A 57671-nucleotide genomic window follows, 5' to 3' on the forward strand; every position below is an offset into this window, starting at 1 on the left:
TAGCGTGAATGACGAAGATTCCGTCGATCTTTCAACGTGCGAGCAGACTCGGAAACGCCTCCCCCACCGGCTGCACCATCCCCGCGCGGCTCGCGTCGTAGCCCGGCAGGCTGCCGACGCTCGCCTTGAACGCATCGCTCTGCATCAGCCCGACCACGTGCTGCACGCGCGGCGAGTCGAGCGTGTCTTCATCGCAAAGGAAAAAATATCGTTCCGTCACCACCGGCACGAAGCCGAGCGAGAAACGCCGCGCGGGCGTTTCCAGACCCAGCCCCGCGTCGGCCATCCCGCTCGCCACGTACGCCGCGACCGCCGCGTGCGTGAATTCGATTTCGTCGTAGCCGAGGATCGTTTCGCCGCGCACGCCTTCGGCCTGCAGCAAGAGATCGAGCACGAGCCGCGTCCCCGATTCCGGTTCGCGATTGACGAAGCGCACGCCGGGCTGCGCCAGGTCGCGCACGTGCAGGATGCGCCGCGGATTGTCAGGCGCGACGATCAGGCCCAGCCGCCGCGTCGCGAGATCGATCACGCACTGGCGCGACGGATCGAGCATCGACGCGTAGTGCGCGACCACTTTCTCCTGCAGTTCGCCCTGCGCGACGTGCAGGCCCGCAAGGTCGCAGCCGCCGGCATGCAGCGCCGAGAGCACTTCGCGGCTCGCGCGGTATTTGAGATCGAGCGGCACGCCCTCCTCGACGAGAAAACGCCGCATCGTTTCGACCGCGAAACCGTGCGTCGCCTGCACGCGCAGGATCGGGCGCGCCTCGGTCAGCGCGCGCTCGACTTCCACTTCGAGTTCCGATGCGAGGCTGTCGAGAAACGGCGACAGCCGCGCCGCGACGCGGCGGTCGGCCCAGACGAGTTTTTCCCCGAGCGGCGACAGCTTCGCGCCGCGTCCGCGCACCGTGGCCAGAAGCGGCGCGCCGAAATCGCGCTCGGCCTGCTTGAGCATGCCCCACGCGTAGCGGTACGAGAGATCGACGCGCTCGCACGCCGCGGCGAGCTGCCCGCATTCGTCGACCGCGACGAGAAGCTCGATCAGTCGCGGCACGAGCTGGCGGCCGTCGGAATGGCGCAGATCCCATTGTGGACGAATGGCAACTTTGAACATCGCTGGCTCCGTCGCGGCGCGGCAGCTGGCTGTCGAGAACCGATTGGTTCGGCTATTTACAGCATATTGGTCGACCAAAGTCCAAGTGTTCGGCGCGGAATGAATAGTAGAGTCGAGCGGGACGCAGGCAATTCATAGGCTTTCCAGTACATATATAACCGGCCGCCGCGTTCCGAATCCATTCGCAACGATCCTCGGGAGGGACGTATGGCGACCGTGCCGCAAGCACTCGATCTGCCCGGCGGGACACCGGGATTGCTCGACAAGGAACGCACCATCGCAGCACCGGGCTACAACCGCTGGCTCGTGCCGCCCGCAGCGCTCGCGATTCATCTGTGCATCGGCATGGCCTACGGTTTTTCGGTGTTCTGGCTGCCGCTCGCGAAAGCGGTCGGCGTCACCGCGCCGGTCGCCTGCCCCGCCGACATGGGCTTTTTCGCGGCGATCGTCGCGACGCAGTGCGACTGGACCGTCACGTCGCTCGGCTGGATGTACACCTTGTTCTTCGTGTTTCTCGGCTCGTCGGCCGCGACCTTCGGCGGCTGGCTCGAACACGCCGGACCGCGCAAGGCCGGCTTCGTCGCGGCCGTGTGCTGGTGCGGCGGGCTCGTCATTTCCGCGCTCGGCATCTATCTGCACCAGATCTGGATGCTGTGGCTCGGCTCCGGCGTCATCGGCGGCATCGGCCTGGGCCTCGGATACATTTCACCAGTTTCCACTTTGATCAAATGGTTTCCCGATCGGCGCGGCATGGCCACCGGCATGGCGATCATGGGGTTCGGCGGCGGCGCGATGATCGGCGCGCCGATGGCCGACAAGCTGATGAGGCACTTCGCCACACCGACGTCGGTCGGCGTGTGGGAAACGTTCCTCGTCATGGCCGCGGTGTACTTCGTGTTCATGACCTGCGGCGCGTTCGGCTATCGCGTGCCGCCGTCGGGCTGGAAACCCGCGGGCTGGACGCCGCCGCCGCCGAAGCAGGCGTCGATGATCGCGACGAGGAGCGTGCATCTGAACCAGGCGTGGAAGACGCCGCAGTTCTGGCTGATCTGGGGCGTGCTGTGCCTCAACGTGAGCGCCGGCATCGGGGTGCTCGGCATGGCCTCGCCGATGCTGCAGGAAGTGTTCGGCGGCAAGCTGATCGGCGTCGATCTCGGCTTCAACGATCTGTCGGCCGAACAGAAGGCGCAGATCGCGACGATCGCCGCGGGCTTCACCGGACTTCTGAGCCTGTTCAACATCGTCGGGCGGTTCTTCTGGGCGTCGATCTCCGACCGCATCGGCCGCAAGGTCACGTACGCGATCTTCTTCCTGCTCGGCATCGTGCTGTACGCGTCGGCGCCGTCGCTCGGCCACGCGGGCCAGATCGCGCTGTTCGTCGGCGCGTTCGGCATCATCCTGTCGATGTACGGCGGCGGCTTCGCCACGGTGCCGGCGTATCTCGCCGACATGTTCGGCACGCAGATGGTCGGCGCGATTCACGGGCGGCTGCTCACGGCGTGGTCGGCGGCCGGCATCCTCGGGCCGTTCCTGATGACCTACATCCGCGACGTGCAGATCGCGCACGGCGTGCCGAAGGCGCAGGTCTACGACGTGACGATGTACATCCTCGTGGGGCTGCTGGTGCTGGGTCTCGTCTGCAACCTGCTGATCAGACCCGTCGATCCGAAGTACCAGATGACCGACGAGGAACTCGCCGCTGAAAAGCGCAAGTCGCACGAGGTGGCCGCGAGCCCGGCGAATGCCGTCGAGGCGTCGACGGCCGCGAGCTTCACGCCGGCCGTGCTGTTCGCGTGGCTCGCCGTCGGCATCCCGATCGGGTGGGGCGCCTGGCTGACGTTGCGCAAGGCGCTCGTCCTCTTTTGACCGTCTTGCGCGACAATGACCGATCGACGGACAACCGACCGACCTGGAAATCCATGCCGCCAGCCACCCAGCCAGCGATGATCCTGAAAGAACCCGGCCTCGCGCCGGACGCGCGCCGCGCGGTGCTCGACGCGATCGAACCGCGCCGCGCGCTGCCCGGCGCGCTGCTGCCGATCCTGCACGCGGTGCAGGACGCGCTCGGCTACGTGCCGCGCGACGCCGTGCCGCTGATCGCGAACGCGCTGAACCTGTCGCGCGCCGACGTGCACGGCGTCGTCAGCTTCTATCACTATTTTCGCAGCGAGCCGTGCGGCCGGCACATCGTGCAGATCTGCCGCGCCGAAAGCTGCCAGGCGATGGGCGCGGTCGCGCTCGAGGCGCACGCGAAGGCGACGCTCGGCGTCGACTGGCACGAAACCACGCGCGACGGCGCGGTGACGCTCGAACCCGTGTACTGCCTCGGCAACTGCGCGTTGTCGCCGGCCGTGATGATCGACGGCGACCTGCACGGACGCGTTACGCCGCAGTCGTTCGACACGCTCGTCGCGGCGACGCGGAGCGGCGCATGACGACGACGCTCTACGTGCCGCGCGACGCGGCGGCGCTGTCGGTCGACGCCGACGCCGTTGCCGTGCGCATCGCGCAGGAAGCCGCCGCGCGCGGCATCGACGTGCGCATCGTGCGCAACGGCTCGCGCGGCCTGTTCTGGCTCGAACCGCTGGTCGAAGTCGCGACATCCGCAGGCCGCGTCGCCTACGGGCCGGTCGCAACGCGCGACGTCGCAAGCCTGTTCGACGCGGGTTTTCTTTCCGGCGGTTCGCATGCGCTCGCGCTCGGCGTCACCGACGACATCGCCTATCTCAAATCGCAGGATCGTCTCACCTACGCGCGCATCGGCGTGATCGATCCGCTCGACGCGGACGACTACGCCGCGCACGGCGGCTGGACGGGCCTCGCCAACGCGGCGGCGCTCGCACCGGCCGACATCGTCGCGGCCGTGACGGAATCGGGCCTGCGCGGCCGCGGCGGCGCGGCGTTTCCGGCCGGCATCAAATGGAAAACCTGCGCCGATGCCGTATCGGAACAAAAATACATCGTCTGCAACGCCGACGAGGGCGACTCGGGCACGTATGCCGATCGCCTGACGCTCGAAGGCGATCCGTTCTGCCTGATCGAAGGCATGGCGATCGCCGCGCTCGCGGTCGGCGCGACCGAAGGCTACGTGTACATCCGCAGCGAGTATCCGCATGCGTTTCGCACGTTCTCGCAGGCGATCGACATCGCGACGCAGGCCGGCTGGCTCGGCGACGACGTCGCGGGCTCGGGCCGCGCGTTTCGCCTGCACGCGCGGCTCGGCGCCGGCGCGTACATCTGCGGCGAGGAAACCTCCTTGCTCGAATCGCTCGAAGGCCGCCGCGGCCAGGTGCGCGTCAAGCCGCCGCTGCCGGCGATCGAAGGGCTGTTCGGCAAGCCCACCGTGATCAACAACGTGGTGACGCTCGCGAGCGTGCCGATCGTGCTCGCGCGCGGCGCGGCGTACTACCGCGACTACGGCGTCGGCCGGTCGCGCGGCACGCTGCCGCTGCAGCTCGCGGGCAACGTCAAGTACGCAGGGCTCGTCGAGAAGGCGTTCGGCCTCACCTTGCGCGAGCTGCTGTACGACTACGGCGGCGGCAGCGCGAGCGGCCGGCCGATCCGCGCGGTGCAGATCGGCGGGCCGCTCGGCGCGTACCTGCCCGCGTCGAAGTTCGACACCGTGATCGACTACGAAGCGTTCGCCGCGGCAGGCGGCATGCTCGGCCACGGCGGCGTCGTCGCGTTCGACGACACGGTCGACATGGCCGCGCAGGCGCGCTTCGCGCTGGAATTCTGCGCGGTCGAATCGTGCGGCAAATGCACGCCGTGCCGCATCGGCGCGACGCGCGGCGTCGAGGTGATCGACCGCATCCGCGCAGGCGTCGACCGCGCGCGCAACGAAACGCTGCTGCGCGATCTCGCCGACACGATGATCCACGGTTCGCTGTGCGCGCTCGGCGGCATGGCACCGTTTCCCGTTCTGAGCGCGCTCGATCATTTCGCCGAAGATTTCGGCGCGCGGCAATAAGGAGTCAACGACCATGTTGTCGATCGTCGAAAACGATCTCGGCACCCCCGCCTCGAGGGCCGCATCGCGCGTCACGCTGACGATCGACGGCGTGCCGGTCACGGTGCCCGAAGGCACGTCCGTCATGCGCGCCGCGGCGCTCGCCGGCACGCAGATTCCGAAGCTGTGCGCGACCGAAATGCTCGACGCGTTCGGTTCGTGCCGCCTGTGCCTCGTGGAGATCGAAGGCCGCAAGGGCTATCCCGCCTCGTGCACGACGCCGGTCGCCGCCGGCATGGCCGTGCGCACGCAGACGCCGAAGCTCGCCGGCCTGCGCCGCAACGTCATGGAATTGTATATTTCCGATCACCCGCTCGACTGCCTCACCTGCCCCACGAACGGCCACTGCGAGCTGCAGGACATGGCCGGCAGCGTCGGCCTGCGCGACGTGCGCTACGGCTACGACGGCGCGAACCATCGCGCGGCGCAGAAGGACGAGAGCAATCCGTATTTCACGTTCGATCCGTCCAAGTGCGTCGTCTGTTCGCGCTGCGTGCGCGCGTGCGACGAGGTGCAGGGCACGTTCGCGCTGACGATCCAGGGCCGCGGGTTCGATTCGAAAGTATCGGCGAGCCAGGACGAATCGTTCATCGGCTCCGAATGCGTCAGCTGCGGCGCCTGCGTGCAGGCGTGCCCCACGGCGACGCTGACCGAGAAATCGTTGATCGATCTCGGCCAGCCGCAGCGCAGCGTCGTGACCACCTGCGCGTATTGCGGCGTCGGCTGCTCCTTCCGCGCCGAGATGAAGGGCGAAGAGCTCGTGCGCATGGTGCCCAATCAGGACGGCCAGGCGAACCACGGCCATTCGTGCGTCAAGGGACGCTTCGCGCTCGGCTACGCGACGCACCGCGATCGCATCACGACGCCGATGATCCGCAAGCGCATCGCCGATCCGTGGCAGCCGGTGAGCTGGGAAACCGCCATCGCGCACGTCGCGTCGGAATTCAAGCGGCTGCAGGCGACGTACGGGCGCCACAGCGTCGGCGGCATCACCTCGTCGCGCTGCACCAACGAGGAAACGTATCTCGTGCAGAAGCTGGTGCGCGCGGCGTTCGGCACGAACAACGTCGACACCTGCGCGCGCGTGTGCCATTCGCCGACCGGCTACGGTCTCAAGCAGACGCTCGGCGAGTCGGCCGGCACGCAGGATTTCGACTCCGTCGAACATGCCGACGTCGTGCTCGTGATCGGCGCGAACCCGACCGACGGCCATCCGGTGTTCGCGTCGCGCCTCAAGCAGCGGCTGCGCGAAGGCGCGAAGCTGATCGTGATCGACCCGCGCCGCATCGACCTCGTGCGCACGCCGCACGTCGAGGCGCAGCATCACCTGAAGCTGCGTCCCGGCACGAACGTCGCGGTGCTCAACGCGCTCGCGCACGTGATCGCGACCGAAGGACTCGTCGACGAGGCCTTCGTCGCCGCGCGCTGCGAGGGCCCGGCGTTCGCGAAGTGGCGCGCGTTCGTCGGCGAGTCGCGCAACTCGCCCGAAGCGCTCGAAGCGGAAACCGGCGTGCGGGCCGAGGAGGTGCGCGCCGCTGCGCGCCTGTACGCGACGGGCGGCAACGCGGCGATCTACTACGGTCTCGGCGTGACCGAGCACTCGCAAGGTTCCACCGCGGTGATGGGCATCGCGAACCTCGCGATGGCGACCGGCAACATCGGGCGCGTCGGCGTCGGCGTCAATCCGCTGCGCGGCCAGAACAACGTGCAGGGCTCGTGCGACATGGGTTCGTTTCCGCACGAGTTTCCGGGCTATCGCCACGTCTCGGACGTCGCGGTGCGCGAGAGCTTCGAGCGCGCCTGGGGCGTGCCGCTGCACGACGAGCCGGGCCTGCGCATTCCGAACATGTTCGAAGCGGCGCTCGACGGCAGCTTCAAGGGCCTCTACATCGAAGGCGAAGACATCGCGCAGAGCGATCCGAACACGCAGCACGTCACCGCCGCGCTGACCGCGATGGAATGCGTGGTCGTGCAGGATCTGTTTCTCAACGAGACCGCGAAATTCGCGCACGTGTTCCTGCCCGGCAGTTCCTTTCTGGAAAAGGACGGCACGTTCACGAATGCCGAACGCCGCATTTCGCGCGTGCGCCGCGTGATGGCGCCGAAGGCGCGCTACGCCGACTGGGAAGCCACGCAGCTGATCGCGCAGGCGATGGGCTATCCGATGAACTACGCGCATCCGTCGCAGATCATGGACGAGATCGCGGCGCTGACGCCGACGTTCACCGGCGTGAGCTACGAGAAGCTCGACCGCCTCGGCAGCATCCAGTGGCCGTGCAACGAAGCGCACCCCGACGGCACGCCGACGATGCACATCGACGCGTTCGTGCGCGGCAAGGGCCGCTTCATGTTGACGCAGTACGTGCCGACGACCGAACGCGTCAACGCGAAGTATCCGCTCCTGCTCACGACCGGCCGCATCCTGTCGCAGTACAACGTCGGCGCGCAGACGCGCCGCACGCCGAACAATATGTGGCACAACGAAGACGTGCTCGAGCTGCATCCGCACGACGCCGACGAGCGCGGCATCGCCGACGGCGACTGGGTCGGCGTCGAAAGCCGCGCCGGCGACACCGTGCTGCGCGCGCGCATTTCCGATCGCATGCAGCCGGGCGTCGTGTACACGACGTTCCACTTCCCGGAGTCGGGCGCGAACGTCGTGACGACCGAAAACTCCGACTGGGCGACGAACTGCCCCGAGTACAAGGTCACCGCGGTACAGGCGACGCGCGTGTCGCAACCGTCGGAATGGCAGAAGCGGCACGAGGCGTTCACGCACGAGCAGCTCTCGCTGTTGCGCGGGGCGCGGCAGACGGCGCCGCGATGAGCGCACCGCCGGGCGCCGTCGAGCGCCGCGTCGCGCGCTGGCGCGACGGCGCGCTCGACGAGCGCGCCGACCGCATCGCCGAGGAGGTGCCGGTGGCGTTCGCCTACAACGGCGAGCCTTTCGCCGTGATGATGGCGACGCCGTCCGACCTCGCCGATTTCGCGCTCGGCTTTTCGCTGACCGAAGGCGTGATCGCGCACGCCGAGGAACTTGCGGACATCGGCGTCGCGCAGCGCCTGGAAGGCTGGGAGATCGCGCTGACGATCCCGCCCTCCCGCGCGCGGGCGCTCGCCTCGCGCGAACGCACGCTCGAGGGCCGCAGCGGCTGCGGCGTATGCGGCAGCAAGCGCCTCGACGACCTCGTGCGCGTGCCGGCGCCGGTCGCGGCCGAACCGCGCGTGAGCGCATCGGCGCTCGATGCCGCGCTCGTGGCGATGGCCGCGCGCCAGTCGCTCGCCGCGGCGACCGGCGCGACGCACGCGGCGGCGTGGGCGGGCGCCGACGGCGACATCGCGTTCGTGCGCGAAGACGTCGGCCGTCACAACGCGCTCGACAAGCTGATCGGCGCGATCGCCCGCGCGAACGTCGACCGCGACGCCGGTTTCGCGATCGTCACGAGCCGCGCGAGCTACGAACTCGCGATGAAGGCCGCGGGCGCCGGCATCGGCCTGCTCGCGGCGGTGTCGGCGCCGACCGCGCTCGCGATTTCACTCGCCGACAGCGCGAATCTCACGCTGATCGGTTTCGCGCGGCCGGGCGGCTGCGCGGTCTACACTCATCACCGGCGCTACGCCGGCGCGCCGCAGGGAGGCAATCCATGAACGTCGAGCGGCTCGTGCAGATGGCGAACGACATCGGCCGCTATTTCGCCGCCGAGCCCGACCGCGAAGAAGCGGTCGCGGGCATCGCCGGTCATCTGAAGCGCTTCTGGGAGCCGCGCATGCGCACGGCGATCCTCGCGCACCTCGCGGCCGGCGGCGAAGGTCTCGACGACCTCGCGCGCGCCGGCGTCGAACGGCTCGCGACGTTGTGACGCCACCCTTGTCGCGGCGCCGACCCGGCCGCAATATCGCGAGCAACCTCGCCGGAGCCGACCGATGACCGCCCGCCCGCTGCCCTCGCTCGCGTTCACCGTGCTCGCATTCGTCGCGCTGGCGCAAAACCAGGCCATCGACTTCGCGGGCCGGCAAATCGGTCATGTCGCCTACTGCTCGTACGAGACGGCGGCACCGCTGGCGGACCATGCCCCGCCGCGGCCGGTCGATCTGCCGCAGCGTCTCGCCGCCGCGCAGGCGGCGCCCGCCGACCGGAACCGCCGCGCCGGACCGGGCACCGGCGTCTTCGTCGTCACGCTGGCTTGGCTCGCCGCACAGGCCTGGACGACGCCGGGCCTGTTCTGGAACCCGTAAAGCCGCGCCGTTGCGCGATTGTCATGGCTTTGTCAGGCCGTTTTGACCGCGCGTTCAGCGCACACTGAAGCGCCGCGGCCCCAACGGGCGCAGTGTCGAACCGCCTGCCGCACGTTGCGCAGGCCGGCACGGCGCGATCGGATACGGGCCGGTTCCGGGCCGACATCTCTGACGAGGGTGCATCATGAATCGGTGGTCTTGTTTCGGCGCGCGGCGCGCGCGGCAGTGGGCGGCGCTCGGTCTGGGCCTCGTCGCGTTCGGCGGGCAGGCGCTCGCGCAATGGTCGAACGATCCGGCCGTCAACACGGTCGTCGCCGACGCCGCCGGCGAGCAGACGCTGCCGAAAGTCGTCGCGGCGCCGGACGGCGGCTACTACGTCAGCTGGGCCGATGCGCCGAACGGCTACGACATCCGCCTGCAGAAACTCGACGCGGCCGGCAATGCGCTGTGGGCGCCCGGCGGCGTACTCGTCGCCGACCGCAGCTTCAGCTTCGTCTACGACTACAGCCTCGCGGTCGACACGGCCGGCAACGCGCTGCTCGCGTTCCACTGCTGCGAGAACAATTCCGCGGACGAACACATCGTCGCGCAGCGCATGTCGCCGCAGGGCGCGCCGCTGTGGGGCGCGAACGGCGTGACCGTGTCGAGCGCCGGCGAAGGCGGCCTCGTGTCCCGCATCGCGGGCACGAGCGACGGCGGCGCCGCGGTCGCGTGGGCGAACGCGACCTCGCAGGTGCGCGTGCAGAAGCTCGACGCGCAGGGCGCGCCGCAGTGGGCCGGAGCGGGCGTCACGTATGCGCCGACCGGCAACGGCAAGTTCCTGCTGTCCGACCTGCAGGCGTCGGACAACGGCAACGCGATCGTGTCGTTTCAGGCGCAGCTCGCGAACTTCAACCGCCAGCTTTGGACGCAGAAGCTCGCGTCGGCCGACGGCGCGTCGCTGTGGGGCGCGAGCCCGGTCGTGATCTCGGACAATTCCAGCGGCATCCTGCAGCTCGGCTACTTCCCGCCGTTCGTCGACGACGGCGCCGGCGGCGCGGTGTACGTCTGGTACGTCGTGTCGGGCCTGAACGGCGGCAACGTGCGTGCGCAGCACGTCGACGCGGCCGGCGCGAAAAAGCTCGCCGCGAACGGCCTCGATCTCACGATCGACGCGACGCAAAGCCACTACAACGCGGTCGGCTTCTACGACCGCGCCACCGGCGACATCTACGCGCTGTGGCAGGACGTGCGCATCACGCCGACGCAGCGCTACTACGGCATGTCGGCGCAGCGCGTCGACGCGACCGGCGCCCGGGCGTGGGGCGACAACGGCAAGACGCTGCTCGCGACCGACCTGCCGATCACGACGTCGCAGTTCACCGCGCTGCCGGCGCCGGGCGGCATGCTCGCCGGCTGGGTCACCGACACGCTGCCGAACCCGACGCCGATGGCCGTCGCGCGCATCGCGGCGAACGGCGACTACGTCTGGTCGACGCCGTGGACCACCGTGAAGACGGCCACGTCGAACGTCTCGCGCGCCGGCGGCGTCGCGTCGGCCGACCAGGCGGTATACGTGTGGAGCGATTCGGCCGCCGACGAAGGCGACGTGCGCGTGCAGAACCTGCGCTACGACGGCACGCTCGGCGACAGCGACACGATCTTCGAGTCGGGCTTCGAGTAAGCGATGACGCCGATCCTCGCGGCGCTCGCGTTTGCGACCGCCGCGGCGGCACAGCCGGACGGCTGTGCCGCCTTGTCCACATTGATCTTTTCCGGCAACGGCGGCTGGCGGGCGCATGGCGCGGCGCCGGCGTGGCGCGTCGACGACGGCGGGTTCGCGATCGACGACGACGGCGCGCGCGTCTACGACGCGAGCGTCGAATCGCCCGCGTTCGCGGTGCCGAACGAGCGCGGCGAGATCGTCGTCGAGCATAGCGTCGACGTGTCGTGGGCGAGCACGGCGGCGGTGCTCGACGTGTCGATCGACGGTGCGCCGTGGCGCGACTTCGTCGCGGCGGGCGGCAGATTCGACGGTGGCGGATACGACGCGACGAGCTACCGCGGCAACCCGCTCGGCGAACGCGCGGCGTGGGGCGGCACCACGGCACTCCTCACGCGAGCGGTACTGCCGCGCGAAACGCACGGCAAGCATGTTCGGCTGAGGTTTCGCATCGGGTCGGGCGGGTCGGGAGATGCGCGGGCGGGGTGGCGGATCGGGCGGGTGGGTTGTGCGTGGTAGCACGCATCGCCGCTCGCTTCCCGCTCTTCATCCCGGCGAATGCGGCCGGTCGACGCGCCTCGCGGAATTCTTTCGCCATGGCCCGGTCGCGGCGGGAGGTCGACCCGGTCCGGCACGACGGCGGCGCCGTCGTGCCGGGACGCCGGTCGGTCAGTACCCGCTGTAGTACGAATCGCAATAGTGGCGATCGAACTGGTCGTACCACTCCTTGCAGATGTCGTACTTGCGCCGGTAGGTGATCAGCCGGTTGTATACATTCATCATGTTGTACCACATCCCGTCGAGCGCGCCGAGATTGATGTTGACCGAAAACGGTCCGCGCCCGAATCCGATGCCGGAGCCGAACCACGATCCGATGTAGCGGTCGATCTGCGCCGACTCGATGCGCTGCCGGATCATCCAGGCGCCGTTTTCGCAGACGTAGCGCGGATTGGAGAACTCGTCCTTGACCGTGTTCAGGTCCGGAAAAGTGCTGCAGTTCTCGATGTCCGCGAGGTACGACGTCTCGCACTGCGACGGGTCGCGCGACGGATTGGAATAGCAACCGGCGAGCATTTCGTTGGCGTACGAGTAGTGCCCGTTGATCTGGATGCGGTACAACTCGGCGCTCCAGCCGACGAAACGGCTGGGATACGGATACGTCGCGCCCGCGAGGACGGACGACGCCGAACTCGGCACGCCGGCGACGAATTCGCGCGTGCAGTCCTTCGGACGGCCTTCGCGTCCGAGCACGTCGCAGATGTCCGGTGCCGACGGGTAGTAGTCGTATTCCGGATAGACGCCCCAGTCGTAGTAGCCCCAGACGCCGTCGCTCAAGTCGCCGAGATAGATTTCGGGACTGTTGTTGTACACGCCTATGACGTCGATCACGCCGAGCGTATACGGGCTTCCCTGGACGTTGTAGAGGCTCGCCTCCGCGCGCGGAGCAAACGTGCCGGCGAGCGCGAGCGCCCCGGCGACGGCCATTCCCAGTACTTTCACTATCGTCTCCTTAATTCAAGACTTTAAAGATGGACGGAGTCATGACATCCATTGCGCCGATGGCCGCAGGATCGACGAGCCCCGTTCGTTTCGTTGGAAGGTCTCCATTCCCCGCACACGCTTCCCACAGGAAGTCCGGCGTACCGGACTTCCTCCCAGACACCTCGTCGCTCGCGCACGCGCGTCCGCCCGATTCGGGCATCGCCGCGCCGCAAGACGGCGCCGGCGCGGCGCCATGCCTTGCCGCCAGCAACTCGTCGAACCGGCGCTGCGCAGCGCGCATGTCGCCTGAAATGCTTCGCGCGCCCGCGGACGCGGTCGCGACCAGCGCGTCGAACTCGTCGAAATTCCCGCGCAGCAGTCGCGGATACGCCGCTCTCCAGAAGCGTCCGGACGCCTGGAAAAAGAACGCGATATTCAGCGCGGCCGCCGACGGGCCGCGCAGGTCGCGCAGCAGTCGATAGACCAGGCTTCTCGTCGTGCGGCCGTTCCCGTCGACGAACGGGTGCACGGCGACGACGGCGATTCCGAGCGCGAAGGCCGCGGCGACCCCGCGGTTGCCCGCGTCGTAGCGCGAGAACAGGCGCTTGACGATGCCTTTCACGTCGGACGGGGCCGGCAGCCGCATGACCGATCCGTCGGGCAGCGCGGTCGCGAGTTCGTGGACCCTGAACGGGTTCTCGGGCGAGTCGCCGACGACGATGCCGCGATGAAACTGCCGCAGGGTTGCGAAGCCGGGACGCCGCATGTCCACTTCCGTCGCGCGCGATCGCAGGCGCAAGCCCACGGCGAGCAGCGACGTGTCCGGCGCGGCGTCCAGCGGCCGCGGCAGCGCAGACGGATGGACCGGCAGCGCGCCACGCCATGGCGCCGAGGAAATGGCATACGCCGCCAGGACGTCCCAGAGCGCGTCGTCAAAACCCGGATCTTCCTCGGCGTTCGCGTCGCCGGCGCGGCGCGCGCCCGCGTGATCGAGCAGCGCGAGCAGCGTCGCCGGCGCGATCCGCGGACCGCGGAGGTCGCGATCGGCCACGAAGAGTCTCGGCATCGCCTCCATGGCGTTACCGCGCGCCCGACTGCAAGCGGGTTTCGACGTCGCGCAGCGCGAATTCGATTTTCTTGCGCGCGGCGTCGTTGCGGGCCGCCGCCAATGCCTGCGTATAGTATTTGCGCGCGAGTTCGAGGTTCGGCTGCGCCGCGCCGTGATAGGTCTCCGCGAGCTTCAGCGCGGCATCGGGATCGTTCGCTTCGGCGAGCGTGGTCAGGTGCTTCCGCACCTTGCCGAGCCACTCGTCGTATTGCGAACTTTGCGGCCTGACATTTTTCGGCGGATACGAGTACAGGCTCAGCATGGCATTCCGGTCGCCGGCCTCGGCCGCCATGAGCGCCCATTCGCCGTAGGCGGCCAGTTCGTCTTCGGTCAACTGGCGACACTGGTCGCGAGCGATCTGCTGGTTCTTCTTGAGTGCGTTGTCGGCCGCGACGCTGCCGGTCTCGCCGAACGACGCGTACTTCTTTTCATTGAGCAGATGGTCTTCGCACTCGGCGAGCACCTGCGCCAGCGTGTAGGCCGCGGCGGCGTCGCCGGCCGACGCGCGGGCGGAAAGATCGCCGTAGACGTCGCGCATCGTGCGCGTCGAGAAATCTTCCTTGATGGCGTTGAGCGGTTTGTACTGCGCGAGCAGCGCGCGCTCGGCCAGCGCGTTCGCTTGCGCGGTGGTCAGCGTTGCCGATTCTTCGGGAGCGCGATCGCCGGTCGACGCCGCCGCCGCGGCCTTTGGCGCCGACGTGCCCGGAGCCGAAGACGGCGCTCCCGCGGCGGTCCGCTCGTCGGGCGCGAGCGGCGCGCGATCGAACACGTAGACGAAGGCGCCGACGAGGATCAGCAGCCCGACGAATGAAGCAATGCGTTTTCCCATGATCCGTCCTCGGTAGCACCGCGCACTCGGCGGCAGACACCATGTCGCCGCACGAACGCGCGTGCGCGTTTCGTCCGTATGTTTACGAATGGCCGATTGCAAAGGTGAAATGCCACGGCTGACATTTCCCGCGCATCTGCGCCGCTCGCCGCGTCGTTCGACCCGGCACATGAAGCATTACCGGAATGTCGCGAAAAATCGGATCATGCCGATGTCGCAGGCGACGATGCGGTCGCCCCGCGGAACGATGGTCCGACGCACCGCGCCGGCCGCCGCAGCGTTTCCCGGCAAGCGGCATGCCGAGAATCCCGCGGCACTTCGCCCCGCCCGCGCTGTCGGAATCGCCCGGCTACGCCTCGCCACGCCTTTGCCGCACAATCCGCTACGGCCCGCCCAGCAGGACGCTCATGACCGACGCCGCCATCGACGACACCCCCGCCCGCGGTCGCGCCGCCCGCCTGCGCTGGCTCGTGCCGATCGCGTTCCTCGCGCTGACGGGCTGGCTCGTCTGGCGCGAACTCGACACGTTCGACCTCGCGCAGACGCAGCGCACGCTGCTCGCCGTGCCGACGCTAGGCGCGCTCGGCATCGCGCTCGCGGCGTTCGCCGCGGTCGCGGCGACCGGCCTCGTCGACCTCGTGATCGCGCGCTGGCTCGGCATCGCCATGCCCGCGCGCGACATGCTGCAGCTCGCGTTCGTCGCCAACGCGCTGGCCAATACCGTGAATCTTTCCGGCGCGATGGGCGCCGGCGTGCGGCTGATGGGGCTGACGTCCGGCGGCGTCGAGCTGTCGCGCGCCGCGGCGCTGATCGGCATGCAGGCGCTGTCGCTGCCGCTGGGCCTCTCGTTGCTCGTCGTCGCGACGCTCGCGCTCGGCAGCCTGCCGATGACGCCCGGCACCGCGACGCGCTGGCTCGCGTACGCCGTGCTCGCCGGCGCCGCGCTGTACCTGCCGTTGTATTTCGCGCTGACGCGTCAACGCCGCCTGATGCGCTGGCTGCCGGCCGAACAGCCGCTGCCGGGCTGGGGTCTGCGGCTCGCGCTGACCGGCCTGTCGCTCGTCGACTGGCTGTTCGCCTGCGCGGTGCTGTACGCGTGCCTGCACGTCAGCGGTGCGGCGGTCGAACCGCTGATGCTCGTCGGCGCGTTCGCCGGCGCGTCGGTGCTCGGGCTCGTCAGCCTCGTGCCGGGCGGCATCGGCGTGTTCGACGGTCTGATGCTGCTCGCGCTCGGCGCGGCCGGCTACGACCAGGCGGCGATTCTCTCCGCGCTGTTCCTGTTCCGCCTCGCCTATTACCTCTTGCCGCTGTTCTTCGGGCTGTACGCGGGATCGGGCATGCTGGCCAACCGCCTGCCGCTCCTGGTGCGCCTGCGCGAGCGTCTCGCGGGGCACCCGCTGTTCGGCCTGCTCGGCCTGCCGGCGAGCCTGCTCGCCGATCTCGGCGTGCGCCTGATCGCGGTGTTCACGTTCGGCGCCGGCGTGCTGGCGCTCGCGTCGGCCGCGATACCCGCGGTGCACGAACACATCCAGGTCGTGCGCGAGCACATGCCGCTCCTCGCCGTCGAGGGCGCGTACTGGCTCAGCGTGCTCACCGGCGTGCTGCTACTGGGTCTTGCGCGCGGCATCGACGGACGGCTGCGCGTGGCGTATCCGCTGACGCAGGCGGTGCTGCTCGCCTCGGCGCTGCTCGCGCTGACCAAGGGCCTGCATTTCGGCGAGGCGCTGTTCGTGCTCGGCGTGATGGCGCTGTTGCGCACGCGCAAGGCCGCGTTCACGCAGCGCGCGATGAGCCTCATGTCGGCGACGACGTTCGGCTGGTTCGCGGGACTCGTGGGCGTCGTCGTCGTGTTCTTCGCGATCGGCGTCGCCGCGGTGCTCGGCGACGATTCGTTCGACCTCTTCTACATCGGCTTCGGCGAACATTCGTCGCGGCTCGCGCGCGGCCTCGCGGCAGCCGTGCTCGGCATGGTCGTCTACCTCATCTGGCAGAGCTTCGCGGTACGCCGCCCGCATCCGGCGGCGCCGGTGCGCGCCGAGCTCGCCGAAGCGCGCGAAATCTATCTCAAGCACGGCGGCGGCGAGTTCGCGCACCTGTCGTTCATGGGCGACAAGTCGCTGTTCTGGGCCGCCGACCGGCAGGCCGTCGTCGCATACGGCGTGATCCGCGACCGGCTCGTCGCGCTCGGCACGCCGTGCGGGCCGGACGCCGCGGTGTCGCGCGCGATCCTCGACTTTCGCCGCTACGCCGACAGCCAGGACCGGCGCCCGCTGTTCTACGAAGTGCTCGAACCCGACCTGTCGCTGTTCCACGACCACGGCTTCGACCTGTTCAAACTGGGCGAACTGGCCATCGTTCCGCTGTCCGAGTTCTCGCTCGCCGGCAAGCGCTGGGAGGACCTGCGCCAGGCGGTGAACCGCTCGACCAAGGAGAACCTCACGTTCGAACTCGCGCACCCGCCGTTCGACACGGTGCTCATGGCCGACGTCGAGCGCGTGTCCGACGCGTGGCTCGCCGACAAGGGCGGCAGCGAGAAGGGTTTCTCGCTCGGCCGCTACGACGCGGACTATCTCGGCTGGAGCCCGCTCGCGCTCGTGCGCCGCGGCGACGAACTGCTCGCGTTCGCGAACGTGCTGCCGGCCTACGGACCGAACGGCACGGCGAGCGTCGATCTGATGCGACACGTGCCCGGCGCGCCGCGCTCGACGATGGATTTTCTGTTCGCGCGCGTGATGCAGTGGGCGCAGGAATCGGGCTACGCGCAGTTCAGCCTCGGCATGGCGCCGCTGTCGAACGTCGGCGCCAACCCGTACGCGCGCATCAACGAGCGGCTCGCGTCGCTCGCGTTCCGCTACGGCAACAGCCGTTACAATTATCAAGGTGTACGACGGTACAAAGACAAGTTCAAGCCGGAATGGACCGGCTCGTACCTCGCCTATCCGCGCGGCATGTGGGTGCCGGGCCTGCTCGTCGACGTCGCGGCGCTCGTCGCCGGCGGCTATCGCAAGCTGCTGCGCGGCTGAGCGCACGAGCCGTCGTCCGCTTTGGGCTAAAGTAGGATCGTTCGGCTTCGTCGTCGCAGACCGGCATGACCTCAGGCAAGACGTATCGATTCGGGGACTTCGTGCTGCGTCCCGCAACGCGCGAGTTTCTGCGCAAGGGCGCCGCGATCGCGGTGCCGGTGCGCCTGTTCGACTGCCTCGCGTACCTCATCGAGCACCGCTCGCGCGCCGTCGGCCGCGACGAACTCGGCGCGGCCGTGTGGGGCCGCAGCGACGTTTCCGAAGCGCAGCTGACGCAGACGATCCTGCGCGCGCGCCGGCTGCTCAACGAAGGCAGCGGCGACGCGAGCTGCATCCGCACGATTCCGAAGTTCGGCTATCACTGGGTCTGCGACGTCGCGGTCGAGATCGCCGACGAATCGCCGCGCGCGCCGATCGCGCCGGTGCCGGTCCCGGCGCGCGATGACGACGCGCCGCAAACGGTGCCGCGGCCCCGCCGGCCACGGTGGATCGTCGCGGCGGCGGCGTGCGCGATGGCGCTCGCGGCGGCGGCGGCGTGGTTCTACGTACGGCCACTGCCGCCGCCGGCGCCGGCGCCGGAAGCGACCGAAGCCGCGATCGTCGTGCTGCCGCTCGACGTCGCGCCGGACGGCGACGCGGCGTGGGTGCGGCTCGGCGCGATGGACGTCGTCGCCGAACGGCTGCGCGCGGCCGGCCTCAAGGTACCGGCAAGCGAAGACACGCTCGCGCTGATGCGCGCGAGCGGCGCGCGGCCGGCCGATGTCCTGCGCGGCAGCGGCGCCGCATGGCTCGTCTCGGGTCGCGCCGGGCGCAGCGCGCGCGGCTGGCGCGTCGACCTCAAGGCCGCGAACGCCGCGGGATTCGACTACGCCGCATCGGAAGAAGCCGATGAGGTGCTGCCCGCGCTGCGTGCCGCGACCGACGCGCTGATGCGCCAGCTCGGTCTGAAATCCGTGCCGTCGTCCGACGCCGATCTCGCGCTCGAGGAAACCGTGCGGCGCGCGCAGGCCGCGATGCTCGCGAACGATTTTCCGACGGCGCAGCGCATCCTGACGCAGGCGCCGTCGCGCGTGTCGGAACGCCCCGAACTGCGCTACCAGATCGCGGTGCTCGCGTTCCGCGCCGGCCGCCTGGACGACGCCGAAACGGGCTGGCGCGACCTGCTCGACGACGAATCGGTGGCGCGGGCGTCGCCCTTGCGCGCCCGCGCGCACTACGGCCTCGGCGCCATCGCGATGATGCGCGACCGCGCCGACGACGCGGAGCGCTCGTTCGGCGCGGCGCTGACACTGCTCGAAGGCCGCGACAACCTGCTCGAATACGGCAAGGCGCTCGGCGGACGCGGCGGCGCGCGCCTGACGCTCGGTCGGGTTCAGGAAGGCATGGACGACCTCGCGCGAGCACGCGTCGTGCTGGAGCAGTCCGGCGACCGGCTCGCGCTGGCGCGGCTGAACGTCGCCTACGGCATCGCGTCGCTCGCGCGCGATCGCCCGCGCGAAGCGGTACCGGTGCTGGCCGACGCGATTGCGGATCTCGAACCGTTCGGCGCCGTCAACGAGCGCGCTCACGCGTATTCGGCGCAGGTCAACGCCGGGCTCGCGCTGCTCGACTATGCGCAGGCCTCGCAGGCGAACGAAGCGGCGCGCGCGCTGCTGCCGCTGATCGGCGACCCGCTCAATCGCGCCGAGACGCTGCTCGACCGTGCGACGCTGCTGCTCGCGCAAGGACGCCTGGACGAGGCCGACCCCGTGCTCGCCGAACTCGACGCGCTCGATCTCGCGCCGTATGCGGGTCTCGACGGCCGGCGCCTGGAACTGCGCGCGCGCCGGGCGTGGGATCGCGGCGACGTGCAAGCGGTGCCGGCGCTCGCGACGGCGGCCGTCGACCGGCTCGCGCCGGTCGATGCGGAAACGGCCGCCGACATGGTACTGCTGCGCCAGCGCGCGCTGCTCGCGCTCGACCGGCGCGACGCGGCACAGACGGCGCTCGATACCTTGCCCTCGGCGCTGCAGGCGCCGCCCGGCGGTCGCGCACCGCTGGGCCTGCGTCTCGCGCAGGCGGAGCTGCAGGCCGCGCGCGGCGACCTCAAGGCGGCCGAATGGGAATTCGCCGCCGCGGCGGCCGTCGTGGATGCCGGCGACGTGCCGGCGCAGACACTGCGACTGACCGCGTCGCGCGTGCCCGTGCTGCTCGCGCAAGGCCAACGCGACGCCGCCAGCGCGCTCGTCGGCCGCCTGCCCGAAGCGGCGGACGCCGATTTCGACGGCGCGCTGGTTCGCGTGCGGCTGTACCACGCGCTCGGCCGCGTGCAGCCGTGGGCCGACGCGCTGCGGCGCGCGCGGGCGCTGGCGGGTCAGCGGACGATTCCGGCGGCGCTGACGGTGCCGCCCGTGCCGTAGCGCGCCGCGCGTCAGCCCTTCACGGGCCAGTGCGTCGCGACGAGCTTGCCGAGTCCTTCGTAGTCGCCGTCGTAGTGATGGCCGCCGGGCAGCTGCAGCGGCGTCGCCGATTTCGTGTCGAGCGTGCGGCAGATCGAATCGTCCTCGTCGGCGCCGTGCACGCAGAACGCGGGCACGGCCGATTTCGCCAGTTCCGGCGCGATCGGCAGCGCGCCGTCGTGCTTGACGTTGCCGAACCAGTCGCCGACCTTGATCTCGAACACCGCTTCGTCGTCAGGCGAAATCATGAACTGCGCGTCGAGCTTCGCACGCGCTTCGTCGGGCAGGCGGTTGACCACGACCGGCGCGAGGCTCGCGCCGAACGAATAGCCGATCAGTGCGAAGCGCGCGTCGGGAAACTCCGCCGCGTAGTGGCCGATGATGCGCGACACCGCCTCGGCCGCCTCTTCGGGCTTGCGCGTCTGCCAGAAGAATTTCAGCGTCGACAGGCCGATCACGCGCACGCCGTCCTTGGCGAGCGCCGCGGCGACGCCCTGGTCGAGTCCGGCCCAGCCGCCGTCGCCGGTCAGGATGATCGCCACGCGCTGCTTGAAGGGCCCTTCGGGCGCGATGTCGGTCAGCGGCAGGTCGGCGACGTCTTCGGGCAGCGGCTTGGCGCGGCGCGCCTCGCGGCGCTGCCAGCGTTCCAGGCTCGCGACGAGCGCCGCGGGCGGCGCGCGCTCGACGTGCCGGTGCGCGAGAAACGGCGCGACCTGCATCAGTTTCTGCGGCAGGCCGTTGACGCGCGTGCCCGGCGCGAACGGCTGCGGCAGCCACGGCGTCGGCAGATGCGGCACCGGCACGACGCGATAGTGGCGGTGTCCCGCATCGGCGCTCGCGGTGCCCGCGTCGCCGGGGCACAGCGGCTGCTGCAGGCGAAACTCGAAGTCGTAGCCGAGCGTGACGAGGCTCGCGAACGTGCCGGCCGGCGCCTGCGCCGCGACGGCATAGGCGAACGTCGCGCCGGCGTCGAGGCCGACGAGCGTCGGCGCGGTGTAGTCCGCGAAGTTTTCGTGACGCTCGACCCAGTGGCTGACTTCCTCGACGTGCGCGGCCGGGTACGCGCACTTCGCCTTGATGCTGTACAGCTCCTTGAGGTAGCTCGGCAGATCGATGCCGACGACGAGCGCGCCGGCACCGGCGAGCGCGTCGGCGTACGACTCCTCGCGCGCGTTCCAGCCGTCCGCGTCGGACAGGAACAACAGCGTGCGCTGCGCCGCCTGCTCGGGCCGCGCGACGTGCAGGTCGCCGAACAAGCCATAGTGGAGGGGTTCGGTGGAGGCGGTGGCGGTGGTGGCGGCGATCAGGGCGAAGGCGAGCGAAAGCGTCATAAGCGGGCGATCTCGGCTTGTCTCCCTCTCCCCCCAAGCGAGCTTGGGGGAGAGGGTCGGGGTGAGGGGGCGGCGCGTCAGGTTGCGTTCCGCTTGCCGTAGCGTTGCGACGAAATTCAACAGCACGTCCTTGCGAAAAACGAATCTCGACGAAGACCGCGGCGGCGCCCCTCACCCAACCCTCTCCCCCAAGCGAGCTTGGGGGAGAGGGCTCAGGCGCGGGCTGCCATGAACGCCTCGATCTCGTCGACGCGCTTGACCACCGCCGCCGTGATCACTTCCGGCGCGCCGCGCGTGACCACCACGTCGTCCTCGATGCGAATGCCGATGCCGTGCCATTTCGGATCGACGTTCGCGCTGTCCGGCGGCACGTAGACGCCCGGTTCGACCGTCATGACCATGCCCGGTTCCAGCATGCGCGGTTCGCCGTCGACGCGGTAGTCGCCGACGTCGTGCACGTCGAGGCCGAGCCAGTGCCCGGTCTTGTGCGGAAAGAACCGTTTGTACGCGCCGCTCTCGATCGCCGCGCGCACGCCGCCCCTGACGAGGCCCAGGTCGCACAGGCCCTGCGCGATCACCGCGACCGCGGCGTCGTGCCCGGCCGTCCACGCGCGGCCCGGCCGCGCCTCGTCGATCGCGGCGTCCTGCGCTGCGAGCACGAGCTCGTACAGCGCCCGCTGCTCGCGCGTGAAGCGGCCGTTGACCGGAAACGTGCGCGTGATGTCCGACGCATAGCACGCGACCTCGGCGCCGGCGTCGATCAGGATCAGGTCGCCGTCGCGCATCAGGCCGTTGTTCGCGCGGTAGTGCAGCACGCAGCCGTTGACGCCGGAACCGACGATCGGCTCGTACGACGGCACCGCGCCGGCGCTGCGGAACGCGTGCAGCAGCTCGGCTTCGATCTGGTGTTCGTACAGGCCCGGCTTCACCGCGCGCATCGCGCGGCGGTGGCCTTCGGCCGCGATCGTCGCGGCCTGCCGCATCAGGCGCAGCTCGTCTCTGGATTTGTACAGACGTAGATCATGCAGAATATGCGACAAAGCCACGAATTCGCGCGGCGCGCGCGCGTCGGGTCCGCGCAGCGTCTGGACTCGCTTGACCCACGCGATGAGCTTGAGGTCGAAGTCGCTGTCGCGCCCGAAGTGGTAGTAGACGCGCAGACGCCCTTCGATCATGCCGGGCAGGATGTCGTCGATGTCCTCGATCGGAAACGCATCGTCGACGCCGTACGCGTCGACCGCGCGTTCGGGTCCGACGCGCGGGCCGTCCCACGCTTCGCGCTGCGGGTCGCGGTCGCGGCAGAACAGGATCGCCTCGCCGTGGCGCCGCCCGGGCAGCAGCGCGAGCACGGCCTCGGGCTCGGGAAAGCCGCACAGATAGTGGAAATCGCTGTCCTGCCGATACGGATACGGCGCGTCGTTGTTGCGGATGCGCTCGGGAGCGGCGGGGACGACGACGATCGCTTCGGGACCGGCCAGGCGCATCAGCTGACGGCGCCGGCGCGCGTATTCGGCCGCAGCGATCATCGTTGAGCCGGCCCGCGCGGATTCAATGCACGGTCCCGCGGCGCCCGTCGGCCGGCGCGGTCATTTCGGTGTGCAGCAGCAGCACGCCGACGCGGATGAATTCGAGCACTTCGGCGAGCGCCGATTCGTCTTCCTCGGCGTCTTCGTATTCGAAACGCGTGCCGGCGATCGTGCCGAAGTCGCGCAGGATCTCGGCGCTGTCGCCCGACAGGGCCGCGGCGTCGCCGGCCCCCGCGCCGGACAGGCCGAAGCCGCCGAGAAAGCCGCGGCACCACTGCACCAGCGCGTCGGCGCGTTCGGACAACGGCTGGTCGTCGCCCGGCAGCAGCGGTTCGAAGCCGAGTTCGGGATCTTCGAGCTGCCGCCGGCAGTCGCGAAACAGGCGATCGAGCAGCGCGTGCCGGTCGCGTTCGGACACCTGATCGTCGGTGTCGATCTCCAGGCGCTGCAGCCAGTTGCGCGCGTTCGCGACGCCGCCGGCGCACAGATAGCCGGTCAGCGAGCCGTGCAGGTCGCTCGGGTCGACGCCGAAACGCAGGTCCGACAGCGCGAGATCGAGTTCGGCGTGGGTGATGGCGGAGGTGTTCATGGCAGACGGACCGCAGGCTCTTGAGCGCCCGCATTCTATCGCTTCGCAACGGCGCATGGCCGCAAACCCGCGCATCCGCGGCTGCGGCAGCATGCATGGCGCGTGCACAGGCGATTGCCTACACTGCCCGCGCGGGTCGGAGGGGCGAGCTGCATGAACGGAGCGCCACAGCGTAACGGCAGGGCTGCCGTGTGGGTCTGGTGCCGCATCGCGGCCCTCGCCCTGGCTTGTCTCGCCCCGAACATCGAGGCCGCGCGCCGCAGCCACTACTTCGACAATCTCGGCAGCGAACAGGGCCTCGCGCAGAACACCGTGAGCGCGCTGTACCAGGATCGCGCCGGCTTCGTCTGGATCGCCACGCAAGGCGGCCTGCACCGCTACGACGGCTACCGCTTCCGCATCTACGATCACGATCCGAACCGGCCCGATTCGCTGCCCGACAGCTTCGTCACGGCGATCAGCGAGGACGATGCCGGCCACCTGTGGATCGGCACGAACGCGAACGGCGTCGTGCGGCTCGACTCGGCGACCGGCGCCGTCGCGCACGTCAAGAGCGACGAGCGCGCACCCAGGCCGTCGCTGCGCGCGACCAGTATCGTGGCGCTGCGGCACGAGGCCGGACGCGGCCTGTGGGTCGGTTCGCGCGAAGGCATCGATCTCGTCGATCCGGCCACCGGCCGGCGCACGAGCGTGGTTCGCTTCGAACCCGAAGGTCTGCCGCTGCGTCCCCTGCGGCGCTTCGTCGACAGCGGCCACGGCGTGCTGTTCGCGGCGACGAGCGTGGGTCTGTTCAAGATCGACCGCGCGAACGCCACCGCGCAGCGGCTGCGCGCGCCGGAACTCGCATCGACGCTGTCCGCATTCGTCACGCGCGACGGCACGCTGTACGCCGGCACCGCCGACGGGCTGTATCGCGTCGACGGCGACGGCACGGGCGCGCGCAAGCTGTGGCCGCTCGCGCCGTCGCCGACCGCGGTGGCGAACGTCTCGGACATCGCCGAGGACCCCGCCGGCCGGCTCTGGCTCGCCGTTCGCGGCGCCGGGGTCGCGATTGTCGATCCGCACGCCGGCACGAGCGAATGGCTGCACCATCAGCGCGACCTGCCCGGTTCGCTGCCCGAAGAATTCACCACGACGCTGATGCTCGACCGCTCGGGCCTGTTGTGGATCGGCGGCGAGACGCGTGGCGTGGCGACCACGAAGCCGGGCGGCGGCGCGTTCACCTGGCTCGTCGATCTTGAACCGCCGCGCGACCGCATCAACAAGAACGTGGTCAGCGCGATCTTCGGCGACGGCGACGCGATCTGGCTCGGCACCGAGGGCGACGGTCTCAAACGCTACGACCGCACGCGCGACCGCTACGAAGACTTCGGCGACCCGCTGGCGCGCGCGTTCGGCGCCAAAGCGGCGCTAGCCGACCTGCGCGTCTACGCGATCGTGCCGGCCGGCGCCGACCGATTGTGGATCGGCTCGAGCCAGGGTCTCGTCGAACTCGATACGAAGACGCGCCAGGCGACGCTCGTGCCGGTCGACGGACTGACCGGCCCGCCGTCGACGGCCGGCGAGCGCGAAGTGCGCGCGCTGGAACGCGCCGCCGACGGCAGCCTGTGGATCGGCACGCGCACGCTGGGTCTTCTGCGCTGGCGGCCCGACCGGCACGAGACGCAGCGCTGGCGCCACGACGACGCCGATCCCGCCGGCCTGCCGCACAACATGGTGCTCGCGCTGCGCGAAGACCGCGAAGGCCGCCTCTGGGTCGGCACGCTCGACGGCCTCGCCGTCGTCGACGCGAACGGCCGCCTGCGCAACCTGCAGGGCGCCGGCTCGCACCACGACACGCTGTCGGGCAACCTCGTGCGCGCGATCCGCCAGGGCGCCGACGGCACGCTGTGGGTCGGCACGCACAGCGGCCTGAACCGGCTCGACGCGCTCGACGCCGCGGGTGCGCGCTTCTCGCGCGTGCTCGCCGGCGACGGACTGCCGAGCAGCACGATCTACGGCATCCTCGAAGACCGCGCTGGTGCATTGTGGCTTTCTACCAATCGCGGCATCGCGCGCTACGACCCCGCCACGCGCGCCGTGCGCAGCTTCTCGCCGAAGGACGGCCTGCAGGCGTACGAGTTCAACGGCGGCGCCGCGTACGCGGGCGCCGACGGCGAGCTGATGTTCGGCGGCATCAACGGCATCAACCTCGTGCGGCCCGAAGCGCTCGCGCGGGAACGCAGCGTAACGCCCGTCGCGATCACCGCGCTCGGCATCGGCGCCGATCTGCGCGACATCGTCGGCAGCGCGCCGCGCACCTGGCAGGTGCCGCAGGCCGCACGGCTCGTGCGCTTCGAATTCGCCGCGCTCGACTACGCGTCGCCCGAACGCAACCGCTTCGCCTGGAAGCTCGACGGCTTCGACGAGGAATGGGTCGACGGCGGCAGCCGGCGCGAAGTGACATACACGAATCTCGACCCCGGTCTCTACACGTTCCGCGTGCGCGCGAGCAATGCCGCCGGCGTGTGGAACGATGCCGGCGCGTCGCTCGCGTTCGAAGTGGTGCCGCCGTGGTGGGCCGCCGGCTGGATGAAATTCCTGTATGCGCTGATCGCCGCGCTCGTCGTCGTCGCGGTACTCGCCGAACGCCGCGCCAAGCGCGCCGAAGAGCGGCGGCACCAGAACGAAATCCGCGAACGCGAAGACCGCCTGCGTCTGGCGCTGTGGGGTTCGGGCGACGAGTTCTGGGATTTCGACATGCGCCAGGGCCGGCTGTTCCGGCACGGCGCCGACCAGTTGCTCGGCACGCACGCGGAAGAAACGGTGTCGGCCGACGACTGGCGCAACATCGCGGTGCATCCGGACGACCTGCCGCGCGTCGACCGCACGCTCGCCGACCACGTGGCCGGCGTGACCGACCATTTCGAATCCGAGCACCGCGTGATCAACGCGACGGGCGACTGGGTCTGGGTGCTCTCGCGCGGCAAGATCGTCGAACGCGACGCCGAAGGCCAGCCGCTGCGCATCTGCGGCACCGCGCGCGACGTCACCGCGTCGCGCCTGGCCGAACGCGAGCGGCGCATCGCGGCCGAAGTGATCCGCAACATGACCGAAGCGGTCAGCGTGACCGATCTCGACTACCACTTCACCTCGGTCAATCTCGCGTTCACGCGCACCACCGGCTATCGCGAGGACGAAGTGATCGGCCGCAACGCGGCGCTGCTCAATTCGCCGCAACACGTGCCGAAGGTGTACGAGCAGATGCGCGAATCGCTCGGCAACAGCGGCCACTGGCGCGGCGAGCTGTGGCAGAAGCGCAAGGACGGCGAGGAATTCCTGTGCTGGCTCGAACTCGCCGAAGTGCGCGACGCGCAAGGCACGCGCACGCATTTCGTCGGCGTGATGAGCGACATCACCGATCGCAAGCGCGCCGAACAGGAACTGCGCTACCTCGCCAACTACGACACGCTCACGGGCCTGCCGAACCGCACGATGCTCGGCGAACGGCTCGGCCACGCGATCATGCGCGCGCGGCGCAACGGCAGGCGCGTCGCGGTGCTGTTTCTCGATCTCGACCGCTTCAAGCACGTCAACGATTCGATGGGCCACGCCGCCGGCGACCGCATGCTCAAGGCCGCCGGCAGCCGCCTGCGCAGCCACGTGCGCGACACCGACACGGTCGCGCGGCTCGGCGGCGACGAGTTCACGGTCGTGCTCGAAGACATCCGCGACGGCGCCGAAGCCGAGCAGGTGGCGATGACGCTGCTCGCCGCGTTCGCCGAACCGCTCGCGCTCGATGCGGGCCAGGAAGTGGTGATCTCGCCGTCGATCGGCATCAGCCTGTACCCGGACCACGCGCAGGTGCCGACCGACCTGCTCAAGTTCGCCGACACCGCGATGTACCAGGCCAAGGAACACGGCCGCAACACGTTCAAAGTATACACTTCCAACATGGACGCCGCGGCGCGCAAGCGCGCCACGATGGTCGGCGCGCTGCGCAAGGCGCTCGAGCGGCGCGAATTCCGGCTCGTGTTCCAGCCGAAGCTCTCGCTCGTCGACGCGCGCATCGGCGGCGTCGAGGCGCTCTTGCGCTGGCACAGCGAGGAACTCGGCGAAGTGCCGCCGAACGTGTTCATTCCGCTGGCCGAGGAAGCGGGCCTGATCGGCGAGATCGGCGAACACGTGTTCGACCGCGCGTGCGCGACGCTCGCGCGCTGGCGCGAGGCCGGCGTCGACGGCCTGACGATGGCCGTGAACGTCTCGGTGCTGCAGCTGTTGCGCGGCGAACTGACGCGCCGCCTGTGCGAGATCCTCGCCGAGCACGACATCGCGCCGGACCAGATCGAACTCGAAATCACTGAAAGCACGATCATGGACAACGCCGAGCGCTCGGTGCGCACGTTGAACGAATTGAAGGCGATCGGCGTATCGCTCGCGATCGACGATTTCGGCACCGGCTATTCGTCGCTCGCGTACTTGAAGCGCCTGCCGATCGACACGCTCAAGATCGACAAGGAATTCGTCGGCGACATCACCGCCGATCCCGACGACGAGGCGATCACCGCGACGATCATCACGATGGCGCATTCGCTCGGACTCAACGTCGTCGCCGAAGGCGTCGAGACGGCCGAGCAGCTCGAATACCTGCGCGAGCAGGGCTGCGACGAGATCCAGGGCAACTGGCTGTCGCATCCGCTGTCGGCCGACCGCTGCCTCGATTTTCTCAAGTCGCGGCGCGCGGCGACGCCGGATGCGCACGGGGACACGATCCTGAGCGGCGTTTGATGTTGCAAATCCTTGCTCCCTCTCCTCCAAGCGAAGCTTGGGGAGAGGGCCGGGGAGAGGGAGCGGCGCGTCGCACTTCGTCGAGATCGAGGAAGTACATGGCGTCTGCCCCCTCTCCCAACCCTCTTCCCCAAAGCGTTTGGGGGAGAGGGCTTTGGGCATCGCAAAACAAAACCCCGCTCCCGTTGCGGCGTCAATACCCTCTGCTATAGTCCGGCTCATGTCCGCGTCCGAATCCACGCTAGCCGATCTGCGCGAGGTCAGCGCACGCATCGACCGACTGGTCGAGCTGTGTCAGCGCCTGTCCGAGGAAAACCGCAGCCTGCGCCAAAGCCAGGAACAGCTCGCGACCGAGCGCGCGGTGCTCCTGTCCAAGAACGAGCAGGCGCGCATCCGCGTCGAAGCGATGATCGCGCGCCTGAAGTCGCTGGAACAGAACGCCTGAGGCCTCGATGTCCGAACCCGTATCGGTAAGCATCCTCGATCGCGAATTCCTGATCGTCTGCACGCCGGAAGAACGTCCCGGGCTGATCGCGGCCGCGGCCTATCTCGACGGCAAGATGCGCGAAGTGCGCAACGCGGTGCGCGCGCCGGGCCTCGATCGCATCGCCGTGCTCGCGGCGCTCAACATCACGCACGAGCTGATTGCGCTGCGCCAGCGCGACACGATCGAAGCCGATTCGGTGGCACAGCACGTGCGAGCGCTGAAAAACAAGCTTGAAGGCGTGCTCAGTGCGTCGGTAAAATAGCCGCGTCGTTCTCTGCCGTGTACGACAGCGTGCCCAACATTTTGCCTTGTTCCTATCGACTACCCCGGGTTTGCAGTGCTGAGGTCGTTGTGCAAGTCCGCCATGAGCGGAAAGCCTGAGGTCTCGCGAGCTGTCCCACCTGTTAACGGGGTTCAAGGTCGTTCTGTGCGCATCGGCACGGCGGAGGACGTCTCTTTGACGGGCCGTGGCAAGCGTCGAGGTTGAGTTCCTCCGTAAGCCACGTGTCTCCTACAACCCCTGCGTGTACTCGCTGCACGAGTACCCGTCGCCCCCTCGACTCAAGGGGGCTCCGACAGCAAGAACAACAGCCGCATCCTGCATCGCGGCCGGAGCGCGCATGACCGACGTCCAAGCCGATCGCCACGCGCTGCGTGCGCGCATCAAGGAACGCCGCCAGGCGCTGCCGGCCGCCGAGCGCATCGCCGCCGCGCAAGGCGTCGCGGCGCAGCTGGCGCAACTGCCCGAACTGACCGTCGACACGCGCATCGGCGCCTATTTCGCCGTGAACGGCGAATTGAGCCTGCATCTCGTCGTCGCGCAGTGCTGGCGCCGCGGACAGGCCATGCACCTGCCGGTCGCCGGTTCGCGCCGGCGCCTCGACTACGCACCGTACACCGCGCAGACGGCCGTCGCGCCGAACCGCTTCGGCATCCCCGAACCGGAAGTCGACGCGGCCGCGCTCGTTGCGCCCGAATCGCTCGAACTCGTGCTGGTACCGCTCGTCGCGTTCAATCGCGGCGGTCACCGGCTCGGCTACGGCGGCGGCTTCTACGATACGAGCTTCGCGTTCCTGCGCGGACGCGAGCGTCCGGCGCTGCCGCTGCTCGTCGGCATCGGCTACGCGTTCCAGGAAGTCGCTACACTCGCGCCCGAATCCTGGGACGTGCGGCTCGACTTCGTCGCGACGGAACGGGAACTGATCGACTGTTCGGCAACGGAGTGAACCGATGCGCTACTGGCTGATGAAATCCGAGCCCGACGAGTTCTCGATCGACATGCTCGCGAAGAAAAAAGTGGAAGCGTGGAACGGTGTACGCAACTACCAGGCGCGCAACTTCATGCGCGACATGAAAGTGGGCGACGGCGTGCTGTTCTACCACTCGAGCTGCGACGTGCCGGGCGTGGTCGGCATCGCCGAGATCTCGGCCGAGGCGTATCCCGATCCGACGCAGTTCGACGCCAGGAGCGACTACTACGACGCCGCGAGCAAGCGCGAGGAACCGCGCTGGTCGATGGTCGACGTGACGTTCAAGCGCAAGCTCGCGCGCACCATACCGCTGACCGAGCTCAAGGACCGCGACGAGCTGGCCGACTTCGTGCTGACGCGCCGCGGCAACCGATTGTCCGTGCTGCCGGTGACGAAGCGCGAATGGGATTTCATCCTGGGACTGGAGTGAACATGGATCGCGAAGAACAGAAGCGCCTGGCCGCCGTGCAGGCGATGCGCTACGTCGAGGAAGGCGGCATCGTCGGCGTCGGCACCGGATCGACCGTCGCGTATTTCATCGACGAACTCGGCAAGATCGCCGATCGCATCGAGGCGGCGGTGTCGAGTTCGGAACGTTCGAGCGAGCTTCTGCGCGCGCGCGGCATCCGCGTGGTGGACTTGAACGGCGCGGGCACGATCCCGGTGTACGTCGACGGCGCCGACGAATGCGATCCGCACAAGCGTCTGATCAAGGGCGGCGGCGCGGCGCTGACGCGCGAGAAGATCATCGCCGCGGCGTCGCAGAAGTTCGTCTGCATGATCGACCCGGCCAAGCGCGTGGACGTGCTCGGCAAGTTTCCGCTGCCGGTCGAGGTGATCCCGATGGCGCGCAGCTACGTCGCGCGGGAAATCGTCAAGCGCGGCGGCCAGCCGGTGTGGCGCGAAGGCGTGGTCACCGACAACGGCAACGTCGTGCTCGACGTGCACGGCATGCGCATCGTCGATCCGGTGGCGACCGAACGCGAGTTCAACCAGATCGTCGGCGTGGTCTGCGTGGGGCTGTTCGCGGCGCGGCCGGCGGACGTGGTGCTGATCGGGGATCAGGTGATGGCGTAATGCCGAAGCGGCGCGAGTGCGTGCGTCGCTTTGCTCGTCATCCCAGCGAAAGCTGGACTGCGGAGGCAGGATGCCGGAGCGAACATTCGCGCAGCGAATGGCCCGAAGGGCGAGCCGTGGATGCGGCGAGTCATCCAGCCTTTGCTCTTCGTTCGACGCCAAAAGCTGGATTCCAGCTTTCGCTGGAATGACGATCAAGGGCGGGCACGGCGAACGAAAGCCCTACCCCTTCTTGTCGATCTGCTTGATCATCCCCGAAATCCCGCCCTGCAGCGCGTAGGTTTCGAAGCCCATCTTCGCCATGATGAACGCCGCCGCCGCGCTGCGTTCGCCGGTGTTGCAGTAGATCACGTACTTGCGCGCGCGATCGAACTCGTTGACCGTTTCGCGCAAGGTATACAACGGCGTGTTGATCGCGCCCTTGATCGCGCGCTGCGCGAACTCCTCGGGCATCCGCACGTCGAGCACCACCGCGCCCTGCCGCGCGAAGATCGACGCCTTGCCCGGCGTCAGCCAGTCGACCGCCGGCGGCTTCATCACTTCTTCGAACGCGCGCTTGGCCAGGCGCATCAGCTTGCCGTCCTTGATCATCGCGACGGTGGCGTTGCGCGTGGTGTTGGCCAGGAGCGCGTCCTCGCCGAAACTGTCGCCGCGCACGAGATACGCGACGACGGAATCGCCGGTCTCGAGGCTTTTCGACACCGACGCCGCGCCGTCCTTGATCACGTAGAAATAGTCCGCTTCCTCGCCTTCGCGCACGATCGTCTCGCCCGAGCGCACGTCCACCTGCTCGAAGCGCTGGAACATGCGCTCGATGCCCGCGGTCGGCAGCTTGTGCATCACGCGCGACTGCAGCAGGCGAAACACCCAGCGGTTCGCTTCGGGCGACGGATCGTAGTGGCGGAAATTCTCGGCGCGCGAGAGCTGATCCCAGCACAGGATCTTTTCCATGTAGCGCCGCTCGATCTTCACGATCGTCGCGGTGATCGACATGACCGTCGCGGTGAACCGCCGCGGCTGCATGTCGCCGAGCGCATAGCGGCCCTGCAGTGTCGACGCGTCGGTTTCCTTGATCTTGCCGTCGGGGTATTCGCCCTGCACGCGGCCGGCGAGCACGAAGATCGTGTGCTCGTCGGTGTCGCCGGCGCGGAACAGGACTTCGCCGCGCCCGTGCTCCTCGGTCGCCGCCTCGCGCGCGAGCTGTTCGAGATTTTCCGGCCGCAGGGAATCGAGCGGATACAGCTTCGCGAGGTCTTGCGTGTTGACGCTCATCGGTCCCCCCGGTCCTTCGTCGGTCCGGCGCAGTGTAGCCGGCCGTCCGGGCCGCGAAAACCGTGAAGTACGGCCCGGATTTGGGCCGGGTCGGCCGTGCCCGCTACAATCGGGCCTTCCCTTCAGCAGCAAGCTCCGCCGCGATGCGCGACGGGCACAAGGTCACTATGTCCATGGATAGCAGTTTCGAGCCCTCGACGATCGAATCGAAGTGGTACGCGCAATGGGAGGCCAACGGCTGGTTCAAGCCGTCCGGCCGCGGCGAGCCGTACTCGATCATGCTGCCGCCGCCGAACGTGACCGGCACGCTGCACATGGGCCACGCGTTCCAGCACACGATCATGGACACGCTGATCCGCTACCACCGCATGCGCGGCTGCGACACGCTGTGGCAGCTCGGCACCGATCACGCCGGCATCGCGACCGAAATGGTCGTCACGCGCCTTCTGGCGACCGAAGGCAGCCCGGGCCGCAACGAGCTCGGCCGCGACGCGTTCATCGAGCGCGTGTGGCAGTGGAAGGGCCAGTCCGGCGACACGATCGAGCGCCAGATGCGCCGCATGGGCGTGTCCGGCGACTGGAGCCGCACGACGTTCACGATGGACGACGGCCCGTCCGAAGCCGTCGTCGAGACGTTCGTGCGCCTGTTCGAGCAAGGCCTCATCTATCGCGGCATGAAGCTCGTGAACTGGGATCCGGTGCTGAAAACCGCGATCTCCGATCTCGAAGTGGTCAGCGAGGAAGAAGACGGCAAGCTGTGGTCGATCCGCTATCCGCTGACCGACGGCAGCGATTCGCTCGTCGTCGCCACGACGCGCCCGGAAACGATGCTCGGCGACGTCGCGGTCGCGGTGAATCCGGAAGACGAGCGCTATGCGCATCTCGTCGGCAAGACGCTGCGCCTGCCGCTGTCCGACCGCGACATTCCGATCATCGCCGACGCCTACGTCGAGCGCGAGTTCGGCACCGGCTGCGTCAAGATCACGCCGGCGCACGACTTCAACGACTACGCGATCGGCGAGCGCCACCGGCTGACGCCGATCAACATCTTCAACGACGACGCGACGATCAACGCGAACGCGCCGGCGCAGTACCGCGGCCTCGACCGCAAGGCCGCGCGCAAGACCGTGCTCGCCGATCTCGAGGCGGCGGGCCTGCTCGTCGAGGAAAAGAAGCACAAGCTGATGGTGCCGCGCGGCGACCGCACCGGCGAGATCATCGAGCCGTACCTGACGTGGCAGTGGTTCGTGAAGATGGACGGCCTCGCCGCGCGCGGCCTCGAACTCGTGGAAAGCGGGAAAGTGCGCTTCGTGCCCGAGAACTGGATCAACACGTATCGCCACTGGCTCGGCAACATCCAGGACTGGTGCATCAGCCGCCAGCTCTGGTGGGGTCATCGCATTCCGGCGTGGTACGACGACGCGGGCAACACCTACGTCGCGCGCACCGAGGCCGACGCGCTCGCGCAGGCCGCCGCGAAGCACGGCGGCGCGGCGCCGGCGCTGCGGCGCGAAGCGGACGTGCTCGAAACGTGGTTCTCGTCCGCGCTGTGGTCGCACTCCACGCTCGGCTGGCCGAACGAGGCCGCGATGGCCGAACGCGGCTTCGACCGCTATCTGCCGTCGTCGGTGCTCGTGACCGGCTTCGACATCATCTTCTTCTGGGTGGCCCGCATGATCATGATGACGGACCACTTCACCGGCAAGGTGCCGTTCAAGGACGTCTACATCACCGGCCTCGTACGCGACAAGGACGGCCAGAAGATGTCGAAGTCGAAGGGCAACGTGCTCGATCCGATCGACCTCGTCGACGGCATCGGCCTCGAAGATCTCGTCGCCAAGCGCACGAGCGGCCTGATGAAGCCGCAGGACGCGCCGAAGATCGAGAAGGCCACGCGCAAGGACTACCCCGAGGGCATTCCGGCGTTCGGCGCCGACGCGCTGCGCTTCACGTTCGCCTCGCTCGCCACGCACGGCCGCGACATCAAGTTCGACCTCGACCGCTGCGGCGGCTACAAGAACTTCTGCAACAAGCTGTGGAACGCGGCGCGGTTCGTGCTGATGAACGTAGAATCGGGCGCCATTGCGCCGGCGGGCACCGCCGCGGCGACAGAGGCGGAAAAGTGGATTCTGAGCCGTCTGCACCATTGCCTGGCGCAAGTGGAAGCCGAATTCGCGGCGTACCGCTTCGATCTCGTGTCGCAGGCGCTGTACGAATTCACCTGGAACGAATTCTGCGACTGGTTCCTCGAACTCGCCAAGCCCGCGCTGAGCGGCGACGACGCGCAAGCCGCGGCATCCACGCGCCTGACGCTCCTGACCGTGCTCGAAACGCTGCTGCGGGCGCTGCATCCGCTGATTCCGTTCATCACCGAAGAGGTGTGGCAGAACGTCAAGGGCCGGCTCGGCATCGCCGCGCCGACGGTGTCGCTGCAGGCGTATCCGCGCGCGGCGGACATCGCGGTCGACGCCGCGGCCGAGGACGAAATCGAGTGGCTCAAGACGGTGGTGTCGCAGCTGCGACGCATCCGCAGCGAAATGAACCTGCAGCCGAAGCTGACGATTCCGCTGGTCTACGCGGGCGGCAGCGCGAGCGACAAGGCGCGCGCGACGAAGTTCGCGGCGGCGATCGGGTTTCTGGCAAAGGTGGAATCGCAGCGCTGGCTCGATGCGGGTGAAGCAGAACCCGCCGCGTCGACGGCGATCGTCGGCGAGTTGAAGATTCTGATTCCGCTCGCGGGGCTGATCGACATCGGCGCCGAGAAGGCGCGCCTGGAAAAAGAGATCAAGCGCGTCGAAGGCGAGATCGGCAAATGCCACGCGAAGCTCGGCAACGAGAGCTTCGTCGCGAACGCGCCGGCGGCGGTGGTCGACGAGATGAAGCAGCGCCTGGCGGAGTTCACGACGACGCTGGCGGGGTTGCGGGAGCAGGCGGGCAAGCTCGGCGCGCTGTGAACGACACTCCCTCTCCCCCAACACCGTTGGGGGAGAGGGTCGGGGAGAGGGGGCGACGCCCGACTCTACGTCGATCTCGACGAAACGCGGATGCGCCCGCGCCCTCTGTGCGCTCTCCCCCAAGCAAGCTTGGGGGAGAGGGTGCACGCACCTTACTGCTCGAACCCGTCCTCGAAAATCACATCGCTCACCACCGGGCAGTTCGTGTTGTTGAACACGCAGTCGGCCCACTCCGGATGGTCGATGAACGGGTTGCGGTTGTTCTGGTAGCTGAACACCACGTCGTTGCGCAGGCGCTCGCCCGCGTCCGGCGGATCGGCCTGGTGCCACGCGAGCAGCACCGACTTCAAGCCCATGTACGCCGTACCGCTCGTCGGCTGCGCGTTGACGCCGACGATCTGCGAGGCGTTGTCGGTGAGCTCCAGGTTCGGCTCCGGCAGCGTCGTTACCGCGTTCGTGCCGCCCTTGTAGCGCACCGCCATGTACATCACCGCGCGCGCCATGTCGCCCTTGCGGTGGCCCCACACCTCGAAGTTGTCGCCGTTGAACCAGTTCGACTGGCCCGGTCCGCCGAAGCCGTGGTTGACCGTCGTCGGACGCTCGGTGCAGCCGGCGCAGTTGTTGTACTTCGAATTGCTGCGGTCGGAGTTGTAGCCGATGTGCGAGATGTACAGCATGTGGCAGTCGGTGTACGGCGCGTTGACGTGCCCGTTGACGCTGTTGTTCGGGAAGCCGAGCGAATTCGGCCACGTGTGCTCGCGGTTGTAGTTCGTGTTGCCGCCGCCGACCTTCGTATACGACTCGTTCTTGTACACATCGAGCACCTTGCTCGAATCGGACGGATCCTGGTCGGCCGCCTCGAGCACCGTCCACGTATTCGGCGTCGCGCCGGAGTACGGCACCGAGTTGTGGTCCTTGATGCGGTTGTGCAGCCACGCCTTGAGCGCGGGGCCGCTCGACGTGTCGACGCCGGCGTAATAGTCGCCGCCGCTGGAACCCGCCGTGTCGAAGCCGATCACGACGTTCGCCGTCATGTCGTGGATCGTGCCGTCCTGGTCGTGCACGCGGTTGGCGAGAATCGTCAGCGTGCAGTGTTCGAGCGCCGCGAAATCGGTGTCGGGGTTGAGCGTGTAGCTCGCGCCGCTGCCGCCCTGCACCGCCGTGTGCGCGCCGCTCGACGCGCACGACAGCGTGTACCAGTTCGCATCGAGCGTCACCGGTTCGCTGAACTGGATCGACAGGTTGCCCGCGAGCGGGAACGCGCTCGCGCCGTTGGCCGGCGTCGATGTCTGCACCGCCGGCGGCAGGTCGCCGGCCGTCGAGAACGAGAACGTGTGATCGGCGAGCATCGCGTCGGCCGGCGGATCGAGATCGGTCACCTGCGCGGCCTTCACCGTCACCGTGCAGGTTTCGCCCGACGCGAAGTCGACCGTCGGATCGAGCGTATAGCTCGTGCCGCTGCCCGAGGTCACGGCGGTGTGCGCGCCGCTGATGCTGCACGCGATGTCGTACCACGTCGCGCCGAGCGTGACCGGTTCGCTGAACGTGACGGCGATGTTCGCGTTGCTGGCGATGCCGGTCGCGCTGTTGGCCGGGGTCGTCGAAGCGACGCTCGGCGGCAGATCGACCGGCGGGCCGAAGCTCTGCCCGGTGTTGCACTGGCCGAACGACGCCGTCGCCGAACCCTGCCACGCGAAATCTTCGTAGTTGCTGCCCGAACCGGTCAGCTGCAGCGAGGTGCCGGGCGCGGTCGAGTTCGTTTCCGACACGCCGATGTCGACGCTCGTCATGCCGTTGGCCGGGCCGTTCGTCGCGGCGAACGTGCCTTCGTAGCTCAGGAACTGCTTGACCGTCGTCCCCTGCACGAGCGCGATGCCGTCCGGCGCGCCGTTCTGCAGGCCGAGGGCCGGCACGTTCACGGTGCCGTGGCCGCTGCACTGGTTCGGAATCGTGCCGGACAGGTTCAGCGTCGAGTAGCTCGCGCCGCCGCTGCCGTTGTACAGCACGACGGTCCAACCGGTGAGGTCGGTACCGGCCGGCCCGACGATTTCGATCGCTTCGCCGACGTCGCCGGCAGCGGTGGAATCGTCGTAGTGAATCTCGTTGATGAAAACGGGCGTAACGGCCTGCGCGACGGACGCGAGACCGGACAGCGCCGCCAACACGGCGCCCCTGAGCGCCAGGTTGCGAATGGACATCGGGTTAAATCCCCAGCAGAGGTCACGACCCGATGCATCCGGCATCGAATCGACGTTCAGAACCGGACGGTCCGGCTCGGTTGAGCGGGTTCGTAGCGAACCCAGATTTGCGACGCCGCCAAGCGTCGCGCGCGGCGCGCGTATCCGCAGCGCAACCGGCACTCCGGACACCCATGGCCCGGAGGCCGGCGAATATAGCCGGCCCTTATGACAAATGCACGGTGCGGTACGGAAAGACTTTGCCGTATTTCTACGGCGTACAGGCACGCATCCGCCGCCGGTCGGAGGCGCTTGCCGAACGCGGGCCGCGACAGGGTGATACAACGCAAGAAGCGGATATCGGAGCAAGGCCATGCCACGCAAACTGCGCGCAGACCCCAAACCCCAGCGGAGATCCGCCATGTCCCTGCACGACACCGAAACCTCTGCCGCCGACCCGGTTGCGCGCGCGCAGGAACTCATCGCCGCGAGCGAGGATGCGCCGAAGCTCGACGAGCTCGCCCGTGCTGTCGGCCTGTCGGCCGGCCATCTGCAGCGCCGCTTCCGCGCGCGCTACGGCCTGTCGCCGGCCGAATACGCGACCAGCCGCCGCATCGACCGCTTCAAGCGCGCGCTGCGCGACGGCGACAGCGTGACCGAGGCGATCTACAACGCCGGCTTCGGTTCGGGCAGCCGCGTCTACGAAAAAAGCGATCCGCTGCTCGGCATGACGCCGGCCAGCTACCGCCGCGGCGGCGCCGGCATGGCCGTGCGCTATACGACGCTGGCCACGCCGCTCGGCGAGCTGCTGGTCGCCGCGACCGAACGCGGCATCTGCGCGATCCTGATCGGCCGCGACGAAGCCGAACTCAAGCGCGAACTGGCCAAGGAATATCCGGCCGCGCAGATCGAGCGCGTCGACGCCGGGCGCGACGAGTGGCTCGCGAAAATCATCGCGAAAGTGCATGCCGACCTCGGATGGAGCGAAGCGAGCGACGCGCCGCTGCCGCCGTTCGATCTGCGCGCGACCGCGTTCCAGTGGCGCGTTTGGCAGGCGCTGACGCGCATTCCGGCCGGCGAAACGCGCAGCTACTCGGAAATCGCCGAGGCGATCGGCCAGCCGCGCGCGGCGCGCGCCGTCGCGCGCGCCTGCGCGACGAACCGCCTCGCGATAGTCGTGCCGTGCCATCGCGTCGTGCGCGAAGATGGCTCGCTCGGCGGCTATCGCTGGGGCATGGCGCGCAAGCGCCGGCTGCTCGCGCGCGAAGCCGAAGTGGCTCCGCGGTCCGCTTGAACAGTGGCGCTTTGAACGACACGGGCTCGCCCATAGCATGATGAGCTTGGGCGAGTTTCGCCCCACGCACGGCCACCGCAATGTCGACCGAAGTCACCGCCGCTGCAACGACGCCGAAAATTTCACCGCGCCTCATGGTCGTCCTGGCGCTCGGCGCGCTGTACCTCATCTGGGGCTCGACGTATCTTGCGATCCGCTTCGCGCTCGAGAGCTATCCGCCGTTCGTGATGGGCGCGCTGCGCTTTCTCGCGGCGGGCACCGCGGTCTACGCGTTCCAGCGCTGGCGCGGCGCAACGGCACCGACGCGGCGCCAGTGGCTCAACTGCGCCGTCACCGGCACGCTGCTGCTCGGCCTCGGCAACGGCCTCGTGTGCTTCGCCGAGCAGAGCGTGACATCGGGGCTCACCGCGGTCGCGGTCGCGAGCATGCCGGTGTTCGCCGCGGCGTTCGGCATGATGTTCGGACACTGGCCGCGCCGGCTCGAAACGATCGGCCTCGTCGTCGGCTTCGTCGGCGTGATCGTGCTCAACCTCGGCAGCGACCTGCGCGGGTCCCCGCTCGGCGCGATTGCGCTCGTCGTCGCGTCGGCCGCGTGGGCGTTCGGTTCGCTCTGGAGCAAGCGCCAGGACATGCCCGCGCCTGCGATGAACACCGCGGCGCAGATGCTGACCGGCGGCATCGCGCTGACCGTGTTCGCGCTCCTGTCCGGCGAATCGCTGCCGGGCGCGCCGACGCTGAACGCGACGCTCGCACTCCTCTATCTCGCGGTGTTCGGGTCGATCGTCGCGTTCAGCGCGTACCTGTTCCTGCTCAAGACGGTGCGGCCGGCGCTCGCGACGAGCTATGCGTACGTCAATCCGCCGGTGGCGGTGCTCATTGGCGCGCTGCTCGGCGGCGAAACCGTGCGCGTGCTCGACGTCGTCGCGATGGGCGTGATTCTTGCGGGCGTCGCGATCATCACGCTGGCGAAGGATCGCAAGAACTAATCAAGAGGTCGTTTCACGAGCGTCGCGTGGAGTTCCTGCACGACGTTGAGGAAATGTCGCGCGGCGAACGCCTGCTCGGCCTCGGGTTTGCCCTTGAACTTCGGGTCCATCGCGAGCGCGAACGACAGATCGAAGTTCGCACGGATTTCGTAGTGCCCCATGCCCATGTCGCGGCGCGCCTGCGCATTGAAATAGAGAAACGACTGTTCGGCGACCGGCGGCCACTGGTGCGTGGGATCCTGCACCGCGCCGACCGACGACCAGTAAGGCGTGACGATCGTCGCGGTCGCGCCGTTCTTGAGCACGCGATGCAGCTCCTGCATGAACGCGATGCGCTGCGCACCGTCGAGATGCTCGAGGAAGTGCGAGCAGAACACCTCGTCGACGCTCGCGTCCTCGAACGGCCACGGCGCGACGCGCAGGTCGTGCACGATGTCGGCATTGCATTCGCTCGACATGTCGACGCCGAGAAAACCCGCTTTCTTGCGCAGGCCGCAGCCCAGATCCAGTTTCATCGCCAATCCCGATGTGCCGCTTTGCGTGGAATGCGCATTATCGCCCAAACGAAAACGGCGGCGCCCTCTCGGGCGCCGCCGTCGCGTTCGGAACGTCTAGCCGATCACGATTCGCGCAGGGCGGTCGTCACCGGCAGGCGGGCGGCGCGGATCGCCGGCAGCAGGCCGCCGACGAGACCGATCACCACGGCGATGAACAGCCCGTTGCCGACGAGCCTCGGCGTCACCTTGAAGCTGAACACCACTTGCGTGAAGTTCTGCCCCAGTGTGGACAACGCCACGTTGTTGAACAGGATGTAGACGATGATCGCGCCGATGAGCCCGCCGATCAGCGACAGGAAGATCGCCTCGACCATCACCGAGATCAGCACCGGCAGCGAGCCGAATCCCAGCGCGCGCAGCGTCGCGATTTCGCGCGAGCGCGTGGCGACTGCCGCGTACATCGTGTTCAGCGCCGAGAAGATCGCGCCGAGCGCCATGATCACGACGACCACGCCGGCGAGGATGCCGATCATCGTGCGAAACTGCTTGGTCTGATCCGAGAAGTACGCCTGCTGCGTCTTGACCTCGATGTTCAGGCGCGGGTCGGTCTTCGCGGCGGCGGCGATCTTGTCGATCGATCCCTCACCGTCGAGCTCGGCCAGCACCGAGCTGTAGCCCGTGCGGCCGAACGTGGTCTGCGCGATGCCGACGTCGGCCCACAGTTCGCTTTCGTACGCGTCGCCGGACTCGAACACGCCGACCACGGTCCATTCCGAACCTCGCATCTTGAGCGTCTTGCCCACCTCGATGCCGTCGAACTGGCGCGACACGCCGCGCCCGACGACGAGCTCGCGCAGGCCCGGCGTGAACTTGCGGCCTTCCGTGATCTTCAGGTTCGGGCGCAGCTTGAACGAATTGTCGTCGACGCCGCGCATCGTGATGTTCGAGCCGTTGACGGTCTCGCCCTTCTTCATGAGTTCGGCGATGACGACCATCTCGGTCGCCGCGAGCGGCTTGCCGTCGGGGCCCGGGCGGATGCCCGGCAACTGCGTGATCAGCACGCCCACGTCGTGGCCGAACGCCGAGTTGAGTTCCGAGTCGGACGAGCCGCCGCGCACGATCATCGCGACGTCGTTGCGCCCGGACGCCTTGAGCGTCGCCGAGAAGCCGTCGGCCATCGCGAGCAGCGCGGTGAACACCGCGACGACGCCGGCAAGGCCGATGACGATGACGAGCGAGGGACCCCAGCGCTCGGGAATGCTCTTGAGATTCAGGCCGGTGATGGCGGTAATTTGGCTGAGCATGTTCTTCTCCTATCGGCCGGCGAGCGCGTCGACGATCTTCAGGCGCTGCGCACGCAGCGCGGGGAACAAACCGACCGCGAGACTCAACACCGCGATGGCGAGGAGGCCCCAGATCCACACCTGCCCGTCGACCGACAGCGGCAACTGCGCGCCGATGGCCTTCTGGATCGCAAGACCCAGCAACGTTGCGATGCCGAGCCCCATGAGGCCGCCGATCGCGCACATCGCGACGGCTTCGGCCAGCACGAAGCCGAGCACGCTGCCATCGGAGAACCCGAGCGTCTTCAGCACCGCGAGCTCGGGTACGCGTTCGCGCACGCTCTGCGCCATCGTGTTGCCGACGACCAGCAGCAGCGTGAAGAACACGGCGAACAGGATCCAGCGCACCATGAGGCCGATGTCGCCGAACTGCTTGGCGAAGCCGATGTTCCAGTCCTTTTCGGTCTGCGTCTTCGTCTCGTCCGGCGAGTTCTCGAATTTCTTGTCGATCGTGTCGGCCACCTGCTTGGCGAGGCCGGCGTCGGTGAGCTTCAGGAAGTAGATGCCGGCGCGCCCCGAGCCGAACTGGTTCGCCTCGTCGAAGTACGCGAAATTGATGAACACCTGCGACGAATTGCGCTGCCATTGTTCGTCTTTGCCGTCGACGATGCCGACGATGTCGAACTGCCAGTCCTTGCTGCCGTTCTTCTGCGGGAAGATGTTCGACTTCATCGGCAGCTTGTCGCCGATCTTGAACTTGTACTTGTCGGCGAGCACGCGGCCGACGACGGCGCCCGTGCGCGTTTCGGCGAACGCCTTCCACTGCGCGTCCGGCATCACCCACTCGGGATAGATGTCGTGATGGCGCAGCGGATCGACCGCGAACGCGACGATCTGGTCGTTCTCGCCGAGCACGCCGCCGAACCATTGCATCCAGCCGACGCGCGCGACGCCGGGCACCGCTTCGATCTCGGGCAGGAGTCGCGACGGCAGCGGCTGCGTGAACGACACGCGCGCCTGCGTGACGAGACGCGTGGCGCCGACGAAATCGGCGCCGGAGTTGAACATCACGTTGACGGCCTGCAGCAGGCCGAACAACAGAAACGCCATGATCACCGACAACAGCGTCAGGAACGTGCGCGTTTTTTTGCGAAACAGATTGGCGATGACGAAACCGGTCTTGGTCATGTCGAAAGTCCTATGCGCATGAGCGGGGACGAACGGAAAGCTTTCCGTCAGTGCGCCGCCTGCTCCGCGAGCTGGCCCTTGTCCAGATGCAGCGTGCGGTTGGCGTATTCGGCCGCGCGCGGATCGTGCGTCACCATGACGATCGTCTTGCCGTGCTTGCGGTTGAGCGTCTGCAGCAGCGTCAGGATTTCGTCGGCGGTCTTGCGGTCGAGGTCGCCCGTCGGTTCGTCGCACACGAGCAGCGTCGGATCCGAAACGATCGCGCGCGCGATCGCCACGCGCTGCTCCTGGCCGCCCGACAGCTCGCGCGGCTTGTGATGCGAGCGGTCGGCGAGGCCGACCACGTCGAGCGCGATGGCGACGTTCTGCTTGCGCTTGGCGGCCGACAGGTTGGTCAGGAGCAGCGGCAGCTCGACGTTGCCCTGCGCCGTGAGCACCGGCATCAGGTTGTAGAACTGGAACACGAAGCCGACGTTGTGCGCGCGCCATTTCGCGAGCTCGCCGCTCGAGAACTTGTCGATGCGCTTGCCGTCGATGCTGATTTCGCCGGAACTGGGCTGGTCGAGGCCGCCGATGAGATTGAGCAGCGTCGTCTTGCCCGAGCCCGACGGCCCCATCAGTGCGACAAAATCGCCTTTGGGAATATCCAGCGTCAGGCCGTGCAGCACTTCGACTTTCTGTTTGCCGCGCACATAGCTCTTGGTGAGGTCGCGGATCGTGATGAGATTGCTCATGACTCGTCTCCGAAGCGGAAAGGTTTACGTTCAGTTCGTGGCGACGCGATCGCCGTTCTTGAGGCCGTCCGGCGGCCCGACGGCCACCTGCTCGCCGACCGCGACGCCCGAGAGGATCTGGCGCGACGCGCCCATCGTCTGGCCGACGCTGACCTTGCGCGCTTCGGCCTTGCCGTTCCTGACGACGTAGACGACCGAGCCTTCGGCCGCGCTGACGACGGCGGCGCCCGGCACCAGCGCACCCGGCAGCGGCGCTGGCGGCGCGTTGGTCGCGGCGGCCGGTTTCTTTTCTTCCATGAACGCGACGCGCGCGCCCATGTCCGGCACGATGCGGTCTTCCTTCGTGTCGATGCTGATGCGCACCTTGACCGTCGCCTTGCTGCGATCGGCGGTCGGGATGATCGCGATGACCTTGCCGGGAATCTTCCAGTCGGGATACGCGTTCAACGTGCTCTCGACCGGCTGGCCCGCCTTGACGCGGCCGATGTACGACTCGTTCACGTCGACTTCGATCTCGAGCGAGCCCATGTCGACGATCGTGCCGATGCCGGTGCGCGTGAAACCGCCGCCGGCCGACATCGGCGACACGATTTCGCCGGGCTGCGCGGCCTTCACCGTGATGACGCCCGAGAACGGCGCGGTGACGACCGTGTTGTCGAGCTGCACCTGCCCCACTTCGACGCCGCGCTGGCCCACTTGAACCTGCGTCTCCTGCGCCTTGATGCGCGCGCGCAGGCTGGCGACGCGCGTCTGCGCGTCTTCCGTCGCCTGCTGGCTCGTGAGCTTCTTCGCGACGAGATCGCGCTGCCGCTTGAGGTCGCGATCGGCCTGCTCGAGCTGCACGCGCAGGTCGGCGAGCTGCGCGCGGGCGGCGTCGAGCTGCGCCTTGGACAGGTCGAGCTGCGCCTGCGCGTCGATCGCTTCCAGGCGCGCGAGCACCTGCCCTTCTTCGACGCGCTGGCCTTCCTCGATCATCACCTCGGAAACGCGGCCGGTGACCTTCGCCGATACCGTGGCCTGGCGGCGCGCCGTGACGTAGCCGGTCGCATCGAGCACCGAACCCGTCGCGGACGCGGCGGCCGACGCCGTCGTCACCGGCTGCGCCATCGCGGTGGCGACCGTCCACGTCGGGCCGCGGCCGAAGTACATCCAGGCGCCGGCACCGAGCGCGAGGGCGACGACGATGCCGATGGCGAGAAACTTTCTGCCGCCGCCCGACGGCGGCGGTTCGTTGCGGTCGATGCGCAGCTGACTGAGCTTGTCGGAACTGTCCATGCGTATACCTTTGGCTTTCGGATTCTTGCGGCGCGGCGGCCGGCGCGTGTCGTCGGCCGCCCCCGCGGCCGTGGTATCCGTTGCGTCCCGTCGCGCGAAGGCTGGAAAACCGGCGCTCGCGCCGGGGACCGCCGGCGAGTCTGCCATAGACTGCCGTACGATCCGCAGTACGGCCATGGGTGCCGGTCAGCAGTTGGAGGTGACAGGTGTCAGCCCCGCAAAACAACGCCGCCGGCTACTCCGGCAAACCGTTGTGGCAGAAGCTCGGACTGAAGCCGGGTCTGCGCGTACGGCTCGTCGACGCGCCCGACGACTACGCCGCGCTGACCGGTTTCGATCTCGGCCTCGCGGTCGTGCTCGCGCGCGCCGGCAGCTTCGATTTCGGCCATGCGTTCGTGCGCAGCGCGCGCGACCTCGACGCGGTGCTGGCCAGGCTCGATCCGCAACTCGACCCGGCCGGACAGCTGTGGATCTCGTGGCCGAAGAAGGCGTCGAAGGTGCCGACCGACATCACCGAGGACACGGTGCGCGAACTCGCGCTGCCGCGCGGCCTCGTCGACGTGAAAGTGTGCGCGGTCGACGCGACGTGGAGCGGCCTGAAACTCGTGCGGCGAAAGGCGTTACGCTAGGCGTCTGTTCCCGCTGCGAGTTCGTCATGCGCTACGTGATCCCCGTTCCGCCCGTCGCCGCCGTTCCCGTGCTCGGCGACGACGCGCTGTTTCCCGTGCACCGCATCTACTGCGTCGGCCGCAACTACGCCGACCACGCGAAAGAGATGGGCGCCGAGGTCAATCGCACGAAGCCCACGTTTTTCAGCAAGCCGGCCGACGCGGTGCTGACCGGCGACGCCGACCTGCCATACCCGAGCGCGACGGCCGACCTGCATCACGAAGTGGAAATGGTGGTGGCGCTGCACTCGGGCGGCCGCGACATCGGCGTCGACGAGGCGCTGTCGCACGTCTACGGCTATGCGGTGGGCCTCGACCTCACGCGCCGCGACTTGCAGGCCGAAGCGAAGGAAAAGCGGCTGCCGTGGGACGTCGCGAAAGGCTTCGACCGTTCGGCGCCGATCTCGGCGATCCATGCGATCGGCGCGAACGCGCATCCGGCGAACGCGACGCTCGCGCTGACGGTGAACGGCGTCGAACGCCAGCGTACCGATACGGGCGAGATGATCTTCAACGTGGCCGAGATCATCCACGAGCTGTCGAAGCTGTACGAGCTCGCGGCCGGGGATCTGATCTTTACCGGCACGCCGGCCGGCGTGGCGGCGCTGGCGCGCGGCGATACGTACGTCGCGACGCTTGCGGGGATCGCGGAACTGCGCGGGCGGGTCGTATAAATCCTACTCCCCGACGGCGTCGGGGGAGAGGGAGTAAAACAAAGCAAATTCGCGCTCTTTGCGCACCCGGCATGCTAAAACCCGCCTCGCGGCGCGCGTCGCCGTTTCCGAAGCAACCAGGAGGTGCAGCATGAGCTTCTTTTCCGAGTTCAAAGCATTCGCGATGCGCGGCAACGTCATCGATCTCGCGGTCGGCGTCGTCATCGGTGCGGCGTTCGGCAAGATCGTCACGTCGCTCGTCGACCAGATCATCATGCCGCCGATCGGCCTCCTGATCGGCGGCGTCGATTTCTCGACCTGGAAATGGATCCTGCAGCACGCGGACCCCGCCGCGAAGGTGCCCGAAGTCGCGATCCAGTTCGGCGCGTTCCTGAACACGCTGATCCAGTTCACCATCATCGCGTTCGCGATCTTCCTCGTCGTCAAGATCATGAATCGCGTGATCAAGAAGGAAGAAGCCGCACCGGCCGCGCCGTCCGCCGAGGTCGTGCTGCTCACCGAGATCCGCGACGCGCTGAAGAAATAGCACCTCGCCCGGCAGGCTGCCTCGCAGCCTGCCGACGCGGATCAGTTGCACGCACGCCCTGTCTGCGTCGTCAGCCGCCGCAGCGGCATCGAACCGGCCGTGTAGCCGGCGACTTCGGGCGTCCACGAGAACTCGCCGGTGTCGTTGCCGGTGAACCGCACGCGCGCACCGCCCCAGCGCTGTCGTACCAGATCGCTCGTGCGGTATTCCGGCGGGAACGACGGCCCGCGGCTGATCGCAAGATCGAGCGTGGCGGTGTCGCCGTCGATCGGCCCCGCGCCGACGAGAAACAGCGGCGCGCCGCGGTCGAACACGTACCAGGCGACGACGAGCTGGCGCACGCCGTCGATCTGGAACACGTCGACGAACAGGCCGTGGCCGTTCTGCGCCGGGTCGTACCAGTTGCCGCTGTGACACGCGCGAATCTGCGCGCCCGGCGGATCGGTCGCCGGGTCGGCCGCGCGCAGCAACGGCGTGATGTCCATCGTGCCGTCGGAGAAGCCATGCGTACGGCTGACCCACGACAGCGTCGCGGCGGCGTCGCCGTTGAATTTCAGGGCGATCGTTCCCCACGGCGTCGCCGTGACGTCGCCGGGGCGGAACGCCGGCGGGAAGCTCGCGCCGGTCGAGAAGTGCATCGGAATCTCGACTTTGTCGTTGTCGGCCTTGCCGACGCCGACGAGCCAGAGCGGCGCGCCGTGCTGATACACGAACCAGCTAGCGACCACGTGCACCACGCCGTCGAGCGCGATCGGCTCGAGCATCAGGCCGTGGCCGTCCTGCTGCGCGTTCCACCACATGCCGGCGATGCGCGTGTCGATGCGGTAGTCCGGCACGCCGTCGAAACCCGCGAGCGGCACGCGCCAGACGCCGCGGCCGTACGTGAACGCGAACAGCACCGGCGGACCGCCGGCGGGCGTCGCGACTTTCAGATCCTCGGTGATGACGTTGGCGAAGCCGGTGTTCTCGACCGCCCAGTGCGCGCCGCCGTCGAGCGACACGAACAGGCCGAGATCGGTGCCGAGATACAGCTCCTGCGTGTTCGCGGGATTGACGACGATCGCATGCACGGGCACGTCGGGCAGGCGGCCGGTGCCGGCGCCGTCCAGCGGCGTCCACGACGCGCCGCCGTCCGTCGTTTTCCACACGTGCACTCCGCCGAACGTGGAATACGTCGCATAGGCGACGTTCGCGTCGTTCGGGTCGAACGCGAGCCGCGACACCCAGCCGTCGCGCGGCGCGACGCTCGCCCATGTCGTGTTCGCGCCGCTCGCGGTCGCGTTCGCGTTGCGGAAGATGCCGCGGCGGTTGCCGACAAGCATGCGGTCGGAATCCGACGGCGCGATCGCGATCGCCGAGATGCGCACGCCGAAGTCGAACCCGCCCATTGCGGTGCTGACCGCGCGCCAGGTCGACGCACCGTTGTCGGTGCGCCACAGCCGCGTGCCGCCGGCGTACAGGCGGCTCGGCGCGTTCGGGTCCATCACGTACGGCATGATGAACAGCGTCTGGTCGTTGAGGCCGCTGCGCGCCGCGCTGAACGTCTGGCCGCCGTTCGTCGACTTGACGAGGCCGACGCACTGCGACGTCGCATACAGCACGTTGACGTTGCGCGGATCGACCGCGACGAAGCCGCCGTCGCCGCCCCAGATATGCCGCCACGCATACGGGCCGGCGCCGTCGCGGCCGAGCCACGTGCCGTTGTCCTGCGTGCCGCCGAGATAGCCCGAGCCGTCCGGAAACGCGCCGCCGGCGTAGAACTGCGTCGTGCCCATGCCGCGGCTGACGTCCCGCCAGCCGACGCGCGGCGGCGCGCGCGGCGCGCACAGCGCGGCGTCGCCGGTGCTGACCGGCGCGGTGGCGTCGTCGCTCTGCGCGATGCCGCCGTCGTTCGTCGCGTAGACGCGCCGCTCCGACACGCCGTCGTAGTTCGGATGAAAGCGGATGCGGTGCTGGTCCGGATGCACGTACGTCTCGTCCGGATTGTCGTAGTAGCTCGCGAGGCCGAAGCGGCGCCCGCCGTCGTCGGAGCGGAACAGCGTCATGCCGCCGACCCAGACGCGGTCGGGATTCACCGGATCGACCGCGATCGCGTTGTTGTACCAGCCCGCGCCGTAGAAATCGCGGCCGTCGCCGGCCTGGCAAGGCGTCGCCCGCACCGCGAAATGGAACTGGAACAGGCTCGCGGACATCAGATCGGCGCTGTCGTTGCGCAGCCGCGCCTGCCACGTGCGACCGCCGTCGTCGGAGCGCCACAGCGCGTGCAGCGCGTTGTCGTAGTCGCCGATGCCGTCGCCGGTGCGGTCGAAACCCGGCGCGATGCTCGCGGCCACGGCGTAGACGACGTTCTGGTCGGCGCGGTGCACGTCGATCTGCGTGCGGCCCTGCCCCGCTTCGCTCAGCACCGTCTGCCACTGCCCGGCGCCGCCGGCGTCGGTGTTGAGGAACACGGCGGCCGGACACGGCCCGCCGCAGGCCGGCGGCGTCACCGTGCCGGGCAGCCAGTAGCGGTCGGCGACCGAGCGCGACGCGCACGTCGCGAGCAGCCAGTCGCCCGGCGTGTCGGTGCGCAGCGCAAGGTCGGTGCAGCCCTCGTACAGCGCCTGGTCGGCGTCGTCGGCGGGTCTGAGCAGGCGCTCGAACGTCGCGCCGCCGTCGGCCGAACGCCACACGCCGCTGTTCGTCGCGGCGTACAGGCGGCGCGAGTCGTGCGGACTCAACACGATGTCGCTGACGTAGCGGAAGTTCTCGTTCTGCGTCGCGACGAGCGCGTTCCAGCTGTGGCCGCCGTCGTCGCTGCGCAGGATGCCGCTGCCGGCCATCGGCGACCACGGCATGCCGCTGTTGCGATACAGCTCGCCGGTGCCGGCGTAGATCGTGTCGGGCCGCGCCGGATCGATCGCGAGCGCCCCGATGTTGAGATTCACCGCGTCGTCGGAGACCGGTTGCCAGTTGTCGCCCGCGTCGGTCGACTTCCACACGCCGCCGGAAACGCCGCCGGCGAACATCACGTCGGGATTGCGCGGATCGAATTCGAGCGTGCGCGTGCGGCCCGTCGCGTTCGCGGGGCCGAGCCATTCCCATTGCGGCGCCGAACCCTTCGCGACGTTGCCGGCAACGTGCGGATAGTGGCGCGGCATCCTGCGCATCTGCGCTTCGGCATCGAACCAGCGCTTCGTCTCGAGCGCGGCGCCGGCCGACGGCTCGCGCCGCGCGGCGAACAGCTGCGCGCGTTCGAGGGCGCCGGTGACTTTTTCCTGCCGCTCGCGCTGCGCCTCTTCGCCGCGCTCGCCGCCTTCTTCGCCGAAGCGTTCGGCGTACTCGCCGCCGTGCATCGCGCAGCCGGCGAGCAACGTCGCCAACAGCGCTGCTACCGTGGATCGACCCGTTGCCGCCATGCGCACGACTCCCCGCTCCGCCGTGCGGCCATGCTAACGCGCGAGCCGCGCGCCGATGTTGCAGCGCTGCGCCCCATGACGAACGTCCTATCTCGCCTGCGGGTACGCTCTGGCACGATAGCTCTTTTGCCGGAGCCAGCCATGTCGCCACGTTCCCTGTCGCTCGTCGTCGCCGCGCTGCTGCCCGCGCTGGCCGGCGCCGATACGATCACGACCATTCCCGACGCCGCGGTGAAGCAGGCGATCGCGCTGCGCGACCAGGCTCTCGCCGACGATACGGCCTACACGCTGCTCGAATCGCTGACGACCGAAATCGGTCCGCGCCTCGCCGGCAGTCCGGCCGACGCGAAGGCGCGCGAATGGGCGATCGCGAAGTTCAAGGCGCTCGGCTTCGACAAGGTCTGGACCGAACCCGTGACGTATCCGAAGTGGGTGCGCCGCAGCGAGAGCGCGAGCATGGTCGCGCCGTTCGAGCACAAGCTCGCGATCACGGCGCTCGGCTATTCGACCGCGACGCCGAAGGGCGGCCTGACCGCGCCGGTCGTGCATTTCGATTCGCTCGATGCGCTCAAGGCCGCGAAGGCCGCCGACGTCAAAGGCAAGATCGTCTTCGTCAGCGCGCGCATGCAGGCGCACCGCGACGGCCACGACTACGGCATCGGTTCGGGCGTGCGCAGCCGCGGCCCCGCGATCGCCGCCGAACTCGGCGCCGCCGCGTTCGTGCTGCGCTCGGCCGGCACCGACAACAACCGCCTGCCGCATACCGGCGTGACGCAATGGAAGGAAGGCGGCAAGCGCATTCCGGCCGCCGCGGTGTCCGCGCCCGACGCCGATATCATCGACGCAGCCGTCAAGCGCGGCCAGACGGTGACGCTCAGGCTCGCGCTCGACTGCGGCGTCGAAGGCGACTACACCGGCGCGAACGTGATCGGCGAAATCACCGGCCGCGAAAAGCCCGACGAAGTCGTCGTGATGGGCGGCCATCTCGATTCGTGGGATCTCGGCACCGGCGCGATCGACGATGGCGCCGGCGTGGCGATCGGCATGGCCACCGGCGCGCTGATCGGCAAGCTGCCGACGCCGCCGAAGCGCACGATCCGCGTGGTCGCGTTCGCGAACGAGGAAGCCGGCCTGTGGGGCGGCAAGGCGTACGCGGAAGCGCACAAGACCGACGTCGCGAAACACCAGCTCGGCAGCGAATCGGATTTCGGCTCCGACCGGATCTGGCGCCTCAACGCGACGGTGAAGCCCGAATCGCTGCCGGCGATCGACCGCATGATGCAGGTGCTCGCGCCGCTCGGCGTCGAACGCGGCGACGGCCGCGGCAACGGCGGTCCGGACCTGAGCCCCATCCACGCCGAAGGCATGGCGGCGCTGAGCCTGACGAACGACGGCACGCGCTACTTCGACTACCACCACACCGCAAACGACACGCTCGACAAGGTCGATCCGAAGCAGCTTGCGCAAAATGTGGCGGTGTATATTTCGTGGTCGTACCTCGCGGCCGAGGCGGACGGCGATTTCGGGTCGGCGCCGGGGGCGTTCAAGCAGGGCGGGGACGACGAGCACTGATCGCCCCGACACCAGCACGCGGGCGCACTCAACGCATCGGGTCTTCTGAGACCAGGGTCTTCCGAAACGAATCTGCCGGCGGCTCCCGTCGCCGGCGGAATGTCGGCGCGATCAGCCGGCTCGCACCGAGCGAAGATCGGGCAACGTTTCCAGATAGTCTGCGAACGCGACAAGCGTGGCGTACGCGTCGTCCACGGTGTATCGGCTTCTTTGGGTAAAGAATCGATCGACACCTTCGGTCGCTCTTTCGCACAGGCGCGCAAGATCGCGAGCTTGGTCGGGATAGTTGGCCGCAACGGTCATCGTCATCGACCGCACCTTGGGCCAGCACAACTCTTCCGACGGCGCCGCAATCGCTTCGAGAGAAAAGCCTCGCGCGACGGCGCGAACTTTCCTTGAGACGAAGTGCATCATCGCAACGACGCCGATAACGTCCGGGTGCTGGTCGTCCAGCGGCTCGTCGCCCGTTTCCAACGAATCACCCGGCGGTGCCGCAGATGGCGACAACGGCGTGCGCTCGGCGACGTTCCGTTCGCTCAAATGCGTGTCAGCCCGCTCCGCGACAGGACACGCCAATCCCTCGCTTTTTGCCGCGCCACGAAGCTCGGACCATTTTGCGGTCAACGGGAAGAACCGAGATTTTGGTGCTTTTTTGCTCGAAATATGCACATAAGCGATCTTGTGCGAATGGCGCTGCGTGACCCACTCCGGTTGGGCGCGATATTCGTGATCGATGCCATCGAATGCGATCTCCTGCGCGCACCACGTAGTCGACAAACCGCAGCTCCCGCAGAACGGTTGGCGTCGCCCGCTTGATGCACGATGCGAAGCAGGCGCTCGGATCCCTGCAAGGCCGTCAGAACAGCAGCAGTATCGGCGCAAAGATCATTGCCGACTTCGAAGGAGTTCGCGCAGTCCTTGATAAACATCGCGAGACACCCGATTTGACTTCGCGACCATCTTGGGCATATTTTCATCACAAATCCAGCACAATTTGAGACCGCACTCAAGCCGGAGCGAGCATGCAACCGTCCACCAACTCCAATACGTTCCCGGGTTTCCTCGAGTCGTTGCGAACCCCGAACTCGCCGCTGCTTTCCCCCGAACGGCTCGCCGAAGCGCTTGAATTGCCCGCGCAGGACCTCGCGCAGCTCGCACGCGTCCATCGCAACACCGTCCAACTCGCCCCATCGTCGACGAAGCTGCAGAACGCGATGGTCGAAGTCGTCAAGGTATTGTCGGCCGCCGAGGAACTGACCGGCAGCGTCGACCGTGCGTTGTTCTGGTTCCGCAATCATCCGATCAAGGAGTTCGGCCATCGCACGGCGATGGAACTCGTTGCGGAAGGCAAGGCGAAGGCCGTCATCAAGTACATCGAATCCGTCGGCACCGGAGCGTCCGGATGATCGTCACGGCCATCGACGAGTCATGGCCGTTGTTCCGCGCGCATACGCCCCGCTGGTCGTCGCAGCCGCTCAGCGGCGCCGGTGCCGCGCTGCACGGCGGGCGCCTCAATCGGCCCGGCGTGCACGCGTTGTACCTCGCGCTCGGCCAGGCGACAGCGATCGCGGAATACCAGCAGGACGAAATGCTGATGCCGCCCTGCATGCTGGTTGCCTACCGCGCCCGCATTGCGTCGGTCGTCGACTTTCGCGCGGGCTATGCGCCCGGCGTCTGGCACCCGCTGTGGCAAGACATCGACTGCAACTGGCGCTCGCTCGCATTTCTCGAGGAAATCGACCCGCCGACATGGGATCTCTGCGATCAGGTGCTCGCAGCCGGCCACAGCGGCATCCTGTTTCCGTCGCAAAAGTCGGAAGGCGTCAATCTCGTTTTGTATCTCGACGCGCTGCGCCCCGACGACCGCATCGAGGTCATCGATCCGCGCGGCGACCTGCCACGCGATCAGGCAAGCTGGCCCGCACGGTAGCCGACCGGAATCAACCGCGCGTCAACCGCCAGTGCTCCGCCAGCAGCACCGCCGCGCTCGCGGCGATGTTCAGACTTTCCACATGACCGGTGCCGGGTATCGTCAGGCGCCGGTCCGATGCCGCGATCAGCGCGTCGCTCATGCCCGAGCCCTCGGCGCCGAACACGATGGCCAGACGCGCCGGCAACGGTTTGGCATATACCGATTCGCCGCCCGTCGGCACCGTCGCCGCGACGCCGTAGCCCGCTTCGCGCAGCATCGCGACGAGGTTTTCGCCGAACTGCGGCTTGGCCAGCGGCACCGCTTCGGCGCCGCCTTCGGCGACGCGGTACGCCGCGCCCGACAGACTCAGGCCCGCGTCGGCCGTCAGGATAACGCCGCCGGCGCCGAAGTTCGCCGCGCTGCGCAGTACCGCGCCGAAGTTGTGCGGATTGCCGACGCCGTCGAACACGATCAGGAGGCTCGCTGCCGGCGCGGGCGGCTGATCGGCCAGCAGTTCGGCGAGCGACAGCAGCGGCCGGCGGCGCGTTTCGAAACACACGCCTTCGTGGTGCTGGCTGCCGGTGAGCTTGGCGAGATCGACGTCGGCGACCAGCCGATAGCCGATGCGTTGCTTGACGCACCATGCGAGCACGGCCTTCATCGTGCTGATGCGCTGCTCGGTGAGGTACACCTTGCGCAGATCTTCGGGCCGCGCGTTGAACATCGCGACGCAGGCGTTCAGGCCGAACAGGCGCACTTCCTGCTGGCGCTGCTGCGACGGCGGCACCGCGCGCGTCGGCGCGGCGGTGAAAGGTTCGCCGCGCCCCGGTCGGCGCCGTTTGTAATCGAACTCGGACATTCAACCATCCCCTGGCTTCGGCCGTAGCCTGCATTATGTGCACTTATATTGCTTGTGTCCCGTCCGCGTCCGCATGGCTGCGGTCCTGCTCGGCGAGCTCGTGCGACACCGCTTCGGGCGAGCGCGTGTAGCGCGCGAGCACGCGGTAGATCGCCGGCACCACGAACAACGACAGAAAGGTCGAGAGCATGACGCCGAACACGACGACGACGCCGATCGTACGCCGGCTCGACGAACCGGCGCCGTCGGCGAGCATCAACGGCAGCGCGCCCACCACGGTCGCGATCGACGTCATCACGATCGGCCGCAGGCGCACCGCGGCCGATTCGCGAATCGCCTCGTCGATGCTGCGGCCCTGGTCTCGCAGCTGATTGGCAAACTCCACAATGAGAATACCGTTCTTCGCGGCGAGACCGATCAGCATGATGATGCCGATCTGGCTGTACAGGTTCAGCGTCGATCCGAACAGCCACAGCCCGAGCAGCGCGCCGAGCACCGCGAGCGGCACGGTCAGCATGATCACGAACGGATGCACGAAGCTTTCGAACTGCGCGGCGAGCACGAGGAATACGATCATCAGCGCCATCGCGAACGTGAACATGACCGTGCTGCCGGTTTCGCGCAGGTCGCGCGAATCGCCGTTGAGATCGCTCTGCGCCTGCGCCGGCAGTTCCTCGCGCGCGATCTGCTGCACGTAGGCGAGGCCCGCGCCGAGCGAATAGCCCGGTGCGATGCCGGCCGACAGCGTGATCGAGCGCAGCCGGTTGAAGCGGTTGAGCGACGCGGGCGCGGCCATGTCCGACAGCGTCACGAGGTTCGCCAGTGGAATGAGCTGCTGCGTCGTGGCCGATCGCACGTAGAGGTTCGTCAGATCGTTCGGCTGGCGGCGGCCTTCGATGTCGGCCTGCACCATCACTTCGTATTCCTCGCCGTCGACGGTGAACGTCGTGACGCGGCGTCCGCCGAAGAAGCTTTCGAGCGTGCGGCCGATTTCCTGCGTCGACACGCCGAGATCGGCCGCGCGCGTCTTGTCGATGTCGACGCGGATCTGCGGCTGCGTTTCCTTGTAGTCGCTGTCGACGGCGAACAGCTGCGGGTTTTCCTCCATGCGCTTGAGCAGCTTGTCGCGCCACTGCGCGAGTTCCGCGTAGTCGGGGCCCTGCAGCACGAACTGCAGCGGCTGGCCGCCGCCGCGCGAGAGGCCCTGGCGCATGCTCGGCGAGATGCGCACGCCGGTGATGTCGGAGAAATCCTTGCGGATCCGGTCGACGAGCTCCTGCGACGTGATCGAGCGCTGGTCCCACGGCGCCAGCAGCACCACCGCCTGGCCGACGTTGAACGTCTGCGTCGTCGAACCGCCTCGGCCCTGCGGCACGCGCGTGTTGACGCGATGGACGATGCCCTCGTCGACGAGCTTCATCAGGCGTTTTTCCATTTCGCGCACTTTGCCGACCGTCCAGTCGAAGCTCGCGCCTTCCGGGCCGGTCGCGGACACGACGAACACGCCGCGATCCTCGTTCGGCGCAAGTTCGGTCGGCAGCACGCGCATGAGCGCCGCGATCGCGCCGATCGCGCCGATCATCACGAGCACGGTGACCCACGGATGGCCGATGGCGCGGTCGAGCACGCCCGAGTACAGGCGCTGGAACTGCTGGAACCGGTCGTCGAGCCAGCGCGTGAGGCCGCGCGTGCGCTCGTGGCTGACGAGGAGCTTGGAGCACATCATCGGCGTGAGCGTCAGCGCGACGAGGCCCGAGATCGCGACCGCCGCGGCGATCGCGACCGACAGCTCGCGGAACAGTCGCCCGAGATAGCCGCCCATGAAGCCGATCGGCAGGAACACCGCGACAAGCACGCCGGTCGTCGCGATCACCGCGAAGCCGACCTGCCGCGCGCCGCGATACGAGGCGACGAGCCGCGGCTCGCCCATGTCGACGCGCCGCTGGCAGTTTTCGAGCACGACGATCGCGTCGTCGACGACGAGGCCGATCGCGAGCACGAGCGCGAGCAGGGTCAGAAGATTGATCGAGAAGCCGAACATGTACAGCGCGGCGAACGCCGTGATCACGCACACCGGCACGGTCACGGCGGGAATCAGCGCCGCGCGCACGCTGCCGAGGAACAGCCAGATCACCACGAGCACGAGCAGCACCGCTTCGATCAGCGTCTTGTAGACCTCGCTCAGCGCGGTGTCGACGAACACGGTCGCGTCGTACGACACGAAGATCTGCGTGCCTTCTGGCAGGGTTTCCTTGACGCGCTCGACCGCGGCCTTGGCGCCGCGCACCACTTCGAGTTCGTTCGCGGTCGAGGTCTTGACCACGCCGAGACCGAGCTGCAGCTGGCCGTTGCCGCGATAGTCGTTGCGCGGTTCTTCGGAGCCGAGTTCCACGCGCGCCACTTCGCCGACGCGCACCTGATGCCCGTCGTCGCCTTTCTTGATCACGAGGCGCTCGAAGTCTTCCGGCTTGGAATAGCCGCGCATCACGCGCACGGTGAAATCGCGCGTCGTCGAGTTGATCGCGCCGGCCGGCAGCTCGACGTTCTCGCGCGTCAGCGCGTCTTCGACGTCGGCGAGCGTCAGGCCGCGCGCCGCCAGCGCTTCGCGGTCGATCCACAGGCGCATCGCGTAGCGCTGTTCGCCGCCGACGATGACGTTGGCGACGCCGTCGACCGCCGAGAGCCGGTCGACCACGTAGCGTTCGGCGTAGTCGGTCAGCTCGCGCAGGTTCATGCGCGACGAGGCGAGGTTGAACCAGATGATGACGTCGCCGTTCGAGTCGACCTTGAAGATCTGCGGCGGATCGGATTCTTCCGGCAGGCGGCCGACGACGCGGCTGACCGCGTCGCGCACGTCGTTCGCGGCGCTTTCGATATCGCGCGACAGGCCGAATTCGATCGAGATCTGCGACTGCCCGGTGCGGCTCGACGACGCGATCGTGCGGATGCCTTCGATGCCGCTGACGGCGTCTTCGAGCGGCTTGGTCAGGCGCGACTCGACGACGGCCGCGTCGGCGCCGCGATACGTCGTCTGCACGGAGACGATCGGCGTGTCGATGTCCGGCAGTTCGCGCAGCGGCAGGTTCGTGAAGGCGACGAGGCCGAGCACGCACAACAGCAGGCTGATGACGGTCGCGAAGACCGGCCGTTTGACCGAGATGTCGGACAGCAGCATGGCGTCGTCCTCAGTTGCGCGCGGTCTGGGCGGCGGCGCCGGTTCCGCCGGACCTCACCGCGACCTTCGCGCCGTCGCGCAGGCTCACGGTTCCCTCGACGACGACGCGGTCGCCCGCGGCGAGTCCTTCGACGATTTCGACTTCGCCGGCACGGCGCGTGCCGACCTTCACTTCGATCTGGCGCGCGACGTCGCCGTTTTCTATTTTGTATACGTATTGCTTCTGCCCGATCGGCACGAGCGCGAGTTCGGGCACCGACAG

44 protein-coding genes, 1 other RNA gene and 2 pseudogenes (1 of these 47 running past the window's edge) are annotated in these 57671 nt (G+C 68.4%); 28 read left to right on the forward strand and 19 right to left on the reverse strand.

The features are described from left to right. Window positions 1–31: 31 nt before the first annotated feature. On the reverse strand, window positions 32–1111 hold the full coding sequence (locus OD750_RS13760; RefSeq protein WP_263542299.1) for a substrate-binding domain-containing protein: 1080 nt from the start codon (window positions 1109–1111) through the stop codon (window positions 32–34). A gap of 207 nt (window positions 1112–1318) precedes the next feature. On the opposite strand from OD750_RS13760, the pseudogene OD750_RS13765 reads away from it, so the two are divergent. The 10 genes and pseudogenes from OD750_RS13765 to OD750_RS13805 form a co-directional block, all read left to right on the forward strand. Then, a pseudogene (locus tag OD750_RS13765) lies at window positions 1319–2857 on the forward strand (OFA family MFS transporter); the annotation flags it as partial. Window positions 2858–2887: 30 nt separating this feature from the next. Then, a pseudogene (locus OD750_RS27500) lies at window positions 2888–2977 on the forward strand (MFS transporter small subunit); the annotation flags it as partial. Between the two features lie 53 nt (window positions 2978–3030). Further along, on the forward strand, window positions 3031–3546 hold the full coding sequence (locus OD750_RS13770; RefSeq protein ID WP_263542301.1) for a formate dehydrogenase subunit gamma: 516 nt from the start codon (window positions 3031–3033) through the stop codon (window positions 3544–3546). After that, a complete protein-coding gene (locus tag OD750_RS13775; protein WP_263542302.1) occupies window positions 3543–5081 on the forward strand; it encodes a formate dehydrogenase beta subunit in 1539 nt (512 codons plus the stop codon). Before OD750_RS13770 ends, OD750_RS13775 begins: the two co-directional genes overlap by 4 nt. 13 nt (window positions 5082–5094) lie before the next feature. Then, window positions 5095–7947, forward strand: coding sequence for a formate dehydrogenase subunit alpha (fdhF, locus tag OD750_RS13780; RefSeq protein WP_263542303.1), 2853 nt, complete (start codon window positions 5095–5097; stop codon window positions 7945–7947). After that, window positions 7944–8768 (forward strand): formate dehydrogenase accessory sulfurtransferase FdhD, encoded by an 825-nt coding sequence (gene fdhD, locus OD750_RS13785; RefSeq protein ID WP_263542304.1) that lies wholly within the window; start codon window positions 7944–7946, stop codon window positions 8766–8768. The genes fdhF and fdhD overlap by 4 nt, the downstream gene beginning before the upstream one ends. Beyond that, on the forward strand, window positions 8765–8980 hold the full coding sequence (locus OD750_RS13790) for a formate dehydrogenase subunit delta (RefSeq protein WP_263542305.1): 216 nt from the start codon (window positions 8765–8767) through the stop codon (window positions 8978–8980). The genes fdhD and OD750_RS13790 overlap by 4 nt, the downstream gene beginning before the upstream one ends. 64 nt (window positions 8981–9044) lie before the next feature. Further along, window positions 9045–9356 (forward strand): hypothetical protein, encoded by a 312-nt coding sequence (locus OD750_RS13795; RefSeq protein WP_263542306.1) that lies wholly within the window; start codon window positions 9045–9047, stop codon window positions 9354–9356. 184 nt (window positions 9357–9540) lie between these two features. Next, on the forward strand, window positions 9541–11019 hold the full coding sequence (locus tag OD750_RS13800) for a hypothetical protein (RefSeq protein ID WP_263542307.1): 1479 nt from the start codon (window positions 9541–9543) through the stop codon (window positions 11017–11019). Between the two features lie 3 nt (window positions 11020–11022). After that, entirely contained in the window at window positions 11023–11577 is a 555-nt protein-coding gene (locus tag OD750_RS13805) for a hypothetical protein (RefSeq protein WP_263542308.1), read from the forward strand. Window positions 11578–11727: 150 nt separating this feature from the next. Here OD750_RS13805 and OD750_RS13810 read toward each other — a convergent pair whose 3' ends face one another. Genes OD750_RS13810 through OD750_RS13820 form a run of 3 tightly spaced genes read right to left on the reverse strand, consistent with a single transcriptional unit; the run spans window position 11728 to window position 14477 of the window. Then, window positions 11728–12558, reverse strand: a complete 831-nt coding sequence (locus tag OD750_RS13810) for a hypothetical protein (RefSeq protein WP_263542309.1) — start codon at window positions 12556–12558, stop codon at window positions 11728–11730. A gap of 10 nt (window positions 12559–12568) precedes the next feature. Continuing rightward, a complete protein-coding gene (locus OD750_RS13815) occupies window positions 12569–13591 on the reverse strand; it encodes a Fic family protein (protein ID WP_263542310.1) in 1023 nt (340 codons plus the stop codon). A 28-nt stretch (window positions 13592–13619) separates the two neighbouring features. Next, window positions 13620–14477 (reverse strand): hypothetical protein, encoded by an 858-nt coding sequence (locus OD750_RS13820; protein ID WP_263542311.1) that lies wholly within the window; start codon window positions 14475–14477, stop codon window positions 13620–13622. Between the two features lie 407 nt (window positions 14478–14884). Here OD750_RS13820 and mprF point away from each other — a divergent pair, with 407 nt between their 5' ends. Both mprF and OD750_RS13830 read left to right on the forward strand, forming a co-directional pair. Next, window positions 14885–17500, forward strand: coding sequence for a bifunctional lysylphosphatidylglycerol flippase/synthetase MprF (gene mprF, locus OD750_RS13825; protein ID WP_263542312.1), 2616 nt, complete (start codon window positions 14885–14887; stop codon window positions 17498–17500). Between the two features lie 65 nt (window positions 17501–17565). Continuing rightward, window positions 17566–19899 (forward strand): winged helix-turn-helix domain-containing protein, encoded by a 2334-nt coding sequence (locus OD750_RS13830; RefSeq protein ID WP_263542313.1) that lies wholly within the window; start codon window positions 17566–17568, stop codon window positions 19897–19899. Between the two features lie 11 nt (window positions 19900–19910). Here OD750_RS13830 and OD750_RS13835 read toward each other — a convergent pair whose 3' ends face one another. From OD750_RS13835 to OD750_RS13845, 3 genes are all read right to left on the reverse strand, one after another. Further along, the gene (locus tag OD750_RS13835; RefSeq protein WP_263542314.1) at window positions 19911–21269 is read right to left on the reverse strand and encodes an AcvB/VirJ family lysyl-phosphatidylglycerol hydrolase; all 1359 of its coding nucleotides are present in this window, start codon (window positions 21267–21269) and stop codon (window positions 19911–19913) included. Between the two features lie 212 nt (window positions 21270–21481). After that, complete coding sequence (locus OD750_RS13840) at window positions 21482–22795, reverse strand: aminopeptidase P N-terminal domain-containing protein (protein WP_263542315.1); 1314 nt, start codon at window positions 22793–22795, stop codon at window positions 21482–21484. A 22-nt stretch (window positions 22796–22817) separates the two neighbouring features. Continuing rightward, window positions 22818–23384 (reverse strand): UPF0149 family protein, encoded by a 567-nt coding sequence (locus tag OD750_RS13845; RefSeq protein WP_263542316.1) that lies wholly within the window; start codon window positions 23382–23384, stop codon window positions 22818–22820. 153 nt (window positions 23385–23537) lie between these two features. Between OD750_RS13845 and OD750_RS13850 the strand changes: the two genes are divergently transcribed. The 7 genes from OD750_RS13850 to rpiA all read left to right on the forward strand — a co-directional run bounded on the left by OD750_RS13850 (window position 23538) and on the right by rpiA (window position 30965). After that, window positions 23538–28151 carry an EAL domain-containing protein gene (locus tag OD750_RS13850; protein WP_263542317.1) on the forward strand — a complete coding sequence of 1538 codons (4614 nt, stop codon included), beginning with the start codon at window positions 23538–23540 and terminating at the stop codon, window positions 28149–28151. A 220-nt stretch (window positions 28152–28371) separates the two neighbouring features. Continuing rightward, window positions 28372–28596: a TIGR02449 family protein gene (locus OD750_RS13855; RefSeq protein WP_263542318.1), complete on the forward strand. Its 225-nt coding sequence runs from the start codon at window positions 28372–28374 to the stop codon at window positions 28594–28596. A 7-nt stretch (window positions 28597–28603) separates the two neighbouring features. Continuing rightward, the gene (locus OD750_RS13860) at window positions 28604–28900 is read left to right on the forward strand and encodes a cell division protein ZapA (protein ID WP_263542319.1); all 297 of its coding nucleotides are present in this window, start codon (window positions 28604–28606) and stop codon (window positions 28898–28900) included. 6 nt (window positions 28901–28906) lie between these two features. After that, a non-coding RNA gene (gene ssrS, locus OD750_RS13865) (6S RNA) lies at window positions 28907–29091 on the forward strand. A 167-nt stretch (window positions 29092–29258) separates the two neighbouring features. Then, window positions 29259–29864, forward strand: a complete 606-nt coding sequence (locus OD750_RS13870; protein ID WP_263542320.1) for a 5-formyltetrahydrofolate cyclo-ligase — start codon at window positions 29259–29261, stop codon at window positions 29862–29864. Window positions 29865–29868: 4 nt separating this feature from the next. Further along, window positions 29869–30318 (forward strand): EVE domain-containing protein, encoded by a 450-nt coding sequence (locus tag OD750_RS13875; RefSeq protein WP_263542321.1) that lies wholly within the window; start codon window positions 29869–29871, stop codon window positions 30316–30318. Window positions 30319–30320: 2 nt separating this feature from the next. Then, on the forward strand, window positions 30321–30965 hold the full coding sequence (gene rpiA, locus OD750_RS13880) for a ribose-5-phosphate isomerase RpiA (protein ID WP_263542322.1): 645 nt from the start codon (window positions 30321–30323) through the stop codon (window positions 30963–30965). Between the two features lie 222 nt (window positions 30966–31187). On the opposite strand, the gene OD750_RS13885 is transcribed toward rpiA, so the two are convergent. Beyond that, window positions 31188–32237, reverse strand: coding sequence for a cyclic nucleotide-binding domain-containing protein (locus tag OD750_RS13885; protein ID WP_263542323.1), 1050 nt, complete (start codon window positions 32235–32237; stop codon window positions 31188–31190). A gap of 167 nt (window positions 32238–32404) precedes the next feature. Between OD750_RS13885 and OD750_RS13890 the strand changes: the two genes are divergently transcribed. Then, window positions 32405–35191, forward strand: coding sequence for a valine--tRNA ligase (locus tag OD750_RS13890; protein WP_263542324.1), 2787 nt, complete (start codon window positions 32405–32407; stop codon window positions 35189–35191). A 152-nt stretch (window positions 35192–35343) separates the two neighbouring features. Here OD750_RS13890 and OD750_RS13895 read toward each other — a convergent pair whose 3' ends face one another. After that, window positions 35344–37389: an endonuclease gene (locus tag OD750_RS13895; protein ID WP_263542325.1), complete on the reverse strand. Its 2046-nt coding sequence runs from the start codon at window positions 37387–37389 to the stop codon at window positions 35344–35346. A gap of 400 nt (window positions 37390–37789) precedes the next feature. Between OD750_RS13895 and OD750_RS13900 the strand changes: the two genes are divergently transcribed. Both OD750_RS13900 and yedA read left to right on the forward strand, forming a co-directional pair. Then, window positions 37790–38662, forward strand: coding sequence for a methylated-DNA--[protein]-cysteine S-methyltransferase (locus tag OD750_RS13900; protein WP_272841958.1), 873 nt, complete (start codon window positions 37790–37792; stop codon window positions 38660–38662). 80 nt (window positions 38663–38742) lie between these two features. Continuing rightward, on the forward strand, window positions 38743–39648 hold the full coding sequence (yedA, locus tag OD750_RS13905) for a drug/metabolite exporter YedA (protein ID WP_263542326.1): 906 nt from the start codon (window positions 38743–38745) through the stop codon (window positions 39646–39648). Here the strand turns inward: yedA and OD750_RS13910 are convergent. From OD750_RS13910 to OD750_RS13930, 5 genes are all read right to left on the reverse strand, one after another. Further along, a complete protein-coding gene (locus tag OD750_RS13910; RefSeq protein WP_263542327.1) occupies window positions 39645–40163 on the reverse strand; it encodes a class I SAM-dependent methyltransferase in 519 nt (172 codons plus the stop codon). The genes yedA and OD750_RS13910 overlap by 4 nt on opposite strands. Before the next feature lie 104 nt (window positions 40164–40267). Then, the gene (locus OD750_RS13915) at window positions 40268–41449 is read right to left on the reverse strand and encodes an ABC transporter permease (protein WP_263542328.1); all 1182 of its coding nucleotides are present in this window, start codon (window positions 41447–41449) and stop codon (window positions 40268–40270) included. A 9-nt stretch (window positions 41450–41458) separates the two neighbouring features. Further along, on the reverse strand, window positions 41459–42616 hold the full coding sequence (locus tag OD750_RS13920) for an ABC transporter permease (protein WP_263542329.1): 1158 nt from the start codon (window positions 42614–42616) through the stop codon (window positions 41459–41461). Window positions 42617–42663: 47 nt separating this feature from the next. Further along, the gene (locus tag OD750_RS13925) at window positions 42664–43350 is read right to left on the reverse strand and encodes an ABC transporter ATP-binding protein (protein ID WP_263542330.1); all 687 of its coding nucleotides are present in this window, start codon (window positions 43348–43350) and stop codon (window positions 42664–42666) included. A 30-nt stretch (window positions 43351–43380) separates the two neighbouring features. Then, window positions 43381–44625 carry an efflux RND transporter periplasmic adaptor subunit gene (locus OD750_RS13930; protein WP_263542331.1) on the reverse strand — a complete coding sequence of 415 codons (1245 nt, stop codon included), beginning with the start codon at window positions 44623–44625 and terminating at the stop codon, window positions 43381–43383. A gap of 206 nt (window positions 44626–44831) precedes the next feature. Here OD750_RS13930 and OD750_RS13935 point away from each other — a divergent pair, with 206 nt between their 5' ends. The 3 genes from OD750_RS13935 (at window position 44832) to mscL (ending at window position 46493) form a co-directional block, all read left to right on the forward strand. After that, on the forward strand, window positions 44832–45254 hold the full coding sequence (locus OD750_RS13935; RefSeq protein WP_263542332.1) for a DUF3052 domain-containing protein: 423 nt from the start codon (window positions 44832–44834) through the stop codon (window positions 45252–45254). Between the two features lie 26 nt (window positions 45255–45280). Continuing rightward, on the forward strand, window positions 45281–45967 hold the full coding sequence (locus tag OD750_RS13940) for a fumarylacetoacetate hydrolase family protein (protein ID WP_263542333.1): 687 nt from the start codon (window positions 45281–45283) through the stop codon (window positions 45965–45967). Window positions 45968–46097: 130 nt separating this feature from the next. Then, entirely contained in the window at window positions 46098–46493 is a 396-nt protein-coding gene (mscL, locus tag OD750_RS13945; protein WP_263542334.1) for a large-conductance mechanosensitive channel protein MscL, read from the forward strand. 41 nt (window positions 46494–46534) lie between these two features. On the opposite strand, the gene OD750_RS13950 is transcribed toward mscL, so the two are convergent. Beyond that, on the reverse strand, window positions 46535–49855 hold the full coding sequence (locus OD750_RS13950) for a beta propeller repeat protein (RefSeq protein WP_263542335.1): 3321 nt from the start codon (window positions 49853–49855) through the stop codon (window positions 46535–46537). 177 nt (window positions 49856–50032) lie between these two features. On the opposite strand from OD750_RS13950, the gene OD750_RS13955 reads away from it, so the two are divergent. Beyond that, entirely contained in the window at window positions 50033–51463 is a 1431-nt protein-coding gene (locus tag OD750_RS13955) for a M28 family peptidase (RefSeq protein ID WP_263542336.1), read from the forward strand. Window positions 51464–51574: 111 nt separating this feature from the next. Here the strand turns inward: OD750_RS13955 and OD750_RS13960 are convergent, their stop codons facing one another. Next, entirely contained in the window at window positions 51575–52240 is a 666-nt protein-coding gene (locus OD750_RS13960; protein ID WP_263542337.1) for a hypothetical protein, read from the reverse strand. A gap of 245 nt (window positions 52241–52485) precedes the next feature. Between OD750_RS13960 and OD750_RS13965 the strand changes: the two genes are divergently transcribed. Together OD750_RS13965 and OD750_RS13970 are read left to right on the forward strand one after the other, a co-directional pair. Next, window positions 52486–52869: an antitoxin Xre/MbcA/ParS toxin-binding domain-containing protein gene (locus OD750_RS13965; protein WP_263542338.1), complete on the forward strand. Its 384-nt coding sequence runs from the start codon at window positions 52486–52488 to the stop codon at window positions 52867–52869. Beyond that, window positions 52866–53393, forward strand: a complete 528-nt coding sequence (locus OD750_RS13970) for an RES family NAD+ phosphorylase (protein ID WP_263542339.1) — start codon at window positions 52866–52868, stop codon at window positions 53391–53393. Before OD750_RS13965 ends, OD750_RS13970 begins: the two co-directional genes overlap by 4 nt. Window positions 53394–53403: 10 nt before the next feature. On the opposite strand, the gene OD750_RS13975 is transcribed toward OD750_RS13970, so the two are convergent. The 3 genes in view from OD750_RS13975 to OD750_RS13985 are tightly spaced (at most 43 nt apart) and all read right to left on the reverse strand, a layout consistent with a single transcriptional unit that may run on beyond the window. Next, window positions 53404–54234, reverse strand: coding sequence for a TrmH family RNA methyltransferase (locus tag OD750_RS13975; RefSeq protein ID WP_263542340.1), 831 nt, complete (start codon window positions 54232–54234; stop codon window positions 53404–53406). 43 nt (window positions 54235–54277) lie between these two features. Further along, a complete protein-coding gene (locus OD750_RS13980) occupies window positions 54278–57409 on the reverse strand; it encodes an efflux RND transporter permease subunit (RefSeq protein WP_263542341.1) in 3132 nt (1043 codons plus the stop codon). Between the two features lie 10 nt (window positions 57410–57419). After that, window positions 57420–57671, reverse strand: the 3' portion of a protein-coding gene (locus OD750_RS13985; protein WP_263542342.1) for an efflux RND transporter periplasmic adaptor subunit. The gene runs 822 nt beyond the window's last position; only the last 252 of its 1074 coding nucleotides appear in the window; its start codon lies off the right edge, out of view — the gene reads right to left on this strand; it ends in the stop codon at window positions 57420–57422.

The sequence above is a fragment of the Tahibacter soli genome (assembly GCF_025717065.2).
GTDB lineage: Bacteria > Pseudomonadota > Gammaproteobacteria > Xanthomonadales > Rhodanobacteraceae > Tahibacter > Tahibacter soli.

Bases quoted from the DNA above. Each gene is read 5' to 3' on its own strand.
- OD750_RS13850 (WP_263542317.1), top strand. From the start codon at position 23,538: ATGAACGGAGCGCCACAGCGTAACGGCAGGGCTGCCGTGTGGGTCTGG.
- OD750_RS13875 (WP_263542321.1), top strand. From the start codon at position 29,869: ATGCGCTACTGGCTGATGAAATCCGAGCCCGACGAGTTCTCGATCGAC.
- OD750_RS13845 (WP_263542316.1), bottom strand. From the start codon at position 23,384: ATGAACACCTCCGCCATCACCCACGCCGAACTCGATCTCGCGCTGTCG.
- mprF (WP_263542312.1), top strand. From the start codon at position 14,885: ATGACCGACGCCGCCATCGACGACACCCCCGCCCGCGGTCGCGCCGCC.
- mscL (WP_263542334.1), top strand. From the start codon at position 46,098: ATGAGCTTCTTTTCCGAGTTCAAAGCATTCGCGATGCGCGGCAACGTC.
- OD750_RS13800 (WP_263542307.1), top strand. From the start codon at position 9,541: ATGAATCGGTGGTCTTGTTTCGGCGCGCGGCGCGCGCGGCAGTGGGCG.
- OD750_RS13925 (WP_263542330.1), bottom strand. From the start codon at position 43,350: ATGAGCAATCTCATCACGATCCGCGACCTCACCAAGAGCTATGTGCGC.
- OD750_RS13860 (WP_263542319.1), top strand. From the start codon at position 28,604: ATGTCCGAACCCGTATCGGTAAGCATCCTCGATCGCGAATTCCTGATC.
- OD750_RS13970 (WP_263542339.1), top strand. From the start codon at position 52,866: ATGATCGTCACGGCCATCGACGAGTCATGGCCGTTGTTCCGCGCGCAT.
- OD750_RS13775 (WP_263542302.1), top strand. From the start codon at position 3,543: ATGACGACGACGCTCTACGTGCCGCGCGACGCGGCGGCGCTGTCGGTC.
- OD750_RS13940 (WP_263542333.1), top strand. From the start codon at position 45,281: ATGCGCTACGTGATCCCCGTTCCGCCCGTCGCCGCCGTTCCCGTGCTC.
- OD750_RS13890 (WP_263542324.1), top strand. From the start codon at position 32,405: ATGTCCATGGATAGCAGTTTCGAGCCCTCGACGATCGAATCGAAGTGG.
- OD750_RS13795 (WP_263542306.1), top strand. From the start codon at position 9,045: ATGACCGCCCGCCCGCTGCCCTCGCTCGCGTTCACCGTGCTCGCATTC.
- OD750_RS13870 (WP_263542320.1), top strand. From the start codon at position 29,259: ATGACCGACGTCCAAGCCGATCGCCACGCGCTGCGTGCGCGCATCAAG.
- rpiA (WP_263542322.1), top strand. From the start codon at position 30,321: ATGGATCGCGAAGAACAGAAGCGCCTGGCCGCCGTGCAGGCGATGCGC.
- OD750_RS13835 (WP_263542314.1), bottom strand. From the start codon at position 21,269: ATGACGCTTTCGCTCGCCTTCGCCCTGATCGCCGCCACCACCGCCACC.
- OD750_RS13760 (WP_263542299.1), bottom strand. From the start codon at position 1,111: ATGTTCAAAGTTGCCATTCGTCCACAATGGGATCTGCGCCATTCCGAC.
- OD750_RS13840 (WP_263542315.1), bottom strand. From the start codon at position 22,795: ATGATCGCTGCGGCCGAATACGCGCGCCGGCGCCGTCAGCTGATGCGC.
- OD750_RS13885 (WP_263542323.1), bottom strand. From the start codon at position 32,237: ATGAGCGTCAACACGCAAGACCTCGCGAAGCTGTATCCGCTCGATTCC.
- OD750_RS13955 (WP_263542336.1), top strand. From the start codon at position 50,033: ATGTCGCCACGTTCCCTGTCGCTCGTCGTCGCCGCGCTGCTGCCCGCG.
- OD750_RS13965 (WP_263542338.1), top strand. From the start codon at position 52,486: ATGCAACCGTCCACCAACTCCAATACGTTCCCGGGTTTCCTCGAGTCG.
- OD750_RS13830 (WP_263542313.1), top strand. From the start codon at position 17,566: ATGACCTCAGGCAAGACGTATCGATTCGGGGACTTCGTGCTGCGTCCC.
- OD750_RS13975 (WP_263542340.1), bottom strand. From the start codon at position 54,234: ATGTCCGAGTTCGATTACAAACGGCGCCGACCGGGGCGCGGCGAACCT.
- OD750_RS13915 (WP_263542328.1), bottom strand. From the start codon at position 41,449: ATGCTCAGCCAAATTACCGCCATCACCGGCCTGAATCTCAAGAGCATT.
- OD750_RS13910 (WP_263542327.1), bottom strand. From the start codon at position 40,163: ATGAAACTGGATCTGGGCTGCGGCCTGCGCAAGAAAGCGGGTTTTCTC.
- OD750_RS13820 (WP_263542311.1), bottom strand. From the start codon at position 14,477: ATGGGAAAACGCATTGCTTCATTCGTCGGGCTGCTGATCCTCGTCGGC.
- OD750_RS13790 (WP_263542305.1), top strand. From the start codon at position 8,765: ATGAACGTCGAGCGGCTCGTGCAGATGGCGAACGACATCGGCCGCTAT.
- OD750_RS13920 (WP_263542329.1), bottom strand. From the start codon at position 42,616: ATGACCAAGACCGGTTTCGTCATCGCCAATCTGTTTCGCAAAAAAACG.
- OD750_RS13770 (WP_263542301.1), top strand. From the start codon at position 3,031: ATGCCGCCAGCCACCCAGCCAGCGATGATCCTGAAAGAACCCGGCCTC.
- OD750_RS13980 (WP_263542341.1), bottom strand. From the start codon at position 57,409: ATGCTGCTGTCCGACATCTCGGTCAAACGGCCGGTCTTCGCGACCGTC.
- fdhD (WP_263542304.1), top strand. From the start codon at position 7,944: ATGAGCGCACCGCCGGGCGCCGTCGAGCGCCGCGTCGCGCGCTGGCGC.
- OD750_RS13930 (WP_263542331.1), bottom strand. From the start codon at position 44,625: ATGGACAGTTCCGACAAGCTCAGTCAGCTGCGCATCGACCGCAACGAA.
- OD750_RS13855 (WP_263542318.1), top strand. From the start codon at position 28,372: ATGTCCGCGTCCGAATCCACGCTAGCCGATCTGCGCGAGGTCAGCGCA.
- fdhF (WP_263542303.1), top strand. From the start codon at position 5,095: ATGTTGTCGATCGTCGAAAACGATCTCGGCACCCCCGCCTCGAGGGCC.
- OD750_RS13900 (WP_272841958.1), top strand. From the start codon at position 37,790: ATGTCCCTGCACGACACCGAAACCTCTGCCGCCGACCCGGTTGCGCGC.
- OD750_RS13895 (WP_263542325.1), bottom strand. From the start codon at position 37,389: ATGTCCATTCGCAACCTGGCGCTCAGGGGCGCCGTGTTGGCGGCGCTG.
- yedA (WP_263542326.1), top strand. From the start codon at position 38,743: ATGTCGACCGAAGTCACCGCCGCTGCAACGACGCCGAAAATTTCACCG.
- OD750_RS13805 (WP_263542308.1), top strand. From the start codon at position 11,023: ATGACGCCGATCCTCGCGGCGCTCGCGTTTGCGACCGCCGCGGCGGCA.